This is a genomic window from Endozoicomonas ascidiicola, from assembly GCF_001646945.1.
Taxonomy (GTDB): Bacteria; Pseudomonadota; Gammaproteobacteria; order Pseudomonadales; family Endozoicomonadaceae; genus Endozoicomonas; species Endozoicomonas ascidiicola.
In genome coordinates this window covers 514,933-572,360 of the sequence record NZ_LUTV01000001.1, presented here as the reverse complement: position 1 = coordinate 572,360, position 57,428 = coordinate 514,933, and the positions used below count along the sequence as shown (strand labels likewise).

Annotated in this window: 55 protein-coding genes, 2 other RNA genes and 1 pseudogene (1 of these 58 running past the window's edge); 25 read left to right on the top strand and 33 right to left on the bottom strand. The window is 46.6% G+C overall.

All coding sequences use genetic code 11. The features are described 5' to 3' along the window. Positions 1-325 carry the 5' portion of an organic hydroperoxide reductase Ohr gene (ohr, locus tag AKL11_RS02160; protein WP_067514980.1) on the bottom strand. The gene continues 98 nt to the left of window position 1, outside the view, so 325 of the gene's 423 nt are visible here — the first part of the coding sequence; its start codon is at positions 323-325; the stop codon falls past the left edge of the window. A 118-nt stretch (positions 326-443) separates the two neighbouring features. On the opposite strand from ohr, the gene ohrR reads away from it, so the two are divergent. After that, a complete protein-coding gene (gene ohrR, locus AKL11_RS02155) occupies positions 444-905 on the top strand; it encodes a transcriptional regulator OhrR (RefSeq protein ID WP_067514979.1) in 462 nt (153 codons plus the stop codon). A 38-nt stretch (positions 906-943) separates the two neighbouring features. Here the strand turns inward: ohrR and dnaJ are convergent, their stop codons facing one another. The 3 genes from dnaJ to grpE form a co-directional block, all read right to left on the bottom strand. Next, positions 944-2,086, bottom strand: a complete 1,143-nt coding sequence (gene dnaJ / locus AKL11_RS02150; RefSeq protein ID WP_067515347.1) for a molecular chaperone DnaJ — start codon at positions 2,084-2,086, stop codon at positions 944-946. A gap of 140 nt (positions 2,087-2,226) precedes the next feature. Further along, positions 2,227-4,146 (bottom strand): molecular chaperone DnaK, encoded by a 1,920-nt coding sequence (gene dnaK / locus AKL11_RS02145; protein ID WP_067514978.1) that lies wholly within the window; start codon positions 4,144-4,146, stop codon positions 2,227-2,229. Positions 4,147-4,452: 306 nt separating this feature from the next. Next, positions 4,453-5,046 carry a nucleotide exchange factor GrpE gene (gene grpE, locus AKL11_RS02140; protein WP_067514977.1) on the bottom strand — a complete coding sequence of 198 codons (594 nt, stop codon included), beginning with the start codon at positions 5,044-5,046 and terminating at the stop codon, positions 4,453-4,455. A gap of 238 nt (positions 5,047-5,284) precedes the next feature. Between grpE and recN the strand changes: the two genes are divergently transcribed. Continuing rightward, a complete protein-coding gene (recN, locus tag AKL11_RS02135) occupies positions 5,285-6,973 on the top strand; it encodes a DNA repair protein RecN (protein ID WP_067514976.1) in 1,689 nt (562 codons plus the stop codon). A gap of 35 nt (positions 6,974-7,008) precedes the next feature. On the opposite strand, the gene AKL11_RS02130 is transcribed toward recN, so the two are convergent. Both AKL11_RS02130 and fur read right to left on the bottom strand, forming a co-directional pair. Next, positions 7,009-7,200 (bottom strand): hypothetical protein, encoded by a 192-nt coding sequence (locus AKL11_RS02130; protein ID WP_067514975.1) that lies wholly within the window; start codon positions 7,198-7,200, stop codon positions 7,009-7,011. 100 nt (positions 7,201-7,300) lie between these two features. Further along, on the bottom strand, positions 7,301-7,705 hold the full coding sequence (gene fur, locus AKL11_RS02125) for a ferric iron uptake transcriptional regulator (protein ID WP_067514974.1): 405 nt from the start codon (positions 7,703-7,705) through the stop codon (positions 7,301-7,303). Positions 7,706-7,846: 141 nt separating this feature from the next. On the opposite strand from fur, the gene AKL11_RS02120 reads away from it, so the two are divergent. Further along, positions 7,847-8,233: an outer membrane protein assembly factor BamE gene (locus tag AKL11_RS02120; RefSeq protein ID WP_067514973.1), complete on the top strand. Its 387-nt coding sequence runs from the start codon at positions 7,847-7,849 to the stop codon at positions 8,231-8,233. Positions 8,234-8,304: 71 nt separating this feature from the next. Here the strand turns inward: AKL11_RS02120 and AKL11_RS02115 are convergent, their stop codons facing one another. The 3 genes from AKL11_RS02115 to AKL11_RS02105 all read right to left on the bottom strand — a co-directional run bounded on the left by AKL11_RS02115 (position 8,305) and on the right by AKL11_RS02105 (position 10,510). Then, positions 8,305-8,655: an RnfH family protein gene (locus AKL11_RS02115; RefSeq protein WP_253705158.1), complete on the bottom strand. Its 351-nt coding sequence runs from the start codon at positions 8,653-8,655 to the stop codon at positions 8,305-8,307. Continuing rightward, positions 8,648-9,079, bottom strand: a complete 432-nt coding sequence (locus AKL11_RS02110) for a type II toxin-antitoxin system RatA family toxin (protein WP_067514972.1) — start codon at positions 9,077-9,079, stop codon at positions 8,648-8,650. The genes AKL11_RS02115 and AKL11_RS02110 overlap by 8 nt, the downstream gene beginning before the upstream one ends. 72 nt (positions 9,080-9,151) lie before the next feature. Continuing rightward, the gene (locus AKL11_RS02105) at positions 9,152-10,510 is read right to left on the bottom strand and encodes a sodium-dependent transporter (protein ID WP_067515345.1); all 1,359 of its coding nucleotides are present in this window, start codon (positions 10,508-10,510) and stop codon (positions 9,152-9,154) included. 475 nt (positions 10,511-10,985) lie between these two features. On the opposite strand from AKL11_RS02105, the gene smpB reads away from it, so the two are divergent. Continuing rightward, positions 10,986-11,462: an SsrA-binding protein SmpB gene (gene smpB / locus AKL11_RS02100; RefSeq protein WP_067514971.1), complete on the top strand. Its 477-nt coding sequence runs from the start codon at positions 10,986-10,988 to the stop codon at positions 11,460-11,462. Between the two features lie 57 nt (positions 11,463-11,519). Here smpB and AKL11_RS02095 read toward each other — a convergent pair whose 3' ends face one another. After that, a complete protein-coding gene (locus AKL11_RS02095) occupies positions 11,520-12,044 on the bottom strand; it encodes a GNAT family N-acetyltransferase (protein ID WP_067514970.1) in 525 nt (174 codons plus the stop codon). A gap of 158 nt (positions 12,045-12,202) precedes the next feature. On the opposite strand from AKL11_RS02095, the gene ssrA (AKL11_RS02090) reads away from it, so the two are divergent. The 3 genes from ssrA (AKL11_RS02090) to AKL11_RS02080 all read left to right on the top strand — a co-directional run bounded on the left by ssrA (AKL11_RS02090) (position 12,203) and on the right by AKL11_RS02080 (position 15,041). Continuing rightward, positions 12,203-12,568, top strand: a transfer-messenger RNA (tmRNA) gene (gene ssrA / locus AKL11_RS02090). Positions 12,569-12,792: 224 nt separating this feature from the next. After that, the gene (locus AKL11_RS02085) at positions 12,793-14,472 is read left to right on the top strand and encodes a hypothetical protein (protein ID WP_067514969.1); all 1,680 of its coding nucleotides are present in this window, start codon (positions 12,793-12,795) and stop codon (positions 14,470-14,472) included. A 152-nt stretch (positions 14,473-14,624) separates the two neighbouring features. Then, on the top strand, positions 14,625-15,041 hold the full coding sequence (locus AKL11_RS02080) for a (deoxy)nucleoside triphosphate pyrophosphohydrolase (protein ID WP_067514968.1): 417 nt from the start codon (positions 14,625-14,627) through the stop codon (positions 15,039-15,041). Positions 15,042-15,210: 169 nt separating this feature from the next. On the opposite strand, the gene AKL11_RS02075 is transcribed toward AKL11_RS02080, so the two are convergent. Then, entirely contained in the window at positions 15,211-18,390 is a 3,180-nt protein-coding gene (locus AKL11_RS02075; RefSeq protein WP_067514967.1) for a DUF3427 domain-containing protein, read from the bottom strand. A gap of 133 nt (positions 18,391-18,523) precedes the next feature. On the opposite strand from AKL11_RS02075, the gene AKL11_RS02070 reads away from it, so the two are divergent. From AKL11_RS02070 to AKL11_RS02060, 3 genes are all read left to right on the top strand, one after another. After that, a complete protein-coding gene (locus tag AKL11_RS02070; protein WP_067514966.1) occupies positions 18,524-18,829 on the top strand; it encodes a hypothetical protein in 306 nt (101 codons plus the stop codon). A gap of 405 nt (positions 18,830-19,234) precedes the next feature. Then, positions 19,235-19,480: a DUF2164 domain-containing protein gene (locus tag AKL11_RS02065; RefSeq protein ID WP_067514965.1), complete on the top strand. Its 246-nt coding sequence runs from the start codon at positions 19,235-19,237 to the stop codon at positions 19,478-19,480. Positions 19,481-19,721: 241 nt separating this feature from the next. Continuing rightward, on the top strand, positions 19,722-21,080 hold the full coding sequence (locus AKL11_RS02060; RefSeq protein ID WP_067514964.1) for a hypothetical protein: 1,359 nt from the start codon (positions 19,722-19,724) through the stop codon (positions 21,078-21,080). A gap of 77 nt (positions 21,081-21,157) precedes the next feature. On the opposite strand, the gene AKL11_RS02055 is transcribed toward AKL11_RS02060, so the two are convergent. The 3 genes from AKL11_RS02055 to norV are packed head-to-tail and all read right to left on the bottom strand — an operon-like array spanning position 21,158 to position 24,125. Then, positions 21,158-21,493: a TehB family protein gene (locus tag AKL11_RS02055; protein WP_067514963.1), complete on the bottom strand. Its 336-nt coding sequence runs from the start codon at positions 21,491-21,493 to the stop codon at positions 21,158-21,160. 17 nt (positions 21,494-21,510) lie between these two features. Continuing rightward, entirely contained in the window at positions 21,511-22,653 is a 1,143-nt protein-coding gene (gene norW / locus AKL11_RS02050) for an NADH:flavorubredoxin reductase NorW (RefSeq protein WP_067514962.1), read from the bottom strand. After that, complete coding sequence (norV, locus tag AKL11_RS02045) at positions 22,650-24,125, bottom strand: anaerobic nitric oxide reductase flavorubredoxin (protein WP_067514961.1); 1,476 nt, start codon at positions 24,123-24,125, stop codon at positions 22,650-22,652. Before norV ends, norW begins: the two co-directional genes overlap by 4 nt. Positions 24,126-24,304: 179 nt before the next feature. On the opposite strand from norV, the gene norR reads away from it, so the two are divergent. Continuing rightward, positions 24,305-25,840 (top strand): nitric oxide reductase transcriptional regulator NorR, encoded by a 1,536-nt coding sequence (norR, locus tag AKL11_RS02040; RefSeq protein WP_067514960.1) that lies wholly within the window; start codon positions 24,305-24,307, stop codon positions 25,838-25,840. A gap of 18 nt (positions 25,841-25,858) precedes the next feature. Here the strand turns inward: norR and yiaY are convergent, their stop codons facing one another. Continuing rightward, the gene (yiaY, locus tag AKL11_RS02035; protein WP_067514959.1) at positions 25,859-27,010 is read right to left on the bottom strand and encodes an L-threonine dehydrogenase; all 1,152 of its coding nucleotides are present in this window, start codon (positions 27,008-27,010) and stop codon (positions 25,859-25,861) included. Between the two features lie 400 nt (positions 27,011-27,410). On the opposite strand from yiaY, the gene AKL11_RS02030 reads away from it, so the two are divergent. The 4 genes from AKL11_RS02030 to AKL11_RS02015 all read left to right on the top strand — a co-directional run bounded on the left by AKL11_RS02030 (position 27,411) and on the right by AKL11_RS02015 (position 33,067). Next, on the top strand, positions 27,411-28,622 hold the full coding sequence (locus tag AKL11_RS02030; protein WP_095210092.1) for a restriction endonuclease: 1,212 nt from the start codon (positions 27,411-27,413) through the stop codon (positions 28,620-28,622). A 591-nt stretch (positions 28,623-29,213) separates the two neighbouring features. Next, positions 29,214-30,269, top strand: coding sequence for an arginine N-succinyltransferase (gene astA, locus AKL11_RS02025; protein ID WP_067514957.1), 1,056 nt, complete (start codon positions 29,214-29,216; stop codon positions 30,267-30,269). Positions 30,270-30,481: 212 nt separating this feature from the next. Next, complete coding sequence (astD, locus tag AKL11_RS02020) at positions 30,482-31,963, top strand: succinylglutamate-semialdehyde dehydrogenase (RefSeq protein WP_067514956.1); 1,482 nt, start codon at positions 30,482-30,484, stop codon at positions 31,961-31,963. Positions 31,964-31,981: 18 nt separating this feature from the next. Further along, a complete protein-coding gene (locus AKL11_RS02015; protein ID WP_067514955.1) occupies positions 31,982-33,067 on the top strand; it encodes an arginase family protein in 1,086 nt (361 codons plus the stop codon). Positions 33,068-33,113: 46 nt separating this feature from the next. On the opposite strand, the gene AKL11_RS02010 is transcribed toward AKL11_RS02015, so the two are convergent. Then, on the bottom strand, positions 33,114-33,749 hold the full coding sequence (locus tag AKL11_RS02010) for a glutathione S-transferase family protein (RefSeq protein WP_067514954.1): 636 nt from the start codon (positions 33,747-33,749) through the stop codon (positions 33,114-33,116). Positions 33,750-33,822: 73 nt separating this feature from the next. Between AKL11_RS02010 and AKL11_RS02005 the strand changes: the two genes are divergently transcribed. After that, positions 33,823-34,959, top strand: coding sequence for a cupin domain-containing protein (locus tag AKL11_RS02005; protein WP_067515344.1), 1,137 nt, complete (start codon positions 33,823-33,825; stop codon positions 34,957-34,959). A 14-nt stretch (positions 34,960-34,973) separates the two neighbouring features. Here AKL11_RS02005 and AKL11_RS02000 read toward each other — a convergent pair whose 3' ends face one another. The 5 genes from AKL11_RS02000 to AKL11_RS01980 all read right to left on the bottom strand — a co-directional run bounded on the left by AKL11_RS02000 (position 34,974) and on the right by AKL11_RS01980 (position 41,556). Beyond that, the gene (locus AKL11_RS02000; protein ID WP_067514953.1) at positions 34,974-36,992 is read right to left on the bottom strand and encodes a hypothetical protein; all 2,019 of its coding nucleotides are present in this window, start codon (positions 36,990-36,992) and stop codon (positions 34,974-34,976) included. Between the two features lie 357 nt (positions 36,993-37,349). Then, positions 37,350-38,993 (bottom strand): chaperonin GroEL, encoded by a 1,644-nt coding sequence (gene groL, locus AKL11_RS01995; protein WP_067514952.1) that lies wholly within the window; start codon positions 38,991-38,993, stop codon positions 37,350-37,352. A 57-nt stretch (positions 38,994-39,050) separates the two neighbouring features. After that, on the bottom strand, positions 39,051-39,344 hold the full coding sequence (locus AKL11_RS01990) for a co-chaperone GroES (protein WP_067514951.1): 294 nt from the start codon (positions 39,342-39,344) through the stop codon (positions 39,051-39,053). 427 nt (positions 39,345-39,771) lie between these two features. Beyond that, complete coding sequence (locus AKL11_RS01985; RefSeq protein WP_067514950.1) at positions 39,772-40,257, bottom strand: FxsA family protein; 486 nt, start codon at positions 40,255-40,257, stop codon at positions 39,772-39,774. A 477-nt stretch (positions 40,258-40,734) separates the two neighbouring features. Beyond that, positions 40,735-41,556, bottom strand: a complete 822-nt coding sequence (locus AKL11_RS01980) for an IS630 family transposase (RefSeq protein WP_245673284.1) — start codon at positions 41,554-41,556, stop codon at positions 40,735-40,737. 463 nt (positions 41,557-42,019) lie between these two features. Between AKL11_RS01980 and AKL11_RS01975 the strand changes: the two genes are divergently transcribed. Continuing rightward, positions 42,020-42,910, top strand: coding sequence for a hypothetical protein (locus AKL11_RS01975; RefSeq protein ID WP_157673362.1), 891 nt, complete (start codon positions 42,020-42,022; stop codon positions 42,908-42,910). 73 nt (positions 42,911-42,983) lie between these two features. Here AKL11_RS01975 and AKL11_RS01970 read toward each other — a convergent pair whose 3' ends face one another. Further along, positions 42,984-43,694, bottom strand: a complete 711-nt coding sequence (locus AKL11_RS01970; protein WP_067514948.1) for a HugZ family pyridoxamine 5'-phosphate oxidase — start codon at positions 43,692-43,694, stop codon at positions 42,984-42,986. Between the two features lie 159 nt (positions 43,695-43,853). On the opposite strand from AKL11_RS01970, the gene AKL11_RS01965 reads away from it, so the two are divergent. Beyond that, on the top strand, positions 43,854-44,612 hold the full coding sequence (locus AKL11_RS01965; protein WP_067514947.1) for an SDR family oxidoreductase: 759 nt from the start codon (positions 43,854-43,856) through the stop codon (positions 44,610-44,612). Between the two features lie 70 nt (positions 44,613-44,682). On the opposite strand, the gene AKL11_RS01960 is transcribed toward AKL11_RS01965, so the two are convergent. Beyond that, the gene (locus tag AKL11_RS01960; protein ID WP_067514946.1) at positions 44,683-46,326 is read right to left on the bottom strand and encodes a hypothetical protein; all 1,644 of its coding nucleotides are present in this window, start codon (positions 46,324-46,326) and stop codon (positions 44,683-44,685) included. A 354-nt stretch (positions 46,327-46,680) separates the two neighbouring features. On the opposite strand from AKL11_RS01960, the gene rep reads away from it, so the two are divergent. Both rep and AKL11_RS01950 read left to right on the top strand, forming a co-directional pair. After that, entirely contained in the window at positions 46,681-48,693 is a 2,013-nt protein-coding gene (gene rep / locus AKL11_RS01955) for a DNA helicase Rep (RefSeq protein ID WP_067514945.1), read from the top strand. A 2-nt stretch (positions 48,694-48,695) separates the two neighbouring features. Next, positions 48,696-49,094 carry an acyl-CoA thioesterase gene (locus AKL11_RS01950; protein ID WP_067514944.1) on the top strand — a complete coding sequence of 133 codons (399 nt, stop codon included), beginning with the start codon at positions 48,696-48,698 and terminating at the stop codon, positions 49,092-49,094. A 2-nt stretch (positions 49,095-49,096) separates the two neighbouring features. On the opposite strand, the gene AKL11_RS01945 is transcribed toward AKL11_RS01950, so the two are convergent. The 3 genes from AKL11_RS01945 to AKL11_RS01935 are packed head-to-tail and all read right to left on the bottom strand — an operon-like array spanning position 49,097 to position 51,573. Continuing rightward, on the bottom strand, positions 49,097-50,092 hold the full coding sequence (locus AKL11_RS01945; RefSeq protein WP_067514943.1) for a C45 family autoproteolytic acyltransferase/hydrolase: 996 nt from the start codon (positions 50,090-50,092) through the stop codon (positions 49,097-49,099). 27 nt (positions 50,093-50,119) lie between these two features. Then, on the bottom strand, positions 50,120-50,491 hold the full coding sequence (locus tag AKL11_RS01940) for a PH domain-containing protein (protein WP_067514942.1): 372 nt from the start codon (positions 50,489-50,491) through the stop codon (positions 50,120-50,122). 23 nt (positions 50,492-50,514) lie between these two features. After that, the gene (locus AKL11_RS01935; RefSeq protein WP_067514941.1) at positions 50,515-51,573 is read right to left on the bottom strand and encodes an aldose epimerase family protein; all 1,059 of its coding nucleotides are present in this window, start codon (positions 51,571-51,573) and stop codon (positions 50,515-50,517) included. A gap of 228 nt (positions 51,574-51,801) precedes the next feature. Between AKL11_RS01935 and ssrA (AKL11_RS01930) the strand changes: the two genes are divergently transcribed. Next, positions 51,802-52,190, top strand: a transfer-messenger RNA (tmRNA) gene (gene ssrA / locus AKL11_RS01930). 39 nt (positions 52,191-52,229) lie between these two features. Here ssrA (AKL11_RS01930) and AKL11_RS24390 read toward each other — a convergent pair. The 5 genes from AKL11_RS24390 to AKL11_RS01905 form a co-directional block, all read right to left on the bottom strand. Then, the gene (locus AKL11_RS24390) at positions 52,230-52,664 is read right to left on the bottom strand and encodes a tyrosine-type recombinase/integrase (RefSeq protein WP_436404679.1); all 435 of its coding nucleotides are present in this window, start codon (positions 52,662-52,664) and stop codon (positions 52,230-52,232) included. A 93-nt stretch (positions 52,665-52,757) separates the two neighbouring features. Next, positions 52,758-53,699 carry an ISAzo13 family transposase gene (locus AKL11_RS01920; RefSeq protein WP_245673276.1) on the bottom strand — a complete coding sequence of 314 codons (942 nt, stop codon included), beginning with the start codon at positions 53,697-53,699 and terminating at the stop codon, positions 52,758-52,760. 17 nt (positions 53,700-53,716) lie between these two features. Continuing rightward, a complete protein-coding gene (locus tag AKL11_RS25840) occupies positions 53,717-53,959 on the bottom strand; it encodes a hypothetical protein (RefSeq protein ID WP_095210384.1) in 243 nt (80 codons plus the stop codon). Beyond that, positions 53,935-54,642, bottom strand: a complete 708-nt coding sequence (locus AKL11_RS01910; protein ID WP_216636743.1) for a phage integrase — start codon at positions 54,640-54,642, stop codon at positions 53,935-53,937. Before AKL11_RS01910 ends, AKL11_RS25840 begins: the two co-directional genes overlap by 25 nt. Positions 54,643-54,674: 32 nt before the next feature. Then, complete coding sequence (locus AKL11_RS01905; protein ID WP_067514937.1) at positions 54,675-55,007, bottom strand: helix-turn-helix domain-containing protein; 333 nt, start codon at positions 55,005-55,007, stop codon at positions 54,675-54,677. A gap of 132 nt (positions 55,008-55,139) precedes the next feature. Here AKL11_RS01905 and AKL11_RS01900 point away from each other — a divergent pair, with 132 nt between their 5' ends. The 4 genes from AKL11_RS01900 (at position 55,140) to AKL11_RS01890 (ending at position 56,432) form a co-directional block, all read left to right on the top strand. After that, the gene (locus AKL11_RS01900; protein WP_067514936.1) at positions 55,140-55,370 is read left to right on the top strand and encodes a helix-turn-helix domain-containing protein; all 231 of its coding nucleotides are present in this window, start codon (positions 55,140-55,142) and stop codon (positions 55,368-55,370) included. A 69-nt stretch (positions 55,371-55,439) separates the two neighbouring features. Then, entirely contained in the window at positions 55,440-55,685 is a 246-nt protein-coding gene (locus AKL11_RS01895; protein WP_067514935.1) for a hypothetical protein, read from the top strand. Then, positions 55,685-55,909, top strand: coding sequence for a hypothetical protein (locus AKL11_RS24950; protein WP_157673361.1), 225 nt, complete (start codon positions 55,685-55,687; stop codon positions 55,907-55,909). Before AKL11_RS01895 ends, AKL11_RS24950 begins: the two co-directional genes overlap by 1 nt. 235 nt (positions 55,910-56,144) lie before the next feature. After that, on the top strand, positions 56,145-56,432 hold the full coding sequence (locus tag AKL11_RS01890; protein WP_253705156.1) for a hypothetical protein: 288 nt from the start codon (positions 56,145-56,147) through the stop codon (positions 56,430-56,432). A gap of 10 nt (positions 56,433-56,442) precedes the next feature. On the opposite strand, the gene AKL11_RS01885 is transcribed toward AKL11_RS01890, so the two are convergent. Together AKL11_RS01885 and AKL11_RS25525 are read right to left on the bottom strand one after the other, a co-directional pair. Beyond that, positions 56,443-57,015: an IS66 family transposase gene (locus AKL11_RS01885; protein ID WP_067514933.1), complete on the bottom strand. Its 573-nt coding sequence runs from the start codon at positions 57,013-57,015 to the stop codon at positions 56,443-56,445. Continuing rightward, positions 56,999-57,428, bottom strand: a pseudogene (locus AKL11_RS25525) (IS66 family transposase); the annotation flags it as partial. The gene AKL11_RS01885 and the pseudogene AKL11_RS25525, both read right to left, overlap by 17 nt.

The following is a 57,428-nucleotide window of genomic DNA, read 5'->3' as shown; positions in this document are numbered from 1 at the left end:
GCGCCTGTTCTTGAGGTAGATCGAGAGTAACAGCAAGACTGACTGTTAAGGCAAAGCCGCCTTGGCCATTAGGACCGATCCCTACTTCTGCAGTCACCGGAGCATCTGTAATGGCAACTTTACCTTCCCGGGCAACATGCAGAATCGCATTTGAGAAACAGGCTGAGTACCCTGCTGCAAACAATTGTTCCGGGTTTGTCGCAGCGCCAGACCCACCCATTTCTTTCGGATAAGCCAATTCCAGATTTAGCAGACCATCGTCTGTTTTTACCTGGCCGTTACGACCTGCTGATGCGGTTGCCTGAGTTTTGTAGAGTGTAGTCATGGTCATTTCCTTACTTACTTATTTATATTGCGTGCAATTCAATAGAGTGCAATCATATATTTATATGATCATTGAATGCAAGTATATTGTTCGCAATCTATTTTAAATGGTGCCTGAGATGACTGACTGTGTGAGTAATAATCCGTTATCTGCCGAGGATAGTGTGCTGCTTGATAATCAGGTGTGTTTTCCTCTCTATAGTGCATCCAATGCGGTTATTCGTGCCTACCGACCATTGTTGGATAAGCTCGATCTCACCTATTCGCAATATTTGGTGATGATGGTGTTGTGGGAGAGTGACGGAGTCAGTGTGAAAGATGTAGGTGCCCGGCTTTATTTGGATTCGGGTACATTAACCCCGTTGCTAAAACGGCTTGAAGGTAAGGGGCTGGTAGAGCGAGGAAGAAGCGAGCAGGATGAGCGGGTTCGGGTATTAAAGCTGACGACAGCTGGTGTATCTCTCAAGTCTCAGGCGCTGACAGTGCCGGCAGAGATGAAGTGTAAAATTAAACTGGATCTCGATGAGTTGCTCTTGTTGAAAAAACTTTGTGAAAAAGTGATTTCTACGCTGGAGAAATAAAGGAAGAAAAAAGCCCCGGATTCGGGGCTTTTTAAAGGTCAGGCGGTCATGTCATCAAAGAATTTCTTAACACCATCAAAGAAGGACTGCTTCTTTGGTGATTGTTTGGCGTGGCCTTCTTTTTTGAAGGTTTCTTCCAGTTCTTTGAAGAGTTCTTTCTGGCGTCCGGTCAGTTTGATTGGGGTTTCCACAACCACACGACACATCAGGTCGCCGGCACTGCCGCCACGAACAGGCAGAACACCTTTACCCCGCAAGCGGAACAATTTACCTGTCTGGGTTTCTTCTGGAATCTTCAGTTTCACCCGGCCATCCAGCGTTGGTACTTCCAGTTCTCCACCCAGTGCCGCATCCACAAAGGTGATGGGGACTTCACAGTAGAGGTGTTTACCATCGCGCTGGAAAATGGCGTGATCAGCAACGCTGACCTGAACATACAAATCACCGGCAGGGCCACCGTTAACGCCCGCTTCACCTTCACCAGCCAGACGAATCCTGTCACCAGTATCTACACCTGCTGGAATTTTAACGGACAGTGTCTTGTATTCCTGCACGCGGCCTTCACCGTGACACTCTCTGCAAGGATCTTTGATCATCTTGCCAGTACCACGACAGTCCGGGCAGGTCTGTTGAACAGAGAAGAAGCCCTGTTGCATACGCACTTGGCCAATGCCGCCACAGGTGGTACAGCCCACTGGCTGAGTTCCTTTTTTGGCGCCAGAGCCGTCACAGGCGGTACAGCCGACCAGTGTTGGAATACGGATTTTTTTGGACACGCCGCGAACGGCTTCTTCCAGACTGAGTTCCATCTGGTAACGAAGATCGGAGCCGCGCTGAACGGAACTGCGACCACGGCCACCACCGCCGGCACCAAAGATATCGCCGAACACATCGCCGAAGATATCGCCAAAGCCGCCAGCACCAGCGCCGCCAAAACCACCGCCGCCCATGTTGGGATCAACACCAGCATGACCGTACTGATCATAAGCTGCCTTTTTCTGACTGTCGGTCAGAACTTCATAGGCTTCGTTGATTTCCTTAAACTTTGATTCTGCTTCCGCATCACCCGGGTTTCTGTCCGGGTGAAACTTCATGGCCATACGACGATAGGCCTTTTTTATATCCTTTTCTGAAGTACTTTTATCAACACCAAGTACTTCGTAATAGTCGCGTTTTGACATCAGAAAACCCTGAGCTACCTGCATTCACCAGCCGAGCATGAAAACACAGTGCTAACTGGATTCATGGTCAATTCTGTCCCATTTTATAAATACGACAACGCGGGACTGACTCCCGCGTTGTATTAATCATTGACGATTACTTACTTCTTTTCGTCTTTTACTTCTTCGAACTCTGCATCTACAGCGTCATCAGAAGCATCGGACTTGCCTTCAGGCTGGGCTTCGCCCTGTTCCTGAGCGGCGGCATCAGCGTACATCTTCTGAGCAAGGCCAGCAGAAGCTTCAGACAGCGCCTGAGTTTTGGCTTCGATAACTTCTTTATCGTCGCCTTTCACTGCAGCTTCAAGTTCTTCGATCGCGGCAGTAATGGCTGTCTTCTCTTCTTCGGTGGCTTTGTCGCCCGCTTCTTCAAGGGTTTTACGAGTCGCGTGTGCCAAGCCGTCAGCCTGGTTACGAGCTGCAGCCAGCTCTTCAAACTTCTTGTCGTCCGCAGCATTGGCTTCGGCGTCTTGTACCATCTGATCGATTTCTTCATCGGACAGGCCGGAAGAAGCCTTGATAACGATAGACTGTTCTTTGCCGGTCGCCTTGTCTTTTGCAGACACGTTCAGGATACCGTTGGCGTCCAGGTCGAAGCTAACTTCGATTTGTGGCATGCCCCGTGGTGCTGGTGGAATGTCTGCCAGATCAAAACGGCCCAGAGATTTGTTGTGGGTCGCTTGCTTACGTTCACCCTGCAGAACGTGGATGGTTACCGCGCCCTGATTGTCGTCTGCAGTAGAGAATACCTGCGACTTTTTGGTTGGGATAGTCGTATTTTTCTCGATCAGAGCGGTCATTACACCACCCATGGTTTCGATACCCAGAGTCAGTGGTGTTACGTCCAGCAGCAGAACGTCTTTCACGTCGCCGGCCAGAACGGCAGCCTGAATAGAAGCACCCATGGCAACGGCTTCGTCTGGGTTAACGTCTTTGCGAGGCTCTTTGCCGAAGAATTCAGCAACCAGCTTCTGAACCAGAGGCATACGGGTCTGACCACCAACGAGGATGACTTCGTTGATCTCGGACAGATCCAGATCAGAGTCTTTCACCGCTGTGCGGCAAGGCTCCAGAGAACGTTTAACCAGATCTTCTACCAGAGACTCCAGCTTGGCACGGCTCACCTTAACGTTCAGGTGTTTAGGGCCGGTGGCATCAGCAGTGATGTAAGGCAGGTTAACGTCAGTCTGGGTCGCAGAAGACAGTTCGATCTTGGCTTTTTCAGCGGCTTCTTTCAGACGCTGCATAGCCAGTGGGTCACCGTGCAGGTCGATGCCCTGGTCTTTCTTGAATTCGGACGCAAGATACTCGATCAGACGCATGTCGAAGTCTTCACCCCCCAGGAAGGTGTCACCGTTGGTGGCCAGTACTTCGAACTGGTGCTCGCCATCTACGTCGGCAATTTCAATGATGGATACGTCGAAGGTACCGCCGCCCAGGTCATAAACCGCGATGGTCTGGTCGCCTGTACGCTTGTCCATGCCGTAAGCCAGTGCCGCAGCGGTTGGCTCGTTGATGATACGTTTAACTTCCAGACCCGCAATACGGCCGGCATCTTTAGTGGCCTGACGCTGGGAATCGTTGAAGTAAGCTGGCACGGTGATAACCGCTTCAGTTACTGCTTCGCCCAGGTAATCTTCAGCGGTTTTCTTCATCTTCTTCAGGATTTCAGCAGAAACCTGAGGTGGTGCTTTCTTGTCGCCTTTAACTTCTACCCACGCGTCGCCATTGTCCGCTTCGGTGATTTTGTAAGGCACCATTTTAATGTCTTTCTGAACTACGTCGTCTTTGAAGCGACGACCGATCAGACGCTTAATAGCGTAAAGCGTGTTGTCCGGGTTAGTAACGGCCTGACGCTTGGCTGGCTGGCCTACCAGAACTTCGCCGTCGTCAGTGTAAGCAATGATAGAAGGCGTAGTACGTGCGCCTTCAGCATTTTCGATGACTTTTGCTTTTTCGCCGTCCAGGATAGCCACACAGGAGTTGGTGGTGCCCAGATCGATACCAATGATTCTACCCATTTTGATTCTCTCCATGCCCGTATAAACGGGCCTTAAACTTTAAAAACTGGTCGTTTCCCAAAGGCTTCCCCAACATGAAAAGCTGGGGAAACGGTGGTGTGACGTTTGCCACGAACTTGACTTGCTATATGGGAGCGGCATTTTCATTTTCAAGGGCTTTTCCAAGAAACTTTTGAAAAAACCGGATGGTTCGATATTGCGTCTCGTTCCCATGCTCCGAGGCTGTCGCAAAACTCCAGAAACGCTCGTTCCCATGCTTCGCGTGGGAATGCATACATCTTAATTTTCAGAGGATGTATGGGTTCCTTATGCTTTGGAAACCACCACCATGGCCGGGCGAATTACACGACCGTGCAAGGTGTAGCCTTTCTGAAACACGTTCATCACGGTATTCGGTTCCATGTCCGGATTCGGCACCATGGAAATCGCCTGATGGAAGTTCGGGTCAAACGGTTCGCCTTCAGGGTTAACCTGCAGAACCTGAAACTTACCCAGGGCATCCAGCAGCTGTTTGTGAGTCAGGCGCATACCTTCCAGCATGGTTTCGTGCTGGCCTTCGGCCTGTTCAGCGTTCTCGATACCTTTTTCAAGGCTCTCAACCACCGGAATCATTTCATTTACGAACTTATCAACGCCAAACTTGTGGGCTTTTTCCACGTCCTGCTCGGCGCGACGTTTGGTGTTCATCGCTTCAGCGGTCGCACGCAAAGCCTGATCTTTGGCAAGAGCCAGTTGCTGTTCCAACTCTTCGATACGGCCTGCATTTACCGCTGTTTCGTCAGCGGTCATCAGTTCTGGCTCTTCGTTAAAGAGTGGGTTTTCCTGTGCAACGTCTTCTGCCGCCGCTTCAGTTTCCGGTGTTTCTAACGGTTCTTCGACTTTACTGTTTTCTTCAGTCATTCCAATGATTCTCCGGATATCTACCCGGTGTAATGCTGACCGGGTCTTGGCTTAATGGATAACAGGCGTGTCGACCACGCAAAGTAATCTTTATTGATAGCGTAATATGGGGATGGTGAAAGTATATTCAAGGGGAAATTTCTTTACCAATGCCGATCTATATATTACTGTACAAATAAACAGTAGCTCGATACATGGCGCTAGTGCCACTTACCCAATCGGGATTGCGAGAATTGTCATGCTCAACCAAATCTCTATCAGCGATTATGCCATTGTGGATCAACTTAACCTGGATATAGCCTCCGGGATGACCGCTATTACCGGCGAAACCGGTGCTGGTAAGTCCATTATGCTGGACGCACTTGGGCTTGCGCTTGGCGGAAGGGCTGATAGCGATTGTGTACGAGATGGTGCAGAACGAGCAGACATCCGCGCGTGTTTTGATCTGCACAGAATTCCGGTAGCGCAACAGTGGATGAAAGAGCGAGATTATGATGGTGGCTCAGAAAGTGATGAGTCTGCCTGTATTCTCCGTCGTGTTATCACCAAAGAAGGGCGTTCCAGAGGATATATCAACGGCACGCCGGTGACGCTTTCTGAACTGAAGTCGCTCGGTGAAATGCTTATTGATATCCACAGCCAACATGCTCATCAATCTCTGCTGCGAAAAAGTCACCACGGTGTGATGCTGGACGAGTTTTCTGGATCGGTAAAACAGGCCAGAGAAGTTGCGCAGCTGTCGTCGCAATATCGTCATACCCATGAGCAGCTAAATAGCTTGCTGTCGGATCAGCAGGAACGAGAAGAGCGTGTGCAATTGCTCAGCTATCAGCTGAATGAGCTGGAACAGCTCGGTCTGCAACCCGGGGAAGTGGAGCAGCTGGAGCAAGAACATAAACAACAGTATCAGGCCGGAACCACGCTCAGTGCGTGTCATCAGGTCACACAACTGTGTTCCAGCGATGAAGGCGATCATGTGTTGCAGCAATTGTCTGGTTGTCTTCATCGCCTGAGTGATTTAGAGATCGACCATGCTGGCATTACCAATGCCATTGATATGCTGTCATCAGCACAGATTCAAGTGGAAGAAGCGGTGGGTGAGCTGAATCATTTTATGGACAGCTTTGAAGCCGATCCGGCTCGTGCTCAGGAAATTGAAGAGCGGTTGAGTGCCATTTTTGAATTGGCAAGAAAGCACCGGGTTCAACCAGAAGAGTTATTGGAAAAGCAGCAGCAAATCAGTGAAGAGTTGGAAAAGGTTCAATGCCACGATGAACAGGTGGCAGAGCTTGAAAACGCGTTACACAAACTTAAAAAACAACATCAAGAGTGCGCTTCCGCATTATCTGTGAAACGTAAAAAAGCGGCGAAAAAACTGGAAAAACTAGTAACGGAACGAATCGCTTTGTTAGGCATGCCGAAAGGTCGCTTCTGTATTGAACTGACTGAAATAGCAGAAAGAACGGTTTCTTCCCAAGGCTTTGAGTCCATTGAGTTTCTGGTGACAACCAATCCAGGGCAAGCACCACGACCATTAGCAAAAGTGGCTTCTGGCGGTGAGCTATCCCGTATCTCTCTGGCGATTCAGGTCATTATTGCCCAAACCGCAGCAACCCCAACCCTGATTTTTGATGAGGTGGATGTGGGGATTGGTGGCGGCACCGCAGAAATTGTAGGCAATATGCTTCGGGAAGTGGGTAAAAACGGACAGGTGTTGTGTGTTACTCATCAACCCCAAGTTGCATCACAGGCGCATCAGCACCTTCATGTGAGTAAAAAGGTCAGCCGTAAAACCTCGAGCACTCGGATTCTTAAATTGGATGGTGATCATCGCGTGCATGAAATTGCCAGAATGCTCGGAGGCGTGGAGTTGACAACGCCAACCTTGAATCATGCGCAGGAAATGCTGCTTCAGGCGCAAGCGTAGGGTTATTAGAGTGTTAGTTTGAGTCCGACAGGCTCTTAGGCAGCATGAGAAAAAACTAATACACTTAATGTTTTCTCATGCTGCCTGTGACTATCACGACCACGATGCTTCTCTTTTCTTTTATACCCTGTCTTTAGTACTTCACGACGTTGGCGGAACATGGGGTCCTGCATCAACTTAAGAACAGCAGATGCTGGTCGTTTACGTTGCTTCCTGTTTTTGCTCATTGCAAAGCTCCTGTTGGATTAAAAAATACCTCTGAAACATTTAAACTCCAGAGGTATCAAGAATAAGGTTAGAAAATAGTACAGCCGTTTTTTCTGATTATTATTTCTTCTTAGGTCGAACGTAAATCACCAGGTTGTGATCCACAATTTCATAGCCGTGTTCTTCCGCTATCGCATGCTGACGTTGCTCGATAGCGTCATCAACAAACTCAATGACATCACCAGTTTCCATGCAGACCATATGATCGTGATGCTCACCACGAGACAGTTCAAACACGGAGTGGCCGCCATCAAAGTTATGGCGTACCACAAGGCCGGCGCTTTCAAACTGGGTCAGCACCCGATAAACCGTTGCCAGACCAACGTCTTCTTCTGCATCCAGTAGTGCCTTGTAAACATCTTCCGCAGACATATGTTTATCTTTAGCACTTTCAAGTATCTGAAGAATCTTAACTCTTGGCAGGGTTACTTTCAGTCCTGCTTTACGCAACTCTTGATTTTCCAAAACGTTTCCCTAACCCTTAATAAGATAATCCTGCTATTATCACATTTTCGTGCAGTTTTTTCATAGAGCCTCAACTGCTTGGGCTGCTGAAACACTGCAAGTTTAACTTAGAGCAAGCAAGATAGTGGAAGTCTGAAATCGATGCAAAAAACCTCGTTCACACTGGCCGCCGCGCTTATAACAGCTACCTTCTCCGCAACCCTGCTAACAGGATGCGCCAGTTCCACTGACGGCGGTTCCAAGCTTATCAGTTTCCCCGGTGCGTACAAGATTGATGTGCAACAGGGAAACGTTATTACCCAGGAAATGATTAATCAGCTCCGTCCGGGTATGTCTCGTGCCCAGGTTCAGTACGTTATGGGCACACCATTGCTGGAAGATACCTTTAACCCGAATCGCTGGGATTATGTGTACAGCATGCAACCGGGCGGTCAAGACCGGGAGCAGAAAAACGTCACGCTCTTCTTTGAAGAAGACAAACTGCAGTCCATTGTTGGCGATTACCGCCCCGAAAGCACTGACCAATAAAATAAAGCTCACCGTTGGTCGGTAACCTGAAAGGTTGCCGGCAACCTTTTCACTTCTGCTTCACTTTTAATTCAATCCTGCTGTTCCAGCTCAGCCTTCTTCTTGGCTTGTTCTGCCCTGCGTTTGCGAACCTCTTTCGGGTCGGCAATCAGCGGGCGATAAATCTCAATCCTGTCGCCTTCTTTTACAGCCTGCTGATCGGGTTTGGCTACGGTTTTGCCGAAAATCCCCATCGTTGATTGATCAATATCAATGTCCGGGAAAAAGGAGGCAATGCCGGATTGCCTGACCGCCTCGCGAAGCGTTGTGCCTTCCTTTACAGTGACCGAGACAATCTTCTGCTCATGGGCTTTGGCATAAGCCACTTCAACATGAACCTCTGGCTCATCCATCAGCATCTCAGCTATTAACATATCAGCCATAAATCTGCTTCGCTCTGTTACTGAAAGCGTCCACCATTGAGTTCATCATTTGGCCAACCAGCGCACCGAGTGTGGCGGCGGTGAACTTGTTGCTCATTTCAAAATCCAGCTCAAGAGAAACTTTGCACCCCTCGTCACCCAGTTGGGTAAACGTCCAAATTCCCGAAAGATGTTTGAATGGGCCTTCCAGTAAGTTCATTTCTATAGACACGCCGGGAACGATTTTGTTCCGCGTCGAAAAACTTTGTCGAATGCCTGCTTTTGCTACTTCGAGAATGGCTTCCAGCTGATCGCCTTCCTGGCTAATGATTTTACCACCGGCGCAACTGGGTAAAAACTCGCCATAGGACTCAATATCACTGACCAGATCATACATCTGTTGAGCGGAATACGTGACCAGTGCAGAGCGGGAAATCTTCGGCATAGATAGCGTGGTTCTTTCATAAAAAAGGCCGGATAGGATAACCCATACCGGCCTGATAGAAACAGTGAGTGTTTAAAAGATTGTGGTGATCACGACCACGAGTACACACACGGGAACCACAACACGAATCATAGCGCGCCAGAGGTTGAACATGCCAACACTCAGGCCCAGCTCATTCATCATGGTAGAGCGTTTGATTACCCAGCCGGCAAAGATGGAGATCAACAGACCACCCAGTGGCAGCAGGATGTTACTGGTGAAGTAATCCAGCAGATCAAAGAAGTTTTTACCAAACAGAGTGAAAGTGAAATCACCGCTGAAGGCAAACACCGTACCCAGACCAACAAACCAGATTGCAGCACAAAGGATGATGGTAGCAACGGTTCGGCTCAGCGGGGTGCGCTCCAGCAACCATGCCAGTGCAGGTTCAACCAGCGAGATGGCAGAACTCAGAGCCGCGATGGCAACCAATACAAAGAACAGGAAACCGAAGATTTCACCCATCGGCATATGCACAAAGGCAGCGGTCAAAGAAACAAACAGCAGGCCCGGGCCAGCGGAAGGCTCAAGGCCATAAGCAAATACGATTGGGAATACGATCAGGCCAGAGACGATAGCCATTAATGTATCCAGAGCGGCTACGTTCAGTGCTGTTCTTGGAATGGAATTGTTCGCTGGCATGTAAGCACCGTAAGCCATCAATGCGCACATACCCAGGCTCAGGGTAAAGAACGCCTGACCCAATGCCGCCGTTACCGCTTCACCGGTGACCTTGGAGAAGTCCACGGAGAACATGAATTCGAAGCCGCGCATAAACTGACCAGTTTCCAGCATGCTGTAGCCGAGCATAATGAGCAGCAGGGCGAACAGTGCAGGCATCATTACCTGCAGACCTTTCTCCAAGCCTTTGTGAATACCACGGGCAGTAATTGCGAAGGTCAGAATCATAAAGGCAGAGTGCCAGAAAATCTGACGATCAGCAGACGACACCAGTCCACCAAATGCATCGCCCACCTGATCGGTGGTCATGCCAGTGAAGCCACCAGACACAATCTGCCAGGCATAAGACAATGACCAACCGGCAATAACACTGTAAAAAGACAGGATCAGGAAGCCCGCCAGCATGCCCATCCAGCCAATCATACTCCACAGTTTACTGGCGCCTAATTCGTTGGTCAGTTGACGTATAGCGTTCAGAGGGCTGTGTCGTGTATGACGACCAATGGCGGTTTCAGCCATCAAAAGAGGAATACCCATCACTGCAATGCAGATCAGGTAAAGCATCACGAAAGCACCGCCGCCGTACTGCCCGGCGATGTACGGAAACTTCCAGATATTACCAAGGCCGATGGCGGAGCCGGCAGCTGCCAGCAAAAAAGTCCAGCGATTAGCCCAGGTTTTTGTTGAGGTTACAGGGTTTTGTCCAGACATAAGTTCCCCAAAAATGCGTTCAGATATAGTTATAATAAAATCGCTTGCATTGAAAGCAGTGAGGAATCTGTGGTCTTGGTTGGCAGTGCTTTGTAGCAGCTGGCATACCATGACCATTTCACGAAACTTTCGTACTATTTAGCGCATGTCTTGCTGATGAATGAGTGTTTCACGGTACAGCATCAGGTGTTAACAACCTGATCCCATCAAACCTCAAGCCCTTATACCTAAGATCCAATCCAACAGACTGTTCTTAGAATAATGACGAAGATAAGAGCGGGTTAGGCTTGATTGTACCGGTATACCCTTACATCTCAATAGCTAATACGTACACACTGATTAAAAAATAGTTATTTGATTGATAACGTCAGAAAATGCAGAAAAATCATCTGTGAGGGTTCCGCACTATTGTAGAGACCGTGACTATGCCCGAGAATAGATGACTTTCAGTCACGCTGCTCCTATACTCCGCGCCATGGCAAAAAGTAAGAAAAGTAAACAGGGCGATTCTTCAATCGTCGTCAACAAGAAGGCTCGCCACGATTATCATCTGGACGAGACTTTCGAAGCAGGCATTTCCCTCGCAGGTTGGGAAGTGAAAAGCCTCCGGCAGGGCAAAGTTCAGCTGGTGGACAGCTACGTCCTACTGAAAGATGGCGAAGCCTGGTTGATTGGTTCATCCATCACCCCGCTTACCACCGCCTCAACTCATGTGATTGCCGATCCATTACGGGATCGTAAACTGCTGTTGCATCGTCAACAGTTGGCAAAACTCTTCGCTGAAACTCAGCAAAAAGGCCACGCCTGTATCGCCACCAAACTCTACTGGAAAGGTCATCTGATAAAGTGTCAGATCGCTCTTGCCCGTGGTAAAAAAGAGTTTGATAAGCGAGCCACCACCAAAGAACGTGAGTGGAACATTGAAAAACAGCGGGTTATGCACCGCGGTTGATCAGCCGCTTCAAAATAAAAAAGGCGTACAGCAATGTGCGCCTTTTTTGTTGATCACTTACCAAAGATCGGGTGACATCAACGCATCAGCACATCTCAATGTACCTTTCGTAGAAGACAGTACGCCTTCCTTAAGCTCTTGAACTTGCCAGCCATGAGGGTGCTCGAGGGTATAAGGGGCTGAAATATCCGAACACAGTGAAAAGCCTGAACGACCATAGTAGCCTGGGTCACCATAGACAAACACAAGTACAACGTCGTGTTCCTTCAGAATCTGTAGTCCATCTTGAATCAATCGTGTCCCCACCCCTTGTTTTTGAACATCGGTCGATACTCCCAATGGCGCAAGAATGGCGGCCTTGATAGAGGGGGCTTCATTAATCACCACATGGCTGAAAAGAGTGTGACCAACAATGCGGTCATCCTGCTCGGCAACAAGGGATAGCAACGGTTGAGCCGAGGCATCTTCCAGCAGAGAACAAGCAAGCTTCGCAACGGTTTCCGCTTCAGACTCATCAAAGGTGTTTCTATGCAACTCATAAATCGCCGCTGAATCTTCCGACAGTGATGCTCTGATCTTCATACCTACTCCAAAATAATAAACGTCAACAGACGCTAAAAAATTATCTCACAGAAAAATCTAACGACGTTCATCGTTTTTATGGTGTAAAAGTACCTATGTACTAAACGCGCTTGCAATTAGTGCAACTGTTTGGCTAAATACGACAGTGTTTTGTTATCGGGGGCGATCTGGATTCGACGACGATTACGAAACCTGAGGTGCATGTCGAGCGTGTAGTGATGCTCGTTAATCCAAACACTACAAACGTATTAGTTGCTAACGATAATAGCTACCACGGAGCTATGGCTGCCTAAAAACAGTCGTCTCCCGATCACTCTGTTTTGTCTATTGGGTGGAAGTGATCGCAATCGAAAATAGAATCGCCACATTGGTCTTCCTGAAGCCAGTGGGTTAAACATTCCAGGATCGCGCCGTTCACCCTGGCCGTTGGGTCGTTCAGCGTTAACCTAATAACGGAAACTAAACATGTAGAGCCAATGGCGTAGGATTGTCGGACGCGGGTTCAAATCCCGCCGCCTCCACCAATCAGAAACCCTGTAAGTCAATGATTTACAGGGTTTTTTATTGCCTGACATTTCTAGAAAAGTGCGAGGTGTCGAAAAAGTGACGAAGGAAAAATTTGATTGACCTGTCGGTCATGTGGGCTAATAAAGCCTTTGTCCCCTTCAGAAAGTCATAATGAACCATGGAACTAATTTAACGGCATGATGTCTATAAGAGGGTATGAAGCTGATTGTGAGAAGTGTTTATGGACAGTCATCAACCGGCTGCTCAAGGAGCCAGCCAATATAGTAATGTAGAGTCACGTAGGCAAGCATTCATCGAAAACATCGTAAGTTCGCCTAACCCGGCAGCCTGTTTTTTTGCTCAAAAAGATGTCATTAGGTATGAGCACATTTATGAAACACTCATTGTACATGGGCTAATTCCTGCACAAGACAGGCAGCTGTCTATCAGTGATAGATGGGTTACGTGTTTTCACTGCAACACTTCTTATGAAGTGAATCCAGAGCTAAACCCACTAGATCAACATCTGGAAGAAAGTCAGCCAGGATTGTGTGATTTTGCTGTCAGTTTATTAGATGAATATCCAACAGAAACAATACCTTTTCTAAGTCCGCAGACAGCGCTCAGCAGTCAGGCTGGAACCTCGATGACTCAATCACCTGAAACGATTTCAGCATCATACGTCGTGCATAGAGCAGAACCACTAGACATTAATCCGGACTTACCAGGGACTTCCAGACAAAATAATCAAACGTTTAATGTTGTTGAAAATAATAGAAGTCCTGACGCTCAAAAACAGATAATCGACACGACCAAAGCAATTGATGCTTATTTTAATAAGAGCGTACCTCTCAAAAATGGAGTGGCGAGAAAGTATGCAGAAGTCATTATTGACAGCAGTGTTGAAAAAAACTTAGTGGAAGCTTTATTGATTTTCCTTAAAAAGCTAGATCATAGTGGAGAAAGAGTTAAAAAGCAGTGTGAGGTGGTGAAAGAAGTGCTAGACACGCTAGTCATTGACCCTTCTCTGGTAGAGATTATCTGCGCAGATGCACAAACCATTGAGGGGGGGTGTATTGACCGAAGAAAAGAAGTGCTTGAGCGAATGCAGGTGGCCTGTCGAGTGAGAAATGTTTTTGTTTTGCCTGCCGGTGAGAAACTACGATGGTCCGTTCTATTTGAAAAAATGAAGGCTGCTTTTCATGATGAATCATTTTATGCGCTGGCTTCAACGTTTACTTACCACAAGGAAAAAAAACGATTCCTTGCACGTTTATTTGCTAAGAATAAACAATTAATAAGTCATCATGAAGGAGCAGAAATTGTCGGGTTTTATAAACATTTGTTAAGACATATCTGTAATTTCTCAAATGAGCCTCTTGGATTGACTTACATTGGCTATAAATGTCCAAGTGCCGATGTATTTCACAAGTTTCAGCGGGAGTTCTTAGAAAGAATTGAAGATTTTTCATCATTCTCAGCCTATGTTCAGCGAGTATTTTCAACCCAATATGAACGAGCATTCAAGTTTCTTTGTGAGCATGATGATGACTTTAATCTGGACTTTAATCTTATAGACAGCAAACTGGCAAAAGCACTTGAAGATGTTAGTGAAAACACAGAGCTTCAAGAGCAGGAACAAATCACGAAACTGAATGAAATTAAGTTTGAACGTGAAGATAAGTTGCCAAAAGCATTTAAAGCTTACATCAATGATAGGCTAACCAAGCATTGGGAGGCAGTCAGACAAAGCACCGTAAAAGGTAAATTAAAAAGCAACTTGTCTTTGGTGCAATTAAAACGTCTTGTTAGCGAGCTGGGTATGATAGGAGATCAGTATATTGAACCTATCTCACCCCGGTGGACTGAGGAAGAAAAGCGTTTTCTGGCGATGGCCGGAGTCAATATTGATGAGCGTTGATCACTGCTTCTACAGAGGTGGTTGGCCACTTGCTCAGAAAATAGATTTCATTTGGTCAACTACTTATAGCAGCTGATTGAATTCTCACCTACGTTGTTCTGAATATTCTTGTAAGATTGGGGAATTAAATAATTCTTGCAGGAGCGCCCTGAGTGAAGAAAACGATTAGTGTGGTTGGTGCCATCATTCAAGATGACAGTGGAAGTATCCTCTGTGCCTTACGATCAGCAGAAATGAGTTTGCCTAATCTTTGGGAGTTCCCCGGAGGTAAGATTGAAGAAGGTGAGCAACCAGAAGACACCCTCCGTCGTGAAATTCAGGAAGAACTTTGCTGCGATATTGATGTCTCAACGCTGGTTGAAGACACAACTCACGACTATGGCAACTTCATCATTAATCTTCGCACTTATCATGCAAACATTATTGCCGGGGAACCGATTGCCAGTGAGCACGCTGCATTGCTTTGGCTGCCAGTGAGCAGTTTGCAAAGCCTTGTATGGGCACCGGCAGACATTCCTGCCGTGGAGAAGCTGGTTCAGAATCAGTTGGAAGTTGCCAGCGTATTGTAATACCAATCGCATTTTCTAAATCCCTATTGTGCTGTAGCTATGAACGTAAGCTCAGCGTTGGAACTCCTCGCAATAGCCCTGCTATTACACGTCACTCCGCCTTGTTCTTACGCTCATATCTCCATGCTCATAACGGGATTAGAAAATTTGATTGGTATAATCTCGGCCATCACTCCGTCAGGTCTTCATAGATATCCAGTGGGACTGTGCTGTGCAGTTTCCACAGGATGCTCATTGGCTTATCACCCTTACTGCTAACATAGCCCACTTGCCCCAAATACATAAACGGCAGAGTGAGACTGTACTGTTTTACCTGTTTTCTTACAAAAAGATGAATCTGGTAACCGTCCCTGTTGTGGTGAATGAAATGCTGACCGACACTGGAGCTGTGGGAGGTTTGGTTTTGGCTCTGCCAGTGGAAAGTGCGAGGGTCTATAAAGTAATCTTTATAGTGCAGATGAGCATCCACTTCTTCATCTTTGTTCAGGTTGATAAACAGGAAGTAATGTTTACCTACCCGCTTTACGCCTTCCCGCCAAGTTCCCTTTTTGGCTGTATCGCCTGACAGAAATTGAATATCGTTTCTGGTGTAATTCTGATAACGGATAAAACGTTCACCGTCACCCAGAAAGGCGTCTGGCTTAAAGTGTCGTCTGAAGAGTTTTAAACCGTAGTTGATCCGCTCGGAGATATAGCTTCTGGCGAACTCAGAGCTGTTCATCAGAGATTGAAATTCCGGCGCGATACTGAAGGTGTTGTCCGATAGTGAGCCAAACGTCCATGAAATTTTATTATGTGGACTGGCTAATGACGTCATGGCAGAAGTGATCAGCGAATGGTGTTGATTTACTTGTACGTCCTGGCTGAAGTAATGACTGAGCCCTTGAACAATATCATGAGTGGTGATGTCGTTGAGATTGTCTACCAATACCAGATGCAAAGCGATAAATTCATAAGGCCATTTAAGTGGGCACATGGCTTCCAGGCGTTCCGATACTTCCCTCAAGTGTCGGTTGGCGTTTAGCTCCGGATGGTTGCCTTCATGGTCATTGCATTTGGTTTTTGTGCTGTACAGCGAACCAAATTTTGAGAGGAAAAAGTTTGGATTTGGGGCATTCTCTGCGGTATAAAAATCCATCAGCTCAGGAGAGCTTCCCAAGTCTTTTTTAAACTGCAAATAAAGCTGTTTTAGGTATTCGGTTTTATCCAGACGAATACTGTCGAGTTTGGATATTATTTTCTCTTTGGCAACTTCATCCAGCTCCACATAGCAACCCGCAGGAAGGTCAGCAAACTCATTGGTGACTGCCCGCTTTAATGTGTCTTTATCAAAATCCCGTCGACCACTTTCACCACTTAAGGCGAGAGGTACCATATACGAATTTTGATAGTTACCAATAAAATCCAGTACGGTGACGTATTCTTTGCCGTTGGCTTTTCGCAGGCCACGACCTAACTGCTGAATGAAAATAGTGGATGATTCAGTTGGCCTTAAAAATAGTAGGAAATTAACCTGTGGTATATCCACACCTTCATTGAAAATATCGACAGTAAAGATGACTTCTAATGGATGACCGCTGTCTTGTAAGTTGTTGATTTCCTGCTGCCGAACTCGAGTATCGGTAAGACCGGTCAGTACCGTACTGGCAATACCTCTGGCATTAAATGACTGATTCATAAACTCAGCATGAGCGCGGTTGACACAGAATCCAAGAGTGCAACGCCTTTGACCATGAAAGCTGTATTTGTTCATTTGCTCGATGATGTAATCAACCCGCTCAGCTGTATTGAGTCTATTTACCAATTTGGCTTCAACGAATTGCCCACTGGCTTGCCGCTCAATCTGGTCATAGTCTACGGTTTCATCGGCCACGCCAAAGTAATGGAAGGGTGCCAGCAACTCCATGGCGAGCGCTTCTTTTAATCGAATGTCGCAGACAATGTTGTAGTGGCAAAGTTTGAGTACATCCCGGCCATCCATTCGCTCCGGTGTTGCGGTCATGCCCAGAAGAAAGGCAGGGGTGAAGTAGTTGATGACTTTTTGGTAAGTCTCTGCCTGAGCATGATGAAACTCATCGACCACCATGTAATCGAAAGCATCTGGAGCAAACAGTTGCAGATTCTTTTCTCGAGATAAAGTCTGTACGGTACTGAAAATAAAACGTTTGTCTGTTTCCTTGCTGGTTCCAGTGTATTTTCCGCAGATATCCCGGGAGCCGAACACTTTCGCAAATGTCTCGATAGCGCCTTCTAACAGTTCATCACGGTGAGCGAGGAAGAGTACTTGTTTCGCTTTACACTGATGGGCGTCGAAAGCGGCCAGAAATGTTTTGCCGGTTCCGGTTGCGGCAATCGCTACAGCTCTTGTCTCACCGATGCTGCGAGTGCTGGCCAGATTGACCAATGCCTCTTGCTGCATTTGATTAGGGTACAGTTTTAGAGCATTTTTCTCCGACTGGCTGGAGGTATTCTGTTTGAGGAAATCGAAGGTTTTCTTTGTTTTGGTTTCTTCAACGGGGCGACCTTCCAGATAAGCCTCATACTGTTCAATAAACGACTCTGTCAGAGGAACCGATTCTGCAGAATCCCACAGGGTTTCAAAGCGAGTCATTGCACGATCATAAACGTCTGATGTGTTGGAACGCGGAATTTTCACGTTCCATTCTTCACCATTGATCAACGCTGCCTGAGATAGGTTGGAGGAGCCTATCAAGGCGCAGCTATTGTTGTGCGTCTGTCGTTCAAATAAGTAAGCTTTGGTATGAAATGATTCTTTTGTATTGGTGTATACCCGAGTCTCGATATGGGATTGTTCCAGTAACTTTCTCAACGCTGCTGGCTGGGTAATGTTCATATATACCGATGTTAAGATGCGCCCTCGTTTTTCTCGTTGTTGAAACGATTCCAACGGGTTCAGCAATAACTGCAGGCCAGAAGATCGAATGAAACTGACCATGAAGGTGAAGTTATCCGACGTCTGTAGTTCAAATTTGAGGTTCTTGAAGAAGTTTGTTTTGGCAGTTTTGTCGTTGGTGATTAGCGATGATGCACCAAGAGAAAAGTGATCACATAACGGTAGCTGAAGTGTGCTGTCGGTTGAGAATAATACTCTCCTCAACGGTAAGCTTAATGTCTCTGAATCGGGTTCAATGAGTTCAGCAATCAGCTGTGCCAGCTGGATGCTGTCTTCAAACTGATCATCTTGCGAAAGGTTCGAGAGTTTTTTTGTCAGTCGGCTACTGATGTATTGCGTCAGCGCTGCCATGTAGGCGTTGGCCGGCACTTTGAATGTCCGGTGATTTTCAGGGTAAGTCTTACTTTCTGACTGGAGCTCTTCAAAAATGGGCATGGCGCATGAGACGTTAAGTCGAAAAGCAACATGGTACCAGGAATGAAATTATTTAGTATTCACTTGGACGTGTGAACCAGCCTGAACTAGCTTGTCGGTAAGAATAAAAATTGAATAGCTCAGGATTGGACTTGTGTTGTTGTATCAGCAGGTATTTGGATCTAGCTTTGATCTTGGAATTATCGTTCCAAAATCGTTTGTGGATCAAAGTTATAAACATGATGTGTGTCCTTGTTTTGTGCGTCAGCTTTCCAAGAATCAGTGTATGGTGCTATGGATCGATTATGCGGAGCCAGAAGATAGGGAAAGCCTGGACAGTAAAAGATACACTCTGAACCTGCATGTGAATGATGTGTATGCACGAGCATTGTTTGAGTCAGACGATTTATTAGAAATGACTGTTGTTCTAGAAAGTTGGAGCAAAGCTTTAATCGTTTGAGTTATGTGTTCCCTCATGCAGATTATCTTGGTGGGAAAGAGCGATCTCCATTTTGATAAACTCTTCCAAAGCAAGTAGTACCACGTCAGAGTCGGATTTAAATACCATTCTTGGTTGCCAAATTTCTTATAAAACGACAGCATCACCAGCAATATTCTATTTGAACGTAAGTAGTTGACCAAATGAAATCATATTTTCTGACTAAGTAGACAGTCACTCTGCAGCGTTGCAGCTCCGGTCACATCGCTACCAACCACAGGGTGTAAAGGCTATGCTCCCGGCGTTGTGCCTTGCATAGTAACTGTTCACTCACCCAGAAATATTCGATTTCATTTGCACAACTACTTAGCGTCCATAGAAGGGATTCAGCTAATAGATAAAAGCGCAGTTTTACGAGGCCAGAAAATGGAAAAAATAAAACTCTCCAAACAAGATAAAGACATGCTGATCAGTAAAATCAAAGAGTACTTTGATACTGAGTTAGAGCAGGAGGTTGGTGGTTTTGAGGCAGAGTTTCTGATCGATTTTTTTGCCAGAGAGATCGGCCCACATTTTTATAATCAAGGGCTGACGGATGCCCATACGCTGTTTTTGGAAAAAACAGAAGAGATCGGGTATCTGATGCAGGAGCTGGAAAAGCCTACCCAGTGAAAGAGCATAGTAAGTGTGTTGTGCAATCTATGCGACTACCCGGCCAGGCGCCATCAGAGTGGGGTTTGAAGTAGTCGTCTTCGCTGTAACGATTACAAGTGCTCGGGTCCTTTTCACCCGAGCGCTTGTAATCATGATTTGATCTGTAGATTATGGATGTTTAATTGTTAGCGTTTATTTTGTGCTCAGCAATTCTGATAACAGATTCCATTATAAAAATAAGAATAAAGGGTTATATTTCATGCGTTTTCTCACCATAACACTGTCGTTAATATTATCGACCCAGGCGATAGGCTGGGAAAATCATACGCTCGTGACTCACCCGATGATTGCCAGCTTGCCTGAAGTTAAAGAGGCGGATTCCGTTAAGGTGGAAAGTCTGGACAGTTTTCTACTGTCAAACGAACAGGGGTTGGAGTCGTTTCTTGAGCAGCAAGAGCAATGGATGAGAAGCGAGCTGTGGCATTATGACCCACGGCCGGATGATCTGGCATTTGTTGCTACAGGTGAAGCCCGTGATATTCGTGACCGGTTTGCTCGTGCGATTCGTATCAACCCAAACACCCGCTGGGCTTTGTATCTGCAACAGTTGCCTGAGCATCCAAGACAACCGTCGACTATTACACCGGCAGAAATCAGCACGCTGCAGGATCCTGCATGGATTGAAAATCTCCGTTTAACCCGTTTGCATCCTGGTGAAATGGTTTCTCCGGTAGATGTGGTGTCTACGGGCAGTGATGAGCCGGATCATGGTTTAGATATTGGGCTGTTTACTGATAATCAGACCGAGTATGGAAAAGTATACGGCTTTGGTGTTCAACCCTTTGGCAACGCAAGCCTTGAGTACGGTACTCAAGCACCGTTTCACATGGGGTTTTATCAAGAAGGCGAGTTGGTTTATACCTTTGCCAGTTTCCTGAAACGCACCCACACGGAATATCGTATTCAGCTGTTTAAGCAGCTCTCCGAATTTGCGTTTGCCCAAGGGAATGATCACTGGGGCTGGCGCTTTATGGGCATGGGCTTGCATTACATCGGTGATTTCTCAAACCCTTACCATGTGGCACCCATTCCTGGCAGCGGTTCTTTGGCCACAGTCTGGGTGGGGTTGCAGAGCATGCTGGGCTTTACCCAAGCACAGGATGAGGCGATTCAATTAGCTTCTAACCGCCATGCAGCCCTGGAAAGTTTTCAAAGCGCCGTGATGACGAAGGCATTTAAAGAAGGTGACCATGGTCATTCGACGTTTATGAGTTTGAGTAAAGGCGGTACTGTACGACAGTTTGAGGATGGTGACATCGTCAATGTGTTTGCTAAATCTGGTTTTGATCAGGCAGAAGATACTTATCAAGCCTTGGCTAAGGCGATGCCCTATCAGTTTGTGGATGATCCGGCGATTGAGTATACCGATCTGAATATTGATGAGCACCAGCTTATGGAAACGGTTCGCAAAACCTCCGGAGATGAAGGGTACAGTGCGTTGACGGCACAGATCAGTGATTTGTTGGTCATCTTTTCTAGGAATGCCGCCTCTTATATTAATGGCATATTAGATAAGGAAAGCATTCTGTTGAGTGCTCAAAATGCCAGCGAAGAGTGATTCATAAAAGCTTTAATTTTGAATCAGAACTTTGATGACGTACGCGGTTTTGTCAGCGCACGTCATTGATTGAATGATTATTTACTGTGATACAACGGCTGATCTTTCTTATCTTTATCTGACCAGAAGTTGATATTGAACTGAGCATTGTTCGTGATTTCGATGCGGTGCCAATATTGAGGCGGGCTGGTGGCAAATTGTCCGGCATGAATCACGACAGTCACTTCTGGCTCCATGGTTTCTCCATCCGGAAATCCATAGTACGTGACCGTTCCTTCCATGACACAAAGTTGCCCAAAGACACCTTCTGCCGTGTTGTGGTGGCTAAGCAATGCAGCCGGTACGTTCTCTTTTGTGAAAAAAGGCGTAGAGCGTTGAACGGTCCAGTTGGCCGGAATGCGATGGTGGCTCATAATCTTGTCCTCAAGTCTCAAATCAACGGTGACAGTTCACGCAGCAGTGGCAAACCTTTTGGCATCATTGCCGCGGTGGCAACAAAGCCAATCAACGCTTCATTCTGATCATATGCTTTTGCCAGTATGCCTTCGGATGATACCTGTATGTTCCAGTTTGCATCAGCGCGGGCAGTGCTGCCACTAAGCTGCATGGGCAGCAACGGTGTTTTTACTTTAATCAGCATAGCCGGAAGGCTTAGCTGTGCAGGTTCATCCAGTAATACTCTGGCCAATACATTGGCGCTCAGTAAAATAGGCTGCAAGTAAGGCAATACTTGGTTGTCGATCTCAGCGCAGTCTCCCAGAGCATAAATATCAGATACTGAGGTTTGCATAGAACGATCGACAACAATTCCCTTGTTGATTGTCAGCCCTGCCGCTGTTGCCAGTGTCGTTTCCGGATTCAAGCCTGTCGCGCAGATGATTTCATCGACCACACACTGCCGACCATTGGCAAAAATGACTTCTATCCCCGTGGCTGAATCATTCATGCTTTTTACCTGGGTGTTTAACTCGGTTCGGCACCCTTGACGTAACAATGTCTCGTGAAGTTGGGCAGAGATCAGCTCGGGCAGTAATGTTGGCATTACCCGTTGCGCAAGATCCGTCAGAATCACTTCGCGGGCAGAACTGCAAAGGTCCATGGCAATTTCGACGCCAATCAGGCCAGCACCAATCACCAGAACGGAGTGAGCCTTAGCGAGCGACTCCTGGGCGGACTGAAAATCACTCAGACTGTTAAAGGTGATTATCCGGTCTATCGCATCACCTTCAAAAGCGGGTACAAAGGGTTTTGCACCTGTTGCCAACACCAGTTTGCTGAATTCAATTTGAGTGTTATTAACGACCAATGTCTTTTTTTCAGTGTTGATGGATTCAACCCGAGTATTTGACAATAACTGAATACCATAGGTTTCCGCGTATTGGTTTGCACTCATTCTGATCAAATCATCAGCGCTATGGTTGCGGGTGAAGACATGGCTTAAATCCGGTTTGTGGTATTCGTCACCACTGTCTGCCGTAATTACGGTGATTGGGATATCGGCAGACTGTTTTCTCAGGTTCTTTACCAGTTGGTAGGCAGCGAAACCGCTGCCAATAATAGCGATGGGCTTCATGCGGCGGCATCCTTTTGTACGACTGCAAACACGTCCTTACCCAAACCGCAATCGGGGCACAGAAAGTAATCGGGCACTTCTTCCCAGGGGGTTCCGGGTTCAACGCCTTGATTGATTTCACCCACGGCTGGATCGTATACCCATTGGCAGACAGTGCAAATCTGACAAGATCCGGTATCGACTGGTTTGTCGTCTGAATTTTTTGCAACGGGTACTGCTTGAATGACAGAGGGTTTTTTTTCAATAACTGGACGAACCACGTCTTCTGATAGATCCCTTAATGCCCACTGACGAGCAACCATACGTCCATGAGCACGGCACTTGGCAATGGCATCACCATCTGGCTTCCATTTGGCTTTCAGGCCCTCGGTCATTTGAAAACCAGCATCCACCATACGGCTGTGGATGCGATCCACTGCACCTCCATTCCAGCCAAAGCTGCCAAATGCACTGGCGCTTTTGTTTTTGAAACGCAGCCCGGTCATTTCTTCCAGCATGCCGGCAATTTTTGGCATCATCACGTTGTTCATGGTGGACGACCCCACCATAATGGCTTTCGAACGAAAGACATTGGCAAGAATTTCATTCTTGTCGTGACGGGAAACGTTAAATACTTTTACCGCTACCTGTGAGTCTACTTCGTGTATGCCCTGGGCAATGGCATCTGCCATCATGCGAGTGTTGTTGGACATGGAGTCATAGAAGAGGGTGATGCGATCTTCCTGATAATCATTGGCCCATTCCAGATATTTTTCGATGATCTGAATAGGGTTGTCACGCCAGACAATACCGTGGGATGTGGCAATCATATCCACAGGCACATTGAAGCTCAGTACTTCATTGATTTTGGCAGTCACCAGTGAACTGAACGGTGTCAGGATATTGGAGTAATAGCGCAGGCATTGCTCCATCAGTTCAGTTTGATCCACTTCATCATTAAACAGTCGTTCATCGCAGTAATGCTGACCAAAGGCATCGTTACTAAACAGAATCGCATCACCCGTCAGGTAAGTCATCATGCTGTCGGGCCAATGCAGCATGGGGGCTTCTATAAAGATCAGTTGTTTACCATTACCGATATCCAGGCTGTCACCGGTTTTAATGGTGTGAAAATTCCATTCTGGATGGTGATGGTGACCAACAATGGAATCGATGGCGTTCTTAGTGCAATAGATAGGTGTATTTGGAATTTTAGCCATCAGCGCTGTCATGGCACCGGAATGATCTTCTTCGGCATGATTCACTACAATGTAGTCAATGTCGTTTAGATCAATCATCTGTTCCAGGTTTTGTACAAACTCAAGGCTGAACTTGCTGTCGACGGTATCGATCAATACTGTCTTCTCTTCCTGAATCAGGTAGCTGTTGTAACTGGTGCCTTTGTCTGTTTTGTATTCGGTGCCGTGAAAGTCACGAATCTCCCAGTCGCGTTGCCCAACCCAGTTCACATTGTTTTTGATATGAATCGCCATGATGCATTACCTCAGTAAGAAAAATCATAAATCTAATTCTTACATAGCAGACAGCGTGCCAGTTTTTAAGTTACTGATTTTAAAGGTTAATGTTTATTATGTTGTTAAAATGACATCGACGGTTGTTTGTCTTTTTGACAGTAATTGTCTTTTTGACAGCGGTTTTCAGGTAGCTATCAATGATCCATCGTCGTAAAAATTTCACTGATCTTGCGTTAAACCTCACCAGAGGATTATCCAGTCAGGATCGTTTTGACCGTATGTTAGTGACTGTTCGTGATTTGCTGGATAGCGAAGCGACGGCGCTGTTGTTATTAAAGGGCCAGACGTTTGTTCCTCTGGCGATTAACGGGTTGGATCACGATGTTCTGGGAAGATATTTCCAAATTGATCAACACCCGAGGTTGGAAGCCATTGCCCGTGCGGGCGATGTGGTTCGGTTTCCGGCAGACAGTGATTTGCCGGATCCATACGACGGATTAATTTCATCCCACAGTGGTGCATTAAAAGTACATGCTTGTATTGGCTTGCCTTTGCACATTAATGACCGTTTGATTGGAGCACTGACCATTGATGGCTTCTCGGCGAATCAGTTTGATTCGTTCAGCGACGATGAATTGAGAACGGTGAGCGCTTTGGCTGCAGCGTCATTGAACAATGCGTTGATGATGGAGCAGCTTGAACAACAGGCAGCAAACTCTACCAGCCACCCTGTGACGCTTTCACAATCATCTGCTTCGGTCGAGATGATTGGCCAGTCGCCCGCCATGGAACAGTTAAAAAAAGAAATTAATGTGGTGGCTGGCACGGATCTGACGGCACTGATTTGTGGCGAAACCGGTGTTGGCAAAGAGCTGGTGGCTGCAGCGATTCATGCCCAGTCCAGCCGGGCGAGTGAAAACATGGTTTACCTCAACTGTGCGGCGTTACCGGAGTCGGTAGCGGAAAGTGAATTGTTCGGACATGTGAAAGGAGCGTTCACCGGCGCCATTAGTCATCGGAAAGGAAAGTTCGAGATGGCGGATGGTGGAACCTTGTTTCTGGATGAAGTGGGTGAGTTGTCACTGGCTCTGCAGGCCAAATTACTCAGAGTATTGCAGTACGGTGATTTGCAGCGTATTGGCGACGATCGCAGTTTAAAGGTGGATACACGTATTATTGCTGCCACCAATCGAGATCTTGAACAGAGGGTATTGGAAGGCGAGTTTCGTGCGGATCTTTTCCATCGGCTCAGCGTGTTCCCAATCAATGTGCCGCCTTTGCGGGAGCGAGGTAGTGATTTGTTTTTGCTGGCTGGGTATTTTCTTGAGAAGTGTCGTGTACAGCTGGGTATCCAAACCATAAGCTTAAGCAGCGATTGCCATCATGGAATGTTACGTTATTCTTGGCCGGGTAATGTGAGAGAGCTGGAGCATTGCCTTCATCGTGCGGCGGTATTGGCGAAGGCGGAGGCTGTTTCTGAATATGTGCTGATTCAATCAAAACATTTTGGACGTCTTTTTTTATCAGGCGAGCACGAAGCAGAGGCGAAAGAAGTGCTACCCGCTTTGTCTGAACAAACTTTGGGGTTGAGAGAAGCAACAGAAGTCTTTCAGCGACAGTTGATACAGCAGATGTTGAATGCGAATGATCAGAGTTGGGCGGCGACTGCCCGACAATTGTCAGTCGATGCAGGTAATCTGCACCGACTGGCCAGGCGGTTAGGTCTTAAATAACCTTATTTTGAAGCAAAATTACATAGCCGCCGCAAAGATGGCAGTAATTTCTTTAGCCGTTGCCTGTTTAGGGTTTGTGAAACCGCAAGCATCTTTCAGGGCATTTTCTGTCAGTGTTGGGAAGTCTTCTTCTTTGACGCCCAGTACTGTAAGACCTGCAGGGATCTCAATGCGTGCAGACAGTGCCTTGATCAGCTCTATAGCTTTCGCAGCACCTTCTTCCGCACTCATGTCAGTCACATCAGCACCCAGTGCTTTGGCGACACCGGTCAGGCGCTCTGGGCAAACCTGTGCGTTGTAGCTTTGTACGTGTGGCAGCAGAACCGCGTTGCAGACACCGTGTGGTAGGTCGTAGAAACCACCCAGCTGGTGTGCCATGGCGTGCACATAACCGAGGCTGGCGTTGTTAAATGCCATACCGGCCAGAAGCTGGGCGTAAGCCATGGCTTCACGGGCTTCCATGTTCTCACCGTCGTTTACTGCGTTTTCCAGATGATCACGAATCAATTCGATGGCTTTGATGGCGCAGCAGTCAGTCACGGGTGTTGCAATAGTGGAAACGTAAGCTTCAACCGCGTGGGTCAGTGCATCCATGCCCGTAGCGGCAGTCAGAGACTTTGGCATACCAGTCATCAGAGCAGGGTCGTTTACTGACATCAGTGGTGTGGTGTTTTTATCCACGATGGCCATTTTCACATGACGCACTTCATCAGTGATGATGCAGAAACGAGTGATTTCAGACGCTGTGCCTGCAGTCGTGTTGATGGCAACCAGAGGGAATTGTGGTTTGGCAGAAACGTCGACACCTTCGTAGTCACGAATATGACCACCATTAGAAGCGACCAGCGCAATACCTTTAGCGCAATCGTGAGGAGAGCCACCACCCAGAGAAATGACGAAGTCACAGTCGTTTTCCTGCAGTAGAGCCAGGCCAGCTTCAACGTTGCCACAAGTGGGGTTTGGTTGAGTACCGTCAAAGACGACAGAGGTAATGCCATCAGCACCCAGTTTTTCGACAATAGCACCAACCATGCCAACGTCGTTCAGTACTTTGTCGGTGACGATCAGTGCTTTTTTAAAGCCCAAAGCAGCGATATCGCTGATGGATGCTTCAAGGCAGCCGCTGCCCATTTGGTTAACAGCAGGCATGAAGAATTTCATTGCAGTCATGGTTAAGTCCTTTCGTCGGAAAATGGTGTCACGTTCGAAAACGGGCATTAAAAAGACACAAACATACTAGATGCCATCGGGAATATTCATTTTGATTTGGGTCAATGGATGGCGAAACTGAGGTGAGTATACAAAGTGTACTGTTAACGGGTAGCAGTAGTTTAGGTGGCTGTGTCACGGTTTTCGCGTTAATTATTAAACAAGTCCCCGGTAGCCTTTCCATGATAGCAACAATACGACGATGCTGGATTATGGTTAATTACTACGAAAGTACAAAAGAGAGGTTTACAAATGTGATTCAGTCGACATAATTGGGATTTTATAATGACTGTCGCTTATTACATTTATGGGCGATCTTCCTACTCTCAGTTGATCTCTGTATCCGATCTTGATTGTACCGATGCTAACCATAGAAAATCTTCAGGACATGGACTGGAAGCGCTTTGAAAGGCTGTGCCAGCAGTACTTTCAGTGCCAGGGGTATGAAACCCGGTTAACCAATGCCTGTGATGGCGGCGTGGATATCGTGCTGGAAAAAGTGTTGTCCGATGCGAAAAAACAACGGGTTTACGTCAACTGTAATATTTGGCCAAAGCCGAGAGCAGGTATGAAAAATGTACAGTCCCTGTTCAAGGCTATGGACACGGACGATGTACTTTTTGGTATGATTTTATCCGTCAACGGTTTCTCTGCGGGTGCTAAAGCCTATGCCCATGGCAGAAATATCCGGCTGATTTCGGGAGCGCAGTTTTTACCACTACTGGCGCAGCTGTCGGAAGATGATCAGGAGCGATTGGCGCAGGACGCGTTAGAGGATAATTACTCAATACCGACGTGCCCTGCTTGCGGTTTGAAAATGGTTTTTAAAGCCGCATCTAAAGGAATAGTCACAGGGGGATCGTCCTGGCGATGCCAGAGTTTTCCCTGCTGTGAGGAAAAAATTCGAATAAAGGGACGTATTGTGAAGGAAGGAACCACTGCTTCGGCTGGTTTTCCGGAAGACAGCCTGGAGCTGCAGGAAAGCACCGTTGATCTTGATGCGGCATCATTTGTTCCAAATAGGCGGAGTTCAATACTGGCAGGTGCTTTGTTTTGCGTGCTAGTGGCAGGGCTTGCTGTTAAGGGTGGTTTTGTTGGCTTGGATTGGCTGAATAAACCGGAAGCGCAGCCTGTGGTTATAGCACCGCCAAAGCCGCCGGTTAAGAAAGACGTCGTTGTGCAGACATCAAGTGCTCAAATATCAAGTGCTCAACCCTCTGTTGCTCAAATCATAAAAATAGACATTGTTGACCCTGCTCCCATCCTTCCAGAAGATGAACAGCTTGAAGCAGCCGTTAGTGTGGCTCTTACATCAGAACCTGCGTTAGAGAGAAACGCTTCTGAAGACGATGGGTTTGTCTGGGAGAAATTGACCAATCATCCAGCGGATCAGGCTGCGGCAAAAGTAAAAGGTCAGGCCTGGACTAAGTGGTACGAAGCCGAAGCCCCTTGGGGATGTGGTGAGTGGCGCTCCGGGGAGCATATGGTGGAGTGCGTCAATCATCGTAAAAAAGCACGGTTGCGCTTTGAAAAACTTTGGGCCGAAGGAAGATTCACCGGTTCAAGAGGCTGATGGCATATTACAGATGCACCCTTGTATGCCTTATTCCCCTAGGTGTTGGCGACAACAAGACGTTATTTTACTTCGAGTAAAACTGCAGTGGAGTCTCATATAGGAAGAGACTGCAGTTTGCATTCCCCTCAATTTTCTACGATATTTTGAGTCAGAAGATTTGCTAGGGTCTGTTGACGTTTCGTTGCGAGGCTCAGTGACTCAGAAAAACGTCAACCGCGCGAAAGGCTTGTGAAGTGCGTAGTCATTCTACGCCGAGCAAGCCTGACAAAGCGGGGACGTTTTTCTGAGTCACCCGAAGGGCGGATCAGGGCGCCCCTATGTCGTTGTTCCAGCACCTTGAAAGGCAATGAGCATTCCTGCGGCACTGCGCCTAGCCATAGGAGCGCCCAGATCCGCTGAGCACGTAACGAAACGTCAACAGACCCTAATGTTTTGACCAAAAATAAGAGGAAATTCCCGAAACGGTGTCAGTTACCGTACTAATCGTTATAATCGCGATTCTAAATAGATCTTCATGTGCAGTAGTGTGGCTATTCGGTCTAACCGGTATGTCGCTGATTTATTATTAGAAGAAAGGTCTTTCCTGCTATGATAGTTATCCGCCCTATTCAAGAAAAAGACCGTGAGGCGCTCTGGAAAATTGCAAACCAGACAGGCAACGGCTTTACATCTTTGCAACCTAATCGTCCCATGGTGGACAGTAAACTGGACTGGGCCGTAGGCTCATTTTCTCTGGCGCCTGAAAGGCAAAGTCTTGATGATGCTGACAGAAATCAGGAGAACTCACTTTACCTGTTTGTGATGGAAGATACCGACACGGGCGAGGTGGTGGGTACCGCTGGCATCGAATCGGCCGTGGGTCTTGATGCGCCTTGGTATAACTATAAAGTAAATAAGCAGGTTCATGCGTCTCAACAGCTGGATGTTTACACCATGGTTGAGACCTTGATGCTCTGTAGTGATCACACGGGGCTTTCTGAACTGTGTACTCTGTTTTTAAGGCCAGACTATCGTCACTCAAAGAATGGTGCCTTCCTCTCCAAATGCCGGTTGATGTTTATTGCTAATTTTCCAGAGCTATTCTCAAGTGATCTTTTTGCAGAAATGCGAGGGTATAGTGATGAAGATGAAGTGTCCCCGGTGTGGGAAGCGTTAGGTCGACATTTCTTTGCTGTTGATTTTGTGGAAGCCGATCGCCAAACATCGGTGGACAAAGCTTTTATTGCCGAATTAATGCCCCGCCACCCGATCTATACCAACCTGCTTCCGGATGAAGCCCGAGAAGCCATTGGCGTTACCCACGAAAGCACGACACCAGCAAGACGTCTGCTCGAGTCTGAAGGTTTTCACTATACTAACTATGTGGATATTTTTGATGGTGGCCCGTTGTTGGACGCAAGGGTGAAGGATATTCGTACGATTGCTGACTCCAGAGAATACAAAGTCGCCATTGTCGAAAACAATATAACCGATCAGCGTCGTTGGTTGATGGCTAACAAAGAGCTAACAGACTTCCGTTGCATAATGGGCAGCCTGTCGTTCCAAGGCTTGGATACTGTCAACATAGCGCCAGATCAGGCAGATGCGCTCAACGTTAAAGAGGGTGACCTGTTAAGGGCTGTTCCTTTATCAAAAGATTCATAAATTGATTCATTAAGTAGTTGTGCAAATGGAATCGAATATTTCTGTGTGAGTGGACAGTTACTATGCAAGGCACAACGACGGGAGCATAGCCGTAGCTATGTGACCAGAGTTGTAACGCGGCAGAGTGGCTGGCCACTTGCTCAGAAAATATGATTTCATTTGGTCAACTACTTAACCCCTATCGTAAGAAGTAAAAGAAACAGGGCCATATAATGTCAAACAAGCGTGAAGAAAACTGTCTGTTTATTAACGGAGAGTGGGCAAAGGCAGAAGGAAAGCCCTTTTCATCCCTGAACCCCGGCACCGGTGATACGGTATGGCAGGGCGGCAGCGCCAGCGTACCCCAAGTGGATCAGGCCATCAGCGCTGCCCGTGAAGCAGCAGAAAGCTGGGCTTTTAAACCGTTTTCAGAACGAGAAATCGTTGTTAAAGAATTTGCCCGACTTCTGGAAGAAAACAAAGAAAACATGGCGACGATGATCGCCCGTGAAACCGGTAAGCCGCTTTGGGAAGCCAAAACAGAAGCGGGTGCTATGGTGGGTAAAATTGCCATTTCCATCAAGGCTTATCAGGAGCGCACAGGTACGGTTGAAAACCCGATGCCTGTCGGGAAGGCCGTGATTCGGCATAAGCCTCATGGTGTTGTCGCGGTATTTGGTCCTTACAACTTCCCCGGACACTTACCGAATGGTCATATCGTACCTGCGCTTCTGGCGGGCAACACAGTTGTATTTAAACCCAGCGAACTGACACCGGGCGTTGCCGAGTTAACCATTGAGCTATGGGAACAGGCTGGCATCCCAAACGGTGTTATCAACCTTGTTCAGGGCGAAAAAGACACCGGTATTGCTCTGGCAGGTCATCCGGGAATTGACGGGCTCTTCTTCACCGGTAGCTCAAACACCGGCAAGTTGATTCACCAGCAATATGGTGGACAGCCCGGTAAGATCCTTGCCCTTGAAATGGGTGGAAATAATCCGCTGATTGTGACTGAGATGTCCGATCTGCGTGCTGCTGTTCACGACACCATTCAATCGGCCTTTATCACGGCAGGGCAACGATGCACATGTGCTCGTCGTTTGTTTGTACCTGCCACTGAGTGGGGCGATCAGTTTGTTGCTGTACTGACAACGGCCACTGGCAAAATCAAAGTGGGTCAGTGGGATGATGAAGATGCACCGTTTATGGGGGCATTGATTTCTGAGCAGGCTGCAAAACAGATTGTTGCTGCACAGGAAAGTCTGGTTGCTCAAGGTGGTACAAGCCTTATTCCTGTGAGGCATCTTAAAGAAGGCACTGGTCTGGTATCTCCAGGCATTATTGATGTTTCTGCCATTGAGAATCTGCCGGATGAAGAATATTTCGGGCCTTTATTACAGCTGATTCGATATGACCGTTTTGATGAAGCCATTGCCGGAGCAAACAATACCCGCTTTGGTCTTTCGGCCGGTTTATTCAGTGAATCGGAAGACGACTACCAACGTTTTCTACAACGTATCCGTGCGGGTATTGTGAATTGGAACCGGCCTATTACCGGTGCCAGCAGTGCGGCGCCTTTTGGTGGCCCGGGTGACAGTGGAAACCACCGCCCCAGTGCTTATTTTGCTGCGGACTATTGTGCGTTTCCGGTGGCCAGTGTGGAGTCTGAATCCTTGATCATGCCGGAGAAATTATCACCGGGGCTGGATCTGTAACAGGTCCTGGGAATATTCATGAATAGACTGGAAGATATAAAAAAATACCTTTGCCCCCCGGGTTTTGGGGTCTTTACTGTCAATACGGCAAAGGAGCGAAAAAATCGTTTGAGCGAGAAGCTTTTTGGCTCCGTGGTTAAAGAGAATATTGAAGCTCAATGGCAGCTCACTATCGATAAACTGAAGAGCAATGAGCTACCGGTGATTCTTGGCATCCCATCGGATTGTGGTGGCGGGATACAGCGCGGGGCAAACTGGGGGCCATTATTTCTCAGGGATACTCTATTAGAGTTGTTTGAAGATACCTATCTGAATGCGTTGGATATTGGTGATGTGCGCGTGATCCCTCATCTGCTTCATGATAAGTATTTGAATGATGCCACCATTGAGAAAACACGTGAGGCTTTGTATTGCGGAGCAGAGCTGCCGGTATCTCCTTTGAGTATCACCGCCAGATGTTTGAGTGATATCTATAACATTAACCCCGGTGCGCGGATATTCAGTATGGGGGGGGATCATTCTGTTAGCTTCCCTCTTGTGAAAGCCTGGCTTGAAAGCAGGAACCAACAGGGAATCAAAGCGGCACTGATTCATTTTGATGCCCATACAGACTTACTTAAAGACCGTCTTGGCATAGATTACTGCTTTGGCTCTTGGCTTTACCACGTCTTGGACGACTTGCAGAGCCCTGATTTGTGCTATCAGTATGGTATCCGTTCCACTGGAAAGTCTCGCGGTCATTGGGAAAATGAATTTGGTATTAATCAGATCTGGGCCAGGGAGATTAAAGCCCAGGGCGCGGAGCTGTTTGTTCAACAAACGATTAAGGCGTTAAAAGAAAAACAGGTTCAGGAGATTTATATCTCTTTTGATATAGATACTCTGGACGAATACTATGCCGGTGCAACAGGAACTCCGGAGCCTGAAGGGTTAACGCCTGATGTGTGTGTCAAAATGATTACGATGTTAACGGATAATTTTCAACTGACAGGGGCTGATGTGGTCGAGATTGCGCCCATGGTGGGCTTAAGTGAGTCGGTTTCCAGACGAACGCTGGAAAGCGGGGCGCTGATCAGTAGTACTCTTTTGAATGGCTTGAAATAATAAATAACCTCCGGATGCCGTATTACATCCGGAGGTTATATTCTGGTTAGGCGAAAATTTTTTGATCTTCACTGATCCTGTGGGCGATAGCAGGGTGCTGAAATACTCTTTCAACATAAGCTGCCAGTGTCGGATATGACGTGCTATCAACGTGAACGCCGGCATGGGCAAGGTTAATGAAATGGGTGATCAGGGCAATGTCTGCCAGCTGAAGGTCTGCGCCGAAGAGGAAGTCAGCATCAGGAAGCAATGTTTCAAGATAGTTGAAAATTGGCGGTAATTTTTTTTCAAGATGATCCTGCACTTTGCTCTCATCGGCAGGCTGGTTGATCATTTTTTTAGCAACGCGCTCAAAGAAAATAGAGCCAAGGGCTGGCAGCATAATCGTATCGGCGTACTCTTCGATCCATCGAGCCTTTGCTTTATCGGCAGCGCCTGCTGGGTAAAGCGCGTTGTCTGGGTAGCGGTCTTCCAGATACTCACAGATCACTGTGGAATCTGCCAGTGTGACGTCTTGATCCTGCCAGGCTGGAATCTTTCCTAATGGACTGATGTTTAAAAAGCCATCCGGTTTATTGAAGGGCGTAACAGGCACGATTTCATAGATAATGCCTTTAAGTTCAAGGCTGACCAGAACCTTGCGAACCATGGGAGAGACAGGCACGCCATAGAGCTTGCTCATTTTTATAATCCTTGTTGTTACATTTGACGATGACTATCGTACCTTAATAGCAATCATTTCAGCGAACCGTATTGTGGGAAAAAAACTAGAAAATTTTGTTGCTGCTGAGTTCCTTCGGGAGTACTGGCAGAAAAAACCAACGGTGATTCGTCAGGGGATTTCCAACTTTGTCTCGCCCATTTCAGCGGATGAGCTGGCGGGATTGTCGCTTGAAGAGGAGGTGGAATCCCGCCTCATTATTGAGCATGGAGATGCGCCATGGACCTTGCGTCACGGGCCCTTTGATGAAGAGGTGTTCTCAACATTGCCAGAATCTCACTGGACAATGCTGGTTCAATCTGTGGAGCACTGGGTGCCTGAAGTGAATGCGTTGTTGGAGTATTTCCAGTTTCTGCCTCGATGGCGGCTGGAAGACATTATGATTAGCTATGCAGTTGATGGCGGTAATGTGGGGCCACACTATGACAACTTTGACGTTTTTCTGATTCAGGCGGAAGGTAAACGACGCTGGCAGGTTGGTCCGGTTTATGATGAGTCGGCACCGGTGGTTGCTGATACGCCGTTGCATATTCTGTCAGAGTTTTCTGCCGAGGCTGAATATGTGATGGAGCCGGGTGATATTCTCTATTTACCGCCGGGGTTTGGTCATCATGGTGTAGCGGAAGGAGGGTGTATGACTATCTCTATAGGCTTTCGTGCGCCAAGCCATCGTGAAATTCTGATGGGCTTTACCGATTATGTGTCAGATCAACTGGGTGAAAGCCTGAGGTATTCGGATCCGGATCAGAGGGTTTTATCGAATACAGGCTTGATTGATGAACACTCAATACAACGGGTTCAGGATGTGCTGAAGCAATACATCAATGACAAAGCCCTGGTTGCGCAGTGGTTTGGTGCTTTTATGACTGAGCCAAAACATCAGCAGGAACAGGCTGATGGTATTACTGATTGGTCGTTTATTCTGGAGGAGTTTGAAGGTGCGGATCTAATGGTCAGTGAAGGCTCACGGCTGGCTTTTTATAAAGGGAATTGTTATTACGCTTTTGTTGATGGTGAAAAGTATGATTTACCGCTGGATACTTTGGAATGGGTAGAAGTGCTTTGTAAAAAGGGTACGCTATTGGCCGCAGAATGGTCTCGTATTGAGGATCAGAAAACGCAGCAATGGCTCTTGGGGTTAATTCAAAAAGGGGTGTTGTATTTTGATTGAGGCGTAGGCCTCAATCACTCTTCATCATCATCAACAGCATCAAAAAAATCACCTGCAACTCTCAACATATATCGATCATCTTTGATGAGAATCCCTTCACTTTTACCGTCAGAGAGAGGGATATCAAAATCCGACATTAACTGAGAAGCAATGCAATCGGTCAAACTTTTAAGATCAAATAGATCATGAGAATTAAGAGGGTGTGGCAGACCTAGTGCTTTTATCAATCCATCATAATTCCGATGGTTGAATACTGGTGTTGCAAAACAGTGAGTAAATATTACTTCGGCCAGAGTTTTGTTAGAGTGCTTATTGAGTGCTTGAATCACTTTTTTGCCTAACTTGCTATCCGCCGGTGCTTCTTCTTTAAGCAGTATATTGAACTTCTCTATTCCTTTTGTGATGGCAGTCTTTATTTTTTCAGGTGTATTCTCCTCATCGTTGACGCTATTTAACATAATTGATAAGTATTTAGCACTATCATAATCACCGGTGTTGTCAATCAACGCTTCATCCAGTATGTAGTATGCGTAGAATGCGCGGAAAAATTCCACATCATCCCTATACACTTCTCGATCACTTAACTCTTCATCGTCAGTCGTGAGTTGTTCAGTAAAATACAGATCTTTTAATTTTAGAGTGCGGCGCCTTTGTATCAGTTCTTCAAGTGATGGAAGCTTTTCTAGAGTATTGCGCTGGCGGCTCGTCTTAGCGGCTTGTGCCTCATTGAACTCTTGGTTGTGTAATAACTGTGGAAATTTATCTGCGACCTCATCATATTGTTTACTGTTTTCAAAGAACTGCCATAGTTGCTCATTTTCAAAGAATTGAAGTTGCTGCCCATTAAGGTCTAGTAGTTGGGTTTCCTCTGTTTTCTGCTGACTGATAACGGGTTGTTTTGAGTTAGCAGAAACAGCTGGTGCTGTTGGTGATTTAGCGGGGAGAAGCGCTTTTTCTGTTTCAGTTGTTTTTAGTGGTGTTGGTACTTTAGGCGGTTTTGGTATTCTTGGGGTTTCTGATTCTTCATTAAGCTTTGCTTGTTTCTTTTGAAAACGCTTTGCAATCTCATCATTAACTAGTTTTTTTCTCTGATTGATAGTTTTGATGTCCTCAGGCTTAAGACCACTTCCCATTCCCGCTTTGCTGAACTTCTCAATTCTAGCTGCAATTAAAGCTGCTTCCTCTGGCGTTTTGCCCTTTGGTGGTTCTGGTTGATCATTTTGGCTTGATAAATTTTGGCTTTTGGTTTCAAGCGCTGGCTGAATATCAGGCCAGAGATCAATCCCGCGAATGCTGATATGTACTGTAGGGTTTTGAACGCTTTTCAGTTTTTCTCTAACCTGTTGTTGATGCTCTTCACTGAGCTCTGAAATGTTTGCTTTAACTTCCTGTTCAAGGGTTTCTATGTTGTTGGGTGAATTTTGATTGTCTAATTGATCCAGCTCTACCAGTGGCAACATGCCTTTTGCCAGTTGAAACGAGACCTCGACCAGTTCTCTCAGCTGATCAGTCGACAGTTTCAGCTCCTTTAGCTGATCGCCTGCTGGAATCAACTGTACTTTTCCATAGTCCGCTATATCAATAGCTATCTTCAGGCTCGAGACGTTGTTTAGAAGTGAATTCGATTTTTTGATAAAAGATTCTAGTGTTTTATCAGGCTTCTTTTTCCACACACTTTCGTCATGTAATAACGCTTCTAGAATATCACTGGAGCACTGAACAGAGTTTCTCTTAACCAGTTTTTTGTAGCTCTGAGCCAATGTTCCGTCTTCTTTGAGAATTTCCTGAATCCTGGAAATCGCTTCAGGAGATGATTGTTTTTGGATTGGATTATTATCTGCTGATTCCTGTTCAACAGACTTTACATCCCTTTGGTTGGCCTGGGTATGCTCTGGAGCCGGTGGGCTTGGGATCTGATTTTTCGGGTTGACAGGAGTGACCGCTTTTCCTTGTTTTTGCCCTGCTGTGATAGCGTCTTCTGGAAGTGAAGGCCGCAGCTTGCTGGTTGGAGTGCTTCCTTTTATGGGCGACATGTTAAATCCCTTTCAATTCATCTCATGAATACTTGTTTTAATGATAGTTAACCCTCGATGAATAACGGGTTATTGTTAATGAACGTCATATGAACAGAGTATTAGAGGGTGTATTTTGACAGGGTGTGCATGGGCAGAAAATTAGACATTGGTTGGAGAACTCGATTGGTTTCGTTTAACTCTATGATTTTATTGATTTTATTGATTTTATAGTTTTTTCCAGTATTGAGCCTAAGCGATTAAGCATAAAAAAAACCGACGCTAAAATGCGTCGGTTTTTTGTAGATTTCATGACGAATACTCATCATAAAGGGCTTGGCAGGTAGATATCAGAAAACAGCTACCAGCCGGAAGGCATTACATCATGCCGCCCATACCACCCATTCCGCCCATGCCGCCCATATCAGGCATAGCAGGTGCATCTTCTTGTGGCTCATCAGCAACCATAGCTGCAGTGGTGATCATCAGACCAGCAACAGAAGCTGCCGCCTGCAGAGCAGAACGGGTTACTTTGGCTGGATCCAGGATACCCATTTCGATCATGTCGCCGTATTCGCCAGTCGCTGCGTTGTAACCGAAGTTACCGGAGCCGGCTTTCACCTTATCAACTACCACGGAAGCTTCGTCACCGGAGTTGTTGGCGATTTGACGGATCGGGCCTTCCAGAGCGCGGAGGATCAGATCAACGCCCGCCTGTTGCTCAACATTGATCGCGTCAACGTTGATCGCAGTCAGAGCACGAACCAGGGCAACACCACCACCGGCAACCACACCTTCTTCAACCGCAGCACGGGTAGCGTGCAGGGCGTCTTCAACGCGGGCTTTCTTCTCTTTCATTTCTACTTCAGAAGCAGCGCCAACCTTAACAACCGCAACACCGCCAGCCAGCTTGGCTACGCGCTCTTGCAGTTTTTCTTTGTCGTAGTCGGAAGAAGAGTTCTCGATCTCAGCACGGATCTGCTCAACACGAGCAACGATGTCAGCTTGTACGCCAGCACCGTCAACGATAACGGTTTCTTCTTTAGTGATCTGTACGCGCTTGGCAGTACCCAGGTCGTCCAGAGTCGTTGTTTCCAGAGACAGGCCAACTTCTTCAGAGATAACGGTAGCGCCAGTCAGGATAGCGATGTCCTGCAGCATGGCTTTGCGACGGTCGCCAAAGCCTGGCGCTTTAACGGCAGTTACCTTAACGATACCGCGCATGTTGTTCACAACCAGAGTCGCCAGGGCTTCGCCTTCAACGTCTTCAGCAATGATCAGCAGAGGCTTGCCGGCTTTGGCAACGGCTTCCAGAGCTGGCAGCAGCTCGCGGATGTTGGAGATTTTCTTGTCAACCAGCAGGATGAATGGGCTTTCCAGATCCGCAGACATTCTTTCCTGATTGTTGATGAAGTATGGAGACAGGTAACCACGGTCGAACTGCATGCCTTCTACAACTTCCAGTTCGTTTTCCAGACCGCTGCCTTCTTCAACAGTGATAACGCCTTCTTTGCCTACTTTTTCCATGGCTTCAGCGATGATCTGGCCAACCACTTCGTCGGAGTTCGCAGAGATAGTACCTACCTGAGCGATGGACTTGCTGTCGGTGCAAGGTGTGGACATGTTCTTCAGTTCAGTAACAACCGCAGCAACTGCTTTGTCGATACCGCGCTTCAGGTCCATTGGGTTCATGCCAGCGGCAACGTACTTCAGACCTTCGTTCAGGATGGACTGAGCCAGTACAGTCGCAGTAGTGGTACCGTCGCCAGCCTGATCGTTAGCCTGGGAAGCCACTTCTTTAACCAGCTGGGCGCCCATGTTTTGGAACTTGTCTTTCAGTTCGATTTCCTTGGCTACGGAAACACCATCTTTAGTGATGGTTGGCGCGCCGAAGGATTTTTCCAGCAGAACGTTACGACCTTTAGGGCCGAGGGTCGCTTTTACTGCGTCAGCAAGAATGTTGACGCCTTTGAGCATTTCTTTGCGAGCTTCGTCGCCGAATTTTACTTGTTTAGCTGCCATGATCGGTAATCCTAATAACTATTAATCTGCAATCTGATACGACGGTTGCCGGGAGTTTCAGCTTTCCAGAATGGCGTACAGGTCGCTTTCAGACAGAATGATCAGCTCTTCACCGTCAATCTTCACGGTGTTGGAATCTGCGTACTTACCGAAGATAACTTTGTCTTCTACCTTGACGCCTACTGGACGAACTTCACCATTGTCCAGGTATACGCCATCGCCAACTGCAACTACAACGCCCTGATTAGGCTTTTCAGTTGCAGAACCTGGCAGAACGATACCGCCAGCAGAGGTAGTTTCTTCTTCGACACGACGAACGACCACGCGATCACGCAACGGACGGATTTTCATCGATTATATCTCCAACAGTTTGCTTGGTTTATTCCGCTTCGAGGTGGAAAGGTACTGTTCAGATAAGCCCAGACCTGCCAATCAGCGAAGCTTTTATCAGGTGTTCACTTAGTATGGGTACATACTTGCGTTTTCAAGAGCTGGAAGAAAAAAAAATGATTTTTTTGCTCGATATACCTGATGGCACAAAAGAATAGACCGGGAAACAAGAAGAATGTTCACCAGTCAGGGAAATTTGATCAGTAAACATAAGTAGTTAACCACCTGAAATCATATTTTCTGACTCATTGATCAGGCTCTCTGACTGCGTTGCAACTCTGGTCACATAGCTCGCTATGCTCCCGCCGTTGCGCCTTGCAGAAAACCTGGTCAACAAGCCAGAAATATTCGATTCCAAATGGCCAACTACTTAGTACTTAGTGATTATTTACTGCTTAGGCCTCTGATCATCAGACTCTTGGGTGAAGTCGCCATCAATCGTGTGACTAATGTGTGTTTGCGTATGGAACCCATCGGACTCCCGGCGATATTCCGCTTCGTAGATATTGCTTTGCTGGGCTTTCATACCGATTTTCCGGAACCAGCTTTTGATCATCCACCTTCTCAGCGGTGGAATCAGCATCAGGATGCCGGCAAAATCTGTGATAAAGCCGGGGATAATCATCAGCAGGCCACCCACCGCAATAAACAGGCTTTCCAACATTTCCACCGCAGGCGATTCGCCAGCGGCCAGCTTTTGACGAGTCTTCAGAGCATTGCTGAACCCTTGGCTGCGAATGATATTGATGCCGACAAAAGCAGAGATAATCACCAGTGCAACGGCATTCCATGCCCCGATGACACTGCCCACTTTGATAAGGACGACCATTTCCAGAATGGGCAGCAGAATAAACGATAAAAACAGGAAGCGCATTAGAGGCTCCATTTATTAGGTGAGCTTCCTATATAGAGGCGGTGTCGTTTTTTTTCAAGACCTTTGCGGTCTGGATAGAGTCCAGTCTGCTTCATAAAGTAGTTAGCCATTTGGAATAGAATAATTCTGGCCGGTTGAATAGTTGCTATACAAGGCACAATGTACGGAGCATAGCCTTAGCTATGTGACCGGAATTATAAAGCTGCAGAGTGACTGTTCAATTGGTCAGAATGTATGATTTCATGTGGCTAACTACTTACTCAAGGAGGGGGAAAAGCTGAATAAGCTAGGCTGAAAGGTGTCATTTTTACTAAATGAGAACAAGGATGTTCAAATGCCAAATTTTTCACCTGGGGTAAGTGGTCCAACGGCCCCTCAAACTCAGGACCCGCTAAAAAAAACCAATAATGACGAGAAAACTGGGGTGTTTGGCGCTAAAAAAACATCTAAACCAAAACTCACTTGAAACCATCGGTTTTATTTTGGTTTTGGCTTAACCGGTTTTCTGAGCACCTCTTCCTCCTCGTCAAGAGACGTCTTGGTATGGAGTCTGTCGGCTAACTCGACTGGTTTTTGGTTAATCTGCACGCAGAAGGCTTTGACATTCTTCACCAGTTCATCTTGGGTGCTATGACAATAATGATAAGTTACCTCCTCTCTCAACCAACGCCAAAGAGCCTCAACTGGCATAAAATCAGGACTGTACGGAGGTAGCCAGACTAGCTCTATTTTTAGATTTTTTGCAGCCTCGCAGACGTCAAATGACCGATGATAGGACGCACCATCCCAAATAACAGTAATTTGTCGTTCAAGATTCTCCTGTCGAATACGCTCCAGAACATTCACAGTATGTTGTGAATTGCCTTTGGGGTATGGCCAAATCCTAACCTGGCCCTCGTTGTAGTAATAAATCCCGTAAAACGTGACTTTGGATAGCCCTGGAGAGCAAGAAGACACAAAGAGTCTACCGCCTTTAGCTGACCACCCACTACCGATATCCGTATCCTGATGAATGTGCGCTTCGTCAATATAAACGATCAGTTTTTCTTGCCTGGTTGCCTGCTGAAGTAACGGCTCAAGCTGCTTCAGATAGTCTGCTCTTTTTTCAGGATCGGCACGATTCAGGAGCTTCTTCGCCTTTTTCCAGGAGATATTATTCCTTTTCAAAACACGGCGAATAGTTTCCCGGGAGCAAGTAAAGTTCCATTTCACCTTGCACCAGTTTACTAACCTTTTAAGAGTCCAGCGAGGGAGTGACGACTTTTCAGCATTTGCAGCGGCTTCAGCCGAGCGGTGGATGGCTTGAGTGATGATTGAGGTAACGGTTAGACAAAAGGGGGGTGCCCGCCTGTACGCTTATACTGGAGAGCTTTTGGGCCGAATTCATTATAAGCTTTGATCCATTTCCACAAGGTGTGTGTTGCGCGTTTGGTGCTGAAGGCCACCTGTGAAGCGGATTGCTCACAACAGACTTGATAAAGGGCCATAAAGCGTTCGCGCGTCCTATGGTGAGGTTCTGATAATCCAGATTGATAGAGGCATTCTGGGGATTGATTCCATTTATCGTGTAGGACTTTAAGCATGAATCGAATAGTTATGGCAAAAAATGATCTGTAATTATACGTCTTGAATCGTTTTTCGTTTCATGCTTTGGATCAATTTATCTGCTCATTTAGAACCGTATGTTTCAAATGAGTTTTGGTTTAAGGCCAAGCAGATCAAGAAGTTTTTCAGTGCATTGCACAACTCAGTCAGCAAAAAGATGTTTTCTGAGCGAAGTGTCAAAACAGTGCCGGGTTCAGGGGCTAAAATTCCTAAACAAAATACGGATGCCAGATTTCACCAGCCTGCTTCACCCATTACCAGCGAAAAGCCACAGCACTCGATTTATACCGGCGACAATGATTCTGGAGATTTTGCACCTGAAGCGTTTGGTGGAGTATCTCATAAGGACGTCTTATCCCCTTATCCAGAAAAACACAAGGTAGAGATTAATAAGGTAATTGATAAGTTCGAACGGTTTCGGGATAACAGTGCTACTGAAAAAAAGAGTGGTTTCGACGCTGAAAATCACCTGAAGACGGCAAAAAGCATTCTTCAGACTTTTCAAAAAGTGGCTGGGAGTGAGATTTCCGCTTCTCAGGAGAAGGGCTATATCGAAAGTGTTAATGGTGACTCGGTTCTGGAAAATCTTGAGGCCATCAAAGACTTTGTTAAAGAGTGTAAGGAAGCTATTAAAGACCCATATGTTGAAACGTGGGTGAACAATAAAACGCAAAGCCCGGCTGCCCAGAAAGAATTCAAGAAACACCAGCAATTATACAGTGCTATTGCAAGCCATCTCGGTGATGTCGATGTGAGCCAACTGTCGCCTGAACTCAGAGAAGTCAAAACATTGGATGACTGCAAGCATAACCTGACTGCACTGCTGGATCACAAAGAAGACTTGCGGGAATTACAAGGTAAGAATGAAAAACTATTTATTACTCTATGGAATGAGTATGGCCGGAAAATAGGGTCCAAAGGATCTGAGTTTAAACGTTCAGTAAGATCGGAGCTGATGGGAATGGACGACAGGCTCAAACTGTTGGTACATAGTGCAGATCAAAAAATATTGGACGCACATCGTACGCTTCGAGAACTGCAAAAGTAACGTGTTGGTTAAAAGACTGACAAATAGCCGGTTGCTGATATTTGTCAGTCAGATAGGTTAAAAGCTGTTTGGTTTAGGCGGCCTTCGCCATCGCTACCATCTGTTGACGTACTTCCATTGGTGTGGCGGCGTTTTCCGGGAATTGAATACGAATCACCTTTTTACCCAACAGAATGTGCATGCCTTCTGAATCCACACCTGCCATTTTAGGTGATACGCCTTCCGGAATCACAACATTAGCAGCCAGACAATATTTCACCATGGCATCCACATGATCTTCGTTCATGTGATCGATCATGCCTTTGCCCGCCTCGCCGAAAAATGGGTTTTCCTGGCAGAGTAGTTCGTTTTTAACCCAGAAGATTTTACCAAACCCTCCAATAAAACGAGCTTTCACCAGATTGATCCGATAAAAATCAAAGTTGTGCGTGTTGCTGTAGTTTCTGGCTTGAGGGAAGAAGTTAAAGTAGTGCTCGGCTATCTCTTCACTGTCTTCTATTTTCTGTGCATCGCCCATCCAGGTTAGACGACCAGCGGTGTGTACATCATCGGTATCCGTTTCGCTGACGATCAAAGAAACCCGAGGGTTCTCTTCAACGTTCTTGGTGTGCTGAGCAATGGTGCTGATCTGGATAATGGGGCAGCCATTGGCATCCAGACAATAAGGCATAACAGAACCGAATGGATAGCCAGGCACATCTTTAGAATGGGTTGAAAGTATGCCGTGGTACTCGCCCGTCAATAATTTTCTGGCTTCAAAAGCGGCAGTTTCTTTCGTATCCATTTAGGCGGAATCCTCTGCGATTTTATAGATTATATGTGTGGCTGAGATTATATGGGAATGAGATTAATTATCAATAGCGTATAAAGTGGTTGTGTTTTTACATCGGCCGTTTCAGGATGGCGGAGTACTGAAAAACAAATAATAGAAAGAAGTGCAGTTATGGATCTGAACAATAAAAACATCCTGATTACCGGTGGCGCCAGAGGTCTTGGCTTAGCGATGGCCAAATGGTTTGCTGAACGTGGTGCCAATCTTGGTTTGATCGATCTGGAATCACCAGAACTTTCTCAAGCGGTGGAAATCTGTCGTGCAAAAGGCGTGAAGGCGTTTGCCTATGTTGCTAATGTTGCAGAAGAAGAGCAGGTTGTGAATGCGGTAAAAAAAGCGACCAGTGAACTTGGACCTTTGAATGGTTTGGTGAACAATGCCGGCATTTTGAGAGATGGGCTTTTGCTGAAAGTAAAAGATGGCAAGATCGAAAAACTTCCTCTGGAAAAATGGCAGTCGGTGATCAATGTGAATCTTACCGGTGTATTTCTTTGTGGTCGGGAAGTCGCTGCCAGTATGGTTGAGAGCGGCTCTCAGGGGGTGATTGTGAATATCGCCAGCATCGCGCGGGAAGGCAATTACGGGCAAAGCAATTATTCTTCTGCGAAAGCGGGCGTTTCTGCCATGACCGTAACCTGGTCTAAAGAGCTGGCGAAATACGGCATTCGTTGTGCAGCAGTGGCTCCTGGGGTGATTGAAACGGAAATGACGGGCGGCATGAAGCCAGAAGCCAAAGCCAGAATCTGCTCAGGGATTCCTGTTGGCCGGATGGGCACTCCAGAGGAGATTGCTGCCACCGTTGGTTTTATTTTTGAGAACGATTACTACAATGGCAGAACTCTGGAGCTGGATGGTGGGTTAAAGTTGTAAGGAACGAAAAGAGCCTAAAAACGCAGGCTAACTTTGCTTTTAGATTCCTTATCGTCATCCATGCCAATGGTTACGCCTGGCTTGTTGCGTAAGCTTCATTATTATGTGTTGACAAAGACGTATTGTTCTCGGGACTGACATTTTGTGTAGTACCACTTTTACAGCTCTGATATATCTCTGTAAATTTGTTATAAGCAAACTTTGCAGTGGGTATAATCGCGTTCTTTGTCCATGCATAAAAGATAACCGCAGCTTGCCAAAATGTTGGATCTGCATCGTAAGGTACTAAGGCTGCAACTATGGCGAGCGGTGCCAACTTCTCCGATAATAGTGGGCTTACCGTTTTCAAATCCCACAGTTTTACATCAATTCCCAGCATTTCTTCAATTTCATGAGCACCAGTGGCTAGTAGGGTCATAACCAACATATTTTTAATCCAATCCCCCGATGAATCGATAAAGGCATCACACTTTTTTGCCACCCAGTCAGTATGGGCAAATTTTTTCTCAAGTTCAGCTATCAAAGTCACAGTGCCTTTTAATGTATGATAGCCAGCAATGGGAGCCGCAATACCTGAGATTCCACTCAGGGCTATTGTGCCTACACCTACGCCAATATTGGTGCCTGCCGCAAGGTATGGCGTCAGGGTTACTCCGCTTAATACACCAAGCTCACCTCCTTCTCTTGCGGTCTGAACACATACGTACTGTATGATGTTTGATAAATTGCCGTATAAACGTGAAGATTCGCTTTCAAGCCTTGCCTTGTATTTTTGTTCGAGAGCGGTTCCCCCACTTTCTCCTATGCTTTCCCGGTTGTTTGTTGCGTTTGAGTCAGAAGGCCGTTCATCTTTGGGAACGGCATGGCGGCGGCGGTAGGGTGCAGTTACATTTGAGCTAGAAGATTGCATACCTAAGTCACTATATTCTTCAACACGCTCTGGAGAGGTGATGGATGCTTCGTTCCCTGGATCTTGAGTATCAGGTAACTCTTTTAAATCAGCACCGAGCTGGATGAGCTGGTGTAGTTTATAAGCTGCCCATAGTTTGGTTGCACCCTCGATTGACTTAATGAGTAACTCTGAATTGCTTCCTGAAAGTTGACTTCCCAGAATGCCTGCAACAACACCTGATGCAGCTACCCAAGCGGTTAAAAAGGTGGCCGCAGCTGCACCACCAATCAATGCCTTGTTTTTAAGGGTTTTCTGAGCTTCAGTTAATGCGTCATCGAACGCTACTTTGAGAAATGCCACGCATTCTGTACTTTCTTTTAATGCCTGCCCGAACACTGCACTATTAAAGCCAATAACCTGATTTAAACTCTCTGCAGTCGTCGTTGTAGCAGCGGCGGTGGCTTGCCCATTGACCGCGACAGGGATTGTTGTTGCAAAAAGAGCTTGCAATAATTTTGTATCGCTACTTAGTGCTTTCGGAGACGATGGTACTGATTCGGAAGCCACTTTTTCTAATTGTATTGAAGTGACCGGTGATTTTTGGTGCAAAGCCCTGCGCTTTGTAACCGGCAAATTTTCTTTTTTAAGAGAGTCAGTGCCACTGTCTTTTAATGCGTCACTGTTTCTTTTTGTTCCACTTCGAATTGCAGAAACATTATGCCCATTATATCTGCCGCTGTCGTCATGTAGAGGCCTTCTTGGAGTTACTATTTCTGAGATATTTCTTAAATGAGATTTTGGTGCTGAGTGAGTTTGAAACATGTTCTGTATCCTTATTTAGTAAAAAAAGAAACCTTGTATTGTTCGAATTATTTATCCTGCGCTCATAAGTAATAGATGATGATTCTCATTTATCAAATGAGAATCATTATCGCTGTAATCTTTTTTCGATGACGCTACCCCAATATTTCAGAAATAGGTTTTCAAATGTTGCACGCTTAAAGGAGAGCCCTTGAGAGCTGAGGTTTTCTACTCATACACGAACTCTTCGTTGTGTTGGTCTGGGTGGTTGGGAAGAGTGACTTGCCAGTTTGATGAAAAAGTTCTTACTCTGGACGTTGAAAGGCTTGATAATGGTAATCTTCCATCAATTGACGAACCTGCTGAAATATCATCGTGCAACATCTCAATGACCGACAGGCACAAGCCGTAAAATACATCGACACGCCCCTGCTGGTTCTGGCGGGAGCGGGCAGTGGTAAAACCAGTGTGATTACCACCAAAATTGCCTACCTGATTCAGCAGTGTGGTATCAGTGCGCGCAATATTGTGGCGGTCACTTTTACCAACAAAGCAGCCCGTGAGATGAAAGAACGTGTTGGCAAACTGGTGAAAGGGAAGGCCGCTTCTGGCTTAACCGTGTCCACTTTTCACAACCTTGGTCTGAATATTATCCGCAAGGAATGCAAGCTGCTGGGTTATAAAGCGGGCTTTTCTATTTTTGATCAGCAGGATGCCCGCTCACTCATCACCGATTTGATGCAGCGGGATGCCTCTGCCGATGACAGCGGCGTTGATCAAATTCAGAACTGTATATCCAATTGGAAGAATGATCTTATCTCCCCAAAACAGGCGTTGGACAGCGCAAGGCAGCCCTGGGAGCAAACGGCAGCCATCGTTTATGAGCATTACAACCGCATGCTCAAAGCCTATAACTCCGTCGACTTTGATGACCTGATCATGAAGCCGGTAGAACTGTTCAGAAACAACCCTGAAGCATTGCAACGCTGGCAAGACAAAGTACATTACATGCTGGTGGATGAGTATCAGGACACCAACGGCGCCCAGTACGAACTGGTGAAAAGGCTGGTGGGCGATCGGCGTAAATTAACGGTGGTGGGGGACGATGATCAGTCCATCTACGCCTGGCGTGGTGCCAAGCCAGAAAACCTGGCGTTACTGAATGAAGATTATCCCAGCCTGAAAGTTATTAAGCTGGAACAGAATTACCGCTCTACCAGTCGTATTCTGAAAGCAGCGAATACGCTGATCGCCAACAATCCCCATGTGTTTGAGAAAACCCTGTGGAGTGAGTTGGGTATGGGCGATGAAATCCGAGTGATCAAATGTCGCAACGATGAGATGGAATGCGAGCGTATTGCCACGGAGATTCTTGCCCACCGTATTCGCTATCAAAATGGCTATAAAGATTATGCGGTGCTGTACCGTGGTAACTTCCAATCCCGTTTGTTGGAATTAAAGCTTCAGCATCACGGTATTCCTTACCATATCAACGGCGGTACATCGTTCTTCGCCCGGGCAGAAGTGAAAGACATCATGTCTTACCTGCGCCTGCTCATTAATCAGGACGATGACAACGCTTTCCTGCGAGTGATTAATACACCGAAGCGGGAAATTGGCCCTTCGACGCTGGAGAAGTTGGGTAACTATGCCAACAAGCATCACATCAGTCTTTATAAAGCTTGTGAAGAAGCGGCGCTGGAAGAAGATCTGGCACATCAGTATGTAGAAAGACTTCGTCGTTTTACCAGTTGGATGGATGGTGTTTCACGGCGTATTCAAACCAGTGATGATCCGATTCAGGTGTTGCGGGAAATGATCGCCGATACGGATTATGAAAACTGGTTGATGCAGCATTCCTCCACACCGGTGCAGGCTGAAAAGCGCATGGCCAACGTATGGTTTCTGGTGGATGCCCTGCAGCAAACACTGGAGCGTGGTGACGAAGATCGCACGGTTGAAGACGCAATTTCCCGACTCATCCTTCGGGATATGCTGGAGCGCAATGAGGAAGAGGAAGATGTGGACCGTGTTCAGCTATTAACCCTGCACGCCTCCAAAGGTCTGGAATACCCCCATGTGTATATGATGGGTATGGAAGAAGAATTGCTTCCTCATCGCACCAGTATTGAAGAAGACAATATTGAAGAAGAGCGCCGTTTAACTTATGTAGGCATCACCCGGGCAAGAAAATCACTGACTATGACGCTGGCAGGCCAACGGAAACAATTTGGTGAAGTGATTGATACCTTGCCCAGCCGTTTTCTGGATGAGTTGCCTCAGGAAGATTTGGTGTACTCCGGTTTTGATGAGTCTTCAACCCAGGAAACCAAAAAGATGGCGGGAAGAGTTGGGCTGGATGCCCTGTATAAGTCCATCGGAGCTTAACTATGTCTTTTACTGTTGAAATGCAGGTGCGTGACTATGAGTGCGACCTGCAGGGAATCGTCAATAACAGTGTGTATTTCAACTATCTTGAGCATGCTCGGCATCAGTTTCTGAAGACCCGTAATCTGGATTTTGCCCAGCTGGCTGCACAGAAAATAAACCTTGTGCTGACTCGCTGTGAGATTGACTACAAATCCTCTCTGCGTCCCAGTGATGTGTTTACAGTCAGTGTGGAACCTGAGCGGATTTCCCGGTTGAAAATAGGCTTCCGTCAACGCATTCATTGCAAGGCGGATAACCAGTTGATGATTGATGCTTTTGCCACCGTAACCTCGGTGAATGGCCGTGGACGCCCTTTTGTGCCGGACTTTATTGAAGACTGGTTTTCGGTTGCCGGTTAAAGCTATGTTGAAAAAGTATGATATTCAAACTCGGCTTCAGGATTAAACCCTTCCCTCAGTGCCATTTGCCTTTTGTTCAGATCCAGAATCATGGTAACCAGTGTGCCACCGCTCCCGGTTAATTCGTGGTCACTGTATGGTTTGAGGATTGGGAAAGGTTTCTCATTGTCATTCAACAGCTGTTTCATCGTCTCGATAGTCAGTTCGGAATCCCCTGAGTTCTTTCTTAATTTTTCCAGCCTTGCTTTTGTGCAGGGCGCCGAGGATGTTGGCTGAGCCTGATCTGGCTGCAGGTAATGATTAGTGTGAGTGTAAACGGGCAGGTCCGTCATCTGGAACCAAGGTTGATCCGGAGCCAGCTCGACACCAATGGCGGCCTGACGATCTGCCACGGTGATATGGCTGGCCTTGCCTGCACCGTGTTGACGAATCATATCTTCGGCTTGTTTCAGGTTCTCACACTCCAGCAGGGCACGAAGTAGAAAGTGGACGGGCAGCCCACTCAACCTTTGATTTGCCGGGAGTATGTTCAGGCAGACGCCAAGGCCTGCGGAGTTCATGCCGATCTTTGCCAGCATGCCGGGTTCCGTCATGGTCAGTATTCTGTGACCGGATTCCAGCTCTATTTCCGCTAGTGCCAGCTGCCCCGCCAATGCTTCGGCCCAGTCCCAGTTCTGACCAATAATGCCTTTTTGGGGAAAAGCAATGGATGAACATTCTGTGGGGGACGACATTAATTCACTGCGGGCGTTAATGCAGTAAATCCAGAACGGATCAATGCCGGATGCTTCTGCAATGGCATCCATTTCCGCCAGATAGTCCGGTTTAAAGCTTTGCAGTGGTTTTAGCAATTGATCTACATGGTTTTGCAGAGTGCTTCGATCAGTCAGAAAGCGCGATCGATAATAATCCAGGGCAACCTTGATCTCATCGCGCATCTGCTCGCCATGAACAAGCCCTCTCTCTCTGGGCGATCCGTTGAGAAATAGCTTTTTCATGGGCGCGGTCTCCGTTGTTGTTTTCCTTTAGAGTAACTTTGAACTGAGAATTTGCGCGAGTTTTTTCACATCAGTCCCTTTCAGGAACTCAAACTGCAGCATACCCAGGCCAGAAGCCCAAACTTTGAACTCAGAATCGATATCAAAAGTGCCGGCTGTTTCTACAGAGAACGCTGAAACCTTAGAGTAGGGAAGAATAAAAAACTCGGCTTTCTTACCGCGCAAACCCTGAATATCAATGGAGATGATGCGTTTATCCGTGAAAATCAAACGGTCTCTCACAGACTTGTATTCAATTAACACTTCTTCGCTGGGCGTAAGCAAAAAATCATAGCGTTCAGAGCCGGAGCCAACGTCTTCCTCCTGTAAGGCGACAATGGTTTTATCTTCAAATGTCATTTTCAATCCCTCGGTGGGTTTAATTAGTAGGTGCCAAAGCGGAAAACGGTTTGCTCATGATAGGTTTCGCCCGGATTAAGCGTGGTTGACGGAAACTCCGGGTGATTAGGTGAGTCAGGAAAGTGCTGAGTTTCCAGACAAAAGCCTGCTCGCATACCATACTGTCTGCCGCCTCTTGCCGGTTCGCCTTCCAGATAGTTGCCGGTATAAAACTGAACGCCGGGTTGTGTCGACAGCACTTCCAATGTTCGACCACTGTCTGGTTCTTCTGCCCAGGCAACAGGGTTCAAGGAATAGCCTTTGTCTCGTTCAGTCCAGATAACCCAGTTGTGATCATAACCTCTGCCCTGCTTCAGCTGAACAGTCTTTGCTTCAATATCTTGACCGATGGGCTTCATGGTCTGGAAATCCATGGGGGTATTTTTGACGGACTCCAGATCACCGTACGGGATGGCTGTTTCATCGGAAGGTGTGTATTGAGCGCTATGGATTATCAGATTGTGATGCAAGCAATCATCACTGCCATTGAGATTGAAGTAGGTATGATTTGTTAAATTGACGACAGTGGTTGTATCACACTGGGCGTGGTAATCGATAATCAGCTCATTCTGATTATTGAGGGTGTAGGTGACTTTTATATTCAGCTTGCCCGGGTAACCTTCTTCCCCATCTTCGGATTCGTAGTAAAGTGCCAGAGAGCAGTGATTGTCTTCTGTTGATGGTTCTGCTTGCCAGAGCTGGAGGTTAAAGCCTGAATTGCCACCGTGAAGATGATTTGGCTCATTATTGCAAGCCAGCTGAAATGATTCCTCGTTCAGTTCGAATTGACCGCGGGCAATGCGATTGGCGTAGCGTCCGACGATGGCCCCAAAGTATGCTCCGGATCGTTCATAGTCAGCAACGGAGTCACAACCCAGCGTGACTTCAGCGACCTGCCCATCACGACCAGGTACCAGAATACTCTGGATAATGCCGCCCATGGTCAGGATCGTGACTTCCATATTCTGTTGATTACAGAGTTTGTAGGCATAAACTGCTTCGCCGGAGTGGAGTGCACCAAACCGCTCTTTAACAACGTTCATAAATACAATTACCAGTCAGCAATAGTCAGGTGGCCCCAGGCTCTGCTCAGGGAGAATAAAACTATAGTAATCAGCTCAGATATAAAATGTACTGCCAGAAATCATAACTGAGATCTTTTTGCACTGTGTGTGGGTTGAATTAAATAGAAACATTAAATGATGAATTTACGGGCTAATTAACTGAAGACGTTGCAGCATAGGGCGCGGTGCTCTATAACTATAAGTTCTGGGGACGATTCGGATTCGACGACGGTATCGAACCCTTAGGTGCATGCCGAGGGCGTAGTGGTTCTCGTTAATCAAAACACTACAAACCTTATAGTTGCCAAAACTGCAGCTAACGATAGTTCTTACGCTCTCGCAGCGTAAATCGTAGCTAAACCCTACGAGCTATCCAGTCTGTCCGGCTCGTCTGCTGGCTGGTTTCCAGACTGTCATCGCAAGCAGAATCGCCACGTTCAGCAGGTCTCTGGCTGACGGGTTAAAACTTGTGAGGATCGCATTGCAGCACCCCGACCACTGGGTCATTGCAGTGTTAAATTAAAGGTGGATCTAAGCATGTAGAGCCGAAGGCTGAGAGCTGGCGGACGCGGGTTCAAATCCCGCCGTCTCCACCACTATAAAAACCTCGTAGGTTATTGATCTACGAGGTTTTTTTATGAGTGGGAATTGGTGGTTTTTTGCGAAGTGTCCAAAAAGTGACCAACTGGATTTTTCTGGAATGAATTGGCAGGCTTGAGTTGATCAGGTTGTGAAGAGAGTGGGTTCAGGCGGGTGGCATCCTTTAAGTGGTCAGGATCAAACTTTGCATACCGCATCGTGGTAACAATGTCAGAGTGACCAAGGATTTTTTGCAGTACCAGAATGTTGCCACCATTCATCATGAAGTGACTGGCGAATGTGTGGCGTAAGACATGGCTTGCCTGTCCTTTCGGTAACTCAATACCAGAACGCTTTAACGCTCTTCTGAACGCTCCCAGGGATGAACAGAACCGTTTATACACTTTTAGGTGTGCAGTTATTTCATCGAACAAGTCAGCCTCTAAAGGTATCGAGCGTATGCGTTTTCCCTTGGTGTTGGAGTATTGCACTCGATAGTCCTTAAAGTGGTATAGCTTTCTGCTTTCCACTTCTCCCCATCGAGCACCGGTACTTAGGAATAGTCCCTGAATAACTTCCCGATTTCAGCAGGTACAGGGCATGGCGACATAGTTCCATTTTGGCAAGAATTTATCGAACTGAATGGCCATGTTCTTTTTGAAGTCAGTGGCATATTTACGCCCGGTTTCGAACACTTTGTCGATAATTCTTACAACCACTTTCAGCCCTTTGGTCGTTTCTGTTTTTTCTATGTAGTGCTTTGCCATCTCAACGGATTCCAGAGGAACACCTTTGCAGGCACGGGTGATATGCGGGAATACGCGATGCTCAATAGGGTTGTATTTCGAACAATACGACGGGTAATGAGCGATACGAATTCTCAAGTTCAGCCTGTTTGAAAGTGCCTGCAAATCCTCTTTGAAAAGATACGACGAAGCACTGTTACTGCCACCTCCATCACACAACATCAGCAGGTCTCCAACATTGTTATAGTCCACTTGACCTTGTTCTCGCCACCACAATTCGATGCTTTCGCAAGCAAACTCACTAGTATCGCAACTGGTATTCAGGTGTACTGATGCTTCGTTTTTCCGCACATCATAGATGCCGTGAGGGGTGACTTTTCCGTCACTACTGCTGGGGAAATCATGATCATTCACGATAGTTGGCTCTATCGCATCAGTCACGCCATCACGATAGAATTTACCCAGCAGTTCTTTCTTTTTCGTGTCGATGCTTATCACTGGACATCCGGCATCCAAGTATTCTTGTTTCAGTCTGGCAATATTTTCAAACTGGGCGTTGCGATCGGCGTGCTGCCCCATTGTTCGCTTTTTTTGCGGCTTGCGTCGTCGGTAACCATGATCATGAAGCAGTCGAGAAACGATATTCTTATTGGCTGGAGTTCCCAAATCGGAGAGCGTGCGAGCAATCTGCCGACGAGACAGGTTCGTCCATTTTACGTCGTGCCGCATCGGGTCCCCAGCAGTATGGTTACGGAGTATGGTGAGAAAGTTTTCAGTCAGCTGGGGACTTTTCTCAATCAGCGGTGTGCGTCCGCCCCTTTTTTTCGCTGATGATCAGCGTTCAGATGTTCTGATTCCAGCTCAGCGATACCTCGACGAATCGTTTTCGGGTCACAAGCCAGTAACTGAGAAATGAATTCGATGCCACCATGCCCAAGCTTTATCGCTTCAATCGCAGCATAGCGACGACGATCCCTCTCGTTGAGTGACTGATAAAACCGAACCATTTGAACCTCTACTGTCGTCGAATAACTGCCCAAGATGACCTCCTGCACTCATGCGGAGCAATTATCGACGATTCCTGATCTCTTGAAAATAGGGAAGTTAATTGGGGACTATTCCTTAGGCATAGACGGGCTATTAATCCAACATGAGGATTAATACAGCCCTTGTCGATATGATGCAGGAGCGCTTCTACCTGGTCTGTCGTGAGATAGGCCAGTTCCGGTTGCTGGGTCTTGATCATTTCTGCTTCTTCCAGAGGGTTCCGGTATTTGATCTCCTTGGTTTTGATCAAGGTGTTATACATGGCTCGTAAGTAGCTCAAATGGTTGTTGATGGTTTTATCCATAATGGGCTTTTCTGTTGAGCTGCCTGCCTTCTTAATTGCCTTGTACTGGTTGAAACCCCCTATGGTGAGACTTCGGGCAATGGGGTTATCCAGAAAGGCGGCAATGTTCAATAACACCTGTTTTCTGCGAAAACCGTCAGAAAGATCAGTCCCTTTGGCGTTATACCAAAGCTCAATCAACTCGGTTAATCGTCGATTATCGACGGCTTCTGTTTGCCAGGGCTTTCCTTCCTTGTATTTCCTTTTCAGGAAGTCGTGGTACTCGATACATTCCCGTTTTGTTTCACAGGTTTTTCGGTATCGCTTTCCATACTCACCAACTCGAACATCGAGTTTCCAGAGTCCTGTCACTCTGTCTTTTATTATGCTCATTTGATTTCTCATTTTTAGCCTTGTTTTGCAGGCTAATTCTTGGAGGGTTCTTTGTTATACGTCCTTCGCCGTTTGTTGATTTCCATATCAAGATCATCAATGGTTTCAAGTTCGTGTATCAGGGTCTTGATTTTCTCCTTCTCTTTTTTGGTGAATTTAATTTCAGCTTTACCGGTGATGAGGTAGTTGCTGGCAAATGGGAATAATTCGCACATTTGTTCTACCAGGTCGGCAGGTGTGCGCTGTTTTCCGTACTCTATATTCTCAAGCGTCTGCTCTGGAATATTGCATTTTCGGGCAAGCTCCCCTCTGGTTAGACCTTCAAGTTTGCGTATTAGTTCGATTCTTTTATTAATTTTACTCATTGATTTAATTAACCTTTTTAAAATTAATTATTTTTATATTTGTATAGTGTACGGAAATCGAGTATATCTTTTATTCCGTATATATAACGGAATTTATATACGCAACTACTACTATCCTGCTTCAAGGAGGAAATGGCAACTATGGAAAACTCGGGAATCTTCCAGACCATAGAAGATTTCGCAAAGAGTATTGGTGTCTCAGTGCGAACTGTGGACAGCTGGGTTGAAAGAGGTTTGCTTCCAACCTGCAAAGTCGGGAAGCGACGTTTGATAAATCTCAATCAGATTCGAAAAAATCTGGCATCTGGAGAACCGATCAACGCTACCACCCTGGCGAAATTCCGCAAAAAAATCGAAAACTAAAACCGCGTCGTATTGCCTTTCGGTTATTAACCAGAAATCAAAGTGATTCACTTTGGTAAGGGGTTTTTAATGTCTAATAAAAAGGAAAGTCTTGCTAAATTACCGGCGATTAATCGCCAGGTTGAATTGATTCAATATGTGTTGGATTTAATCAATGAAGAGCGAGAGCGAATTAAACGAAGTATTGCCGCTGTCAATCATTATTCATCGGAGAAAGATCGTGATTTGTGGTTCTTTGAATTGAACCGGTGTGATCGTCATTACGCAGAATTACAAAGCTGGCAATCGGCTTTGGTGTGCGGTAGATCGGAGTAATGAGAGAAAGTCGCTCCAGGGTGAAACCAGGTTGCAGCCTGCGGGAGCGACATGATGAGGCGATGGCCAGGCTCAAGGAGTATGGTCATCGTCCTCCTTCATTTCAGATACAACATACAACCAAAGACCGCTATTGGCGGTGTGTTTACCATTGGAATGATCGCAAAGGTGTCATTATTGGCGATGAGCCACCTAATGACACCTGGCCTACCCGCAATCGGTAAAATTTTTCTTGAACTGGAATAAGGCAAAGACAGACTTTGATCGCCGTCAAAACCCATTTTGACGGCGAGCGAAGCGGTTCGTTTTTGCCTTAAAGGTTCCAGCTCAAGAAAAAATTTACTACGGTTTTTACGCTTTATTACTCAATAGCCGGAACTTCATTTTTTCCTATTGTTTTTGATTTAACGAATGGATAAATATGATTAGGCAAATCAATCAAACATGGAGCGTTCTAAAATGAACTCATTTGTTAATGCGATGTACCTCGGTATCAAAGTCACTGAATTTGAAGCCAATCGTTATTTAAAAGTGTACCTGGCGGTTCCGCCCGACCCTGAAAACAAAAACATTTCTGGCCTTGATGTCATGATTTGTTCTGCGGATATCGAAACACTTTACGAATACGAAAAGCTTGAGCCTAAAAAGAACTATGAATTTAAAACCAAAATTCAATCCGGTTCTCAAAACAAGATTGCTATCAAGATTATCGGTATTAAACAACCTGCTGCGAAACAGGTTCAATAATGGTAATTACTCAAAAACCCGTTTTTAGCCCACACGACACCCAACGTGCAGCACGTTCTATTTCATCTGCCAACCTCGGGAATGTCCCGCTACCTGTCAGCCTATCTGTTAAATAGTGCCAGAATGAAAGCCCGTATTGTCTGCAGGTTTTCTTAAGACTTGCAAAGGTATCCAGACTCTGTCGTCCGCTCTCGCTTTTGGTGCCACCACTGATTTTACGCCGTTTGACGTGCTCCCTAATCTGACTTTCACTGAGATTGTTATGTAAAGGCAACTCCGGATGATCCAGAACCATCAGCAGCTCTTCCTCAATCACTGCTAAACCTGATAATCCTTCCTGCAGGGCTGAACAGCCGGYTTGTGTCTGGATAAGGCTCTTAAAAGCCAATCTGATTCTGGCTGCTTTTTCATCCGATGGAGATGCTTTGAACGCCTTAAGATSACGATAAATATCCCAGAACCAGGTCAAGCACCAATATTGAGCACTAACCTGATGATCGTTGACCGGAATGGCTTTCTCTAACGGCCTGGCAGCATGTACCCAGCACTGGGCATGGGCAAACACATTAAACTGTGGCACCATCACTGAATGTGACCAGATTGAATCCGTGATTCATCAGGCTACCGTAGAGCATGGCCTCAGTCGCCCTTTGTCGATTCCTTGAACCTGTCAGACCGATGTCGTCCATAAAGGCTCTCCAGGCTTTTTCGCTGAGAAAATGCACATCCTGATATTGCTTCAGTATGTTCACCCATTTCCTGGCAAATTTGTGCTCACTGAGATAGTGGATCGCGTCAGCATTCAGTACATAGGTTCGGTAGGGGCGATGCAGTAAAGTCAGGAAGTTTTCCCTGCTCTTGCTTCCGGTTGTACCAAACCAAGTGAACAGTTCATTGGTAATAACAGTGCAATAGCCATTTTGACCCTGATGTCTTGAACCAGTGTCGTCGGTTTGCAGATAACGTGAACAGCGGATACCTGTCGCCAGTAGTTCG

Bases quoted from the DNA above. Each gene is read 5' to 3' on its own strand.
- ohrR (WP_067514979.1), top strand. From the start codon at position 444: ATGACTGACTGTGTGAGTAATAATCCGTTATCTGCCGAGGATAGTGTG.
- dnaJ (WP_067515347.1), bottom strand. From the start codon at position 2,086: ATGTCAAAACGCGACTATTACGAAGTACTTGGTGTTGATAAAAGTACT.
- dnaK (WP_067514978.1), bottom strand. From the start codon at position 4,146: ATGGGTAGAATCATTGGTATCGATCTGGGCACCACCAACTCCTGTGTG.
- grpE (WP_067514977.1), bottom strand. From the start codon at position 5,046: ATGACTGAAGAAAACAGTAAAGTCGAAGAACCGTTAGAAACACCGGAA.
- recN (WP_067514976.1), top strand. From the start codon at position 5,285: ATGCTCAACCAAATCTCTATCAGCGATTATGCCATTGTGGATCAACTT.
- AKL11_RS02130 (WP_067514975.1), bottom strand. From the start codon at position 7,200: ATGAGCAAAAACAGGAAGCAACGTAAACGACCAGCATCTGCTGTTCTT.
- AKL11_RS02120 (WP_067514973.1), top strand. From the start codon at position 7,847: ATGCAAAAAACCTCGTTCACACTGGCCGCCGCGCTTATAACAGCTACC.
- AKL11_RS02115 (WP_253705158.1), bottom strand. From the start codon at position 8,655: ATGGCTGATATGTTAATAGCTGAGATGCTGATGGATGAGCCAGAGGTT.
- AKL11_RS02110 (WP_067514972.1), bottom strand. From the start codon at position 9,079: ATGCCGAAGATTTCCCGCTCTGCACTGGTCACGTATTCCGCTCAACAG.
- AKL11_RS02105 (WP_067515345.1), bottom strand. From the start codon at position 10,510: ATGTCTGGACAAAACCCTGTAACCTCAACAAAAACCTGGGCTAATCGC.
- smpB (WP_067514971.1), top strand. From the start codon at position 10,986: ATGGCAAAAAGTAAGAAAAGTAAACAGGGCGATTCTTCAATCGTCGTC.
- AKL11_RS02095 (WP_067514970.1), bottom strand. From the start codon at position 12,044: ATGAAGATCAGAGCATCACTGTCGGAAGATTCAGCGGCGATTTATGAG.
- AKL11_RS02085 (WP_067514969.1), top strand. From the start codon at position 12,793: ATGGACAGTCATCAACCGGCTGCTCAAGGAGCCAGCCAATATAGTAAT.
- AKL11_RS02075 (WP_067514967.1), bottom strand. From the start codon at position 18,390: ATGCCCATTTTTGAAGAGCTCCAGTCAGAAAGTAAGACTTACCCTGAA.
- AKL11_RS02065 (WP_067514965.1), top strand. From the start codon at position 19,235: ATGGAAAAAATAAAACTCTCCAAACAAGATAAAGACATGCTGATCAGT.
- AKL11_RS02060 (WP_067514964.1), top strand. From the start codon at position 19,722: ATGCGTTTTCTCACCATAACACTGTCGTTAATATTATCGACCCAGGCG.
- AKL11_RS02055 (WP_067514963.1), bottom strand. From the start codon at position 21,493: ATGAGCCACCATCGCATTCCGGCCAACTGGACCGTTCAACGCTCTACG.
- norW (WP_067514962.1), bottom strand. From the start codon at position 22,653: ATGAAGCCCATCGCTATTATTGGCAGCGGTTTCGCTGCCTACCAACTG.
- norV (WP_067514961.1), bottom strand. From the start codon at position 24,125: ATGGCGATTCATATCAAAAACAATGTGAACTGGGTTGGGCAACGCGAC.
- norR (WP_067514960.1), top strand. From the start codon at position 24,305: ATGATCCATCGTCGTAAAAATTTCACTGATCTTGCGTTAAACCTCACC.
- yiaY (WP_067514959.1), bottom strand. From the start codon at position 27,010: ATGACTGCAATGAAATTCTTCATGCCTGCTGTTAACCAAATGGGCAGC.
- AKL11_RS02030 (WP_095210092.1), top strand. From the start codon at position 27,411: ATGCTAACCATAGAAAATCTTCAGGACATGGACTGGAAGCGCTTTGAA.
- astA (WP_067514957.1), top strand. From the start codon at position 29,214: ATGATAGTTATCCGCCCTATTCAAGAAAAAGACCGTGAGGCGCTCTGG.
- astD (WP_067514956.1), top strand. From the start codon at position 30,482: ATGTCAAACAAGCGTGAAGAAAACTGTCTGTTTATTAACGGAGAGTGG.
- AKL11_RS02015 (WP_067514955.1), top strand. From the start codon at position 31,982: ATGAATAGACTGGAAGATATAAAAAAATACCTTTGCCCCCCGGGTTTT.
- AKL11_RS02010 (WP_067514954.1), bottom strand. From the start codon at position 33,749: ATGAGCAAGCTCTATGGCGTGCCTGTCTCTCCCATGGTTCGCAAGGTT.
- AKL11_RS02000 (WP_067514953.1), bottom strand. From the start codon at position 36,992: ATGTCGCCCATAAAAGGAAGCACTCCAACCAGCAAGCTGCGGCCTTCA.
- groL (WP_067514952.1), bottom strand. From the start codon at position 38,993: ATGGCAGCTAAACAAGTAAAATTCGGCGACGAAGCTCGCAAAGAAATG.
- AKL11_RS01990 (WP_067514951.1), bottom strand. From the start codon at position 39,344: ATGAAAATCCGTCCGTTGCGTGATCGCGTGGTCGTTCGTCGTGTCGAA.
- AKL11_RS01985 (WP_067514950.1), bottom strand. From the start codon at position 40,257: ATGCGCTTCCTGTTTTTATCGTTTATTCTGCTGCCCATTCTGGAAATG.
- AKL11_RS01975 (WP_157673362.1), top strand. From the start codon at position 42,020: ATGTTTTCTGAGCGAAGTGTCAAAACAGTGCCGGGTTCAGGGGCTAAA.
- AKL11_RS01970 (WP_067514948.1), bottom strand. From the start codon at position 43,694: ATGGATACGAAAGAAACTGCCGCTTTTGAAGCCAGAAAATTATTGACG.
- AKL11_RS01965 (WP_067514947.1), top strand. From the start codon at position 43,854: ATGGATCTGAACAATAAAAACATCCTGATTACCGGTGGCGCCAGAGGT.
- AKL11_RS01960 (WP_067514946.1), bottom strand. From the start codon at position 46,326: ATGTTTCAAACTCACTCAGCACCAAAATCTCATTTAAGAAATATCTCA.
- AKL11_RS01950 (WP_067514944.1), top strand. From the start codon at position 48,696: ATGTCTTTTACTGTTGAAATGCAGGTGCGTGACTATGAGTGCGACCTG.
- AKL11_RS01945 (WP_067514943.1), bottom strand. From the start codon at position 50,092: ATGAAAAAGCTATTTCTCAACGGATCGCCCAGAGAGAGAGGGCTTGTT.
- AKL11_RS01940 (WP_067514942.1), bottom strand. From the start codon at position 50,491: ATGACATTTGAAGATAAAACCATTGTCGCCTTACAGGAGGAAGACGTT.
- AKL11_RS01935 (WP_067514941.1), bottom strand. From the start codon at position 51,573: ATGAACGTTGTTAAAGAGCGGTTTGGTGCACTCCACTCCGGCGAAGCA.
- AKL11_RS01910 (WP_216636743.1), bottom strand. From the start codon at position 54,642: ATGAGCATAATAAAAGACAGAGTGACAGGACTCTGGAAACTCGATGTT.
- AKL11_RS01905 (WP_067514937.1), bottom strand. From the start codon at position 55,007: ATGAGTAAAATTAATAAAAGAATCGAACTAATACGCAAACTTGAAGGT.
- AKL11_RS01900 (WP_067514936.1), top strand. From the start codon at position 55,140: ATGGCAACTATGGAAAACTCGGGAATCTTCCAGACCATAGAAGATTTC.
- AKL11_RS01895 (WP_067514935.1), top strand. From the start codon at position 55,440: ATGTCTAATAAAAAGGAAAGTCTTGCTAAATTACCGGCGATTAATCGC.
- AKL11_RS24950 (WP_157673361.1), top strand. From the start codon at position 55,685: ATGAGAGAAAGTCGCTCCAGGGTGAAACCAGGTTGCAGCCTGCGGGAG.
- AKL11_RS01890 (WP_253705156.1), top strand. From the start codon at position 56,145: ATGAACTCATTTGTTAATGCGATGTACCTCGGTATCAAAGTCACTGAA.